Below are 42,610 nucleotides of genomic sequence, written 5' to 3' on the forward strand. Positions count from 1 at the left end.
GGCTGCCCGCCGCCCCCGCGCCCCTGAAGGCATGCGCTGCGCGCGCCTTCCCCTGCCCCTGAGCGAGCGCAGCTCGCTTCAGGGGCGCGGGGAACTGCGCGATCAGCCACGACGAAAGCCGCGGTCGCCGGACGAAGCGCACCCGGCACTTCAGACGGCGGCCCCGCTCAAGCGCGGAGCGTCGCGCCGCCGTCGACGTAGAGGTCGTGCATCGTGATGTGCCGGGCCCGGTCGGAGGCCAGAAAGGCCACCGCTTCCGCGATGTCGGCGGGATCGGCGATCCGGCCGAGCGGAATGCCGGTCCGGTGCGCGGCCAGGTCCCCCTCGACGACGGACCGTCGCGCGGCGGCGACATCGGCACCGGACGCTTCCCACATGCCGCGCTGCATGTCGGTGAGGGTCGACCCGGGGCACACGGTGTTGCAGCGGACGCCGTGCGCGGCGACTTCGAGGCCGAGGCATTTGGCGAACATGACGGCGGCCGCTTTGGAGGCCGCGTAGGCGGCCATGCCCGCGCGGGGCACACCGGCGGCGTTCGAGGCGACGGTGACGATGCTGCCCCGCCCGCGCGGGGTCATCCGGCGCGCGACCGCGCGGGAGACGTGGAAGACGCCGTGGGTGTTGACCGCGAAGGTGGCGGCCCAGTCGTCGTCGGTGAGGTCGACCGCATGTGCGCCGCGCAGGATTCCGGCGACGTTGACGGCGATGTCGAGCGGCCCGAGCGTGGCTTCGGCGTCGGCGACGAGCGCGTCGACGGCCGCGGAGTCGGTGACGTCGAGGCCACGGGCGACGACGCGGTCCGCGCCTTCCTGGGTGTAACCCGCCGCGACCTTCTCGACGGCGGCGGGGTCCAGGTCGGTGGCGAGGACGCGGGCGCCGCGCCCGGCGAGTGCGGCGACCACCGCCTCGCCGATCCCCCGGCCCGCCCCGGTGACGAGGGCGAGCCGGCCGGCCAGTTCGGCTGTACCGGTGTCGGGGGCGGATATCACTTGGCGAGCGCCTCCTTGATGTCGTCGAGGACGATCTGCGCGGCGAGCGGGCCGCCGGCGCTGTTCCAGGCGGAGCCGTCGATGACGACGACGTGTCCGTCCTTCTCGGCCTTCAGCTTTCCGAAGTTGGTGACCTTGCGGGCCGCGGCGTAGCCCTTGTCGCCGTCCGCCTTGCTGCCGAGGACGCCGAAGAACAGCCAGTCGCCGTCGATGGTGGAGAGCTTCTCCAGGGAGACCGGCTCGCTGTGGCCGGTGGAGGCGCCCTGCTGGTCCTTCGGCCGGTCGAGGCCGAGGGCCTTGAGCGTGGAGCCGACGTGGCCCTCGCCCTTGCCGACGACGGACGGGGCGCCGTCCTGCCAGCGGATGACGGAGACGGACGCGCCGGCGTTGTCGCCGAGCTTCTTCTCGGTGTCCGCGACCTGGGTGTCGAAGTCGGTCAGCCACTTCTCGGCGTCGGACTTCTTGTTGAGGGCCTCGGCGGTGTCGGTGAACGCCTGCTTCCAGTCCTCGTTGAGCTTGGCGGTGACGACGGTCGGCGCGATCTTCTGGAGTTTGTCGACGGTCTTCTTCGCGCCGGTCGTCTCGTCGAGCAGGATCAGGTCGGGTTGCAGCGCGGCCAGCTTCTCCATGTCGGCCTCGGCGACGGTGGCGACGACCTGGGCCGAGGACGCCTTGTCGGCGAGGTAGCCGGAGACGCCCTTCTGGCCGCGGCCCGCGGTCGTGCCGACCGGGGCGACGCCGAGGGCGAGCGCGGCGTCCGTGGTGGGCTCGCTGAGGGTGACGACCTTGCGCGGGTCGCTGGGCACCTCGACCTTGCGGCCCTGGGCGTCGGTGATCTGCCGGGTCGTCTCCGAGGCCGCCTTCGCCTTGTCGCTGCCGTCGTCGTCCGAACTGTCGCTGCCACAGGCACTGAGGAGCAGGGCTCCGGTGACGGCGGCGGCCGACGAGAGCAGGACCGCGCGGCGGGTGGATCGGATACGGGACATGGCCGTGAAGCTCCTAAGGGGTACGGGAGTTGAGCGGGTGGTGCGTGGGAGGGAGGCAGGGGGGCGGCCCGTCTCAGGGGGACGCGGGACCGAGCAGCCGGATCAGCGCGTCGGCCAAGGCGACGTGCCAACAGGCCTGGTCGTGGCCGCCGTTGAACTCGGCGCGGGTGACCTGGTAGCGGGCCGAGTGGAGGGTGTCGTAGAGGGAGCGGCAGTGGTCGACCATGGCGCCCTCGTGCAGTCCGACGTCGAGGTGCACGGTGATCGGGCGCGGGGCGGCGGCCGCGTACCGGCCGACGAGCCAGGGCACGCCGAGGACGGGGGCGCGCACGCCGGGCGGCAGGTCGGGCCGCCACCACAGCGACGGCGACTGGGCGACGACGTGGCCGAACCGGTCGGGCCGCAGATAGCCGGCGTGCAGCGCGGCCATGCCGCCGAGGCTCTGTCCGGCGACGACGGTGCGGGCCGGGTCGCCGGCCAGGGGCCAGCGGTCCGCGGCCCAGGGCAGCAGTTCGTCGGCGAGATAGGTCACGAAGGCGTCCCGGGCGCCGAGTTCGCGGTTGCGGGTGTGCCGGTCGACGGCGTCCGGCGCGAGGACGAGCAGCGGAGGAAGGCGTCCGTCGGCGATGAGCAGATCGAGGGTGCGCTGGAACGCTCCGCGGCCGAACCACATGTCGCCGTCGCAGAGGACGAGTGTGGGCAGGCCCGGCCCTGCCGGACGTCCGCCGGGCGGGACGTAGACCCACACGTCACGGAATCCGCCGAGTGCGGCGGCGGGTGCGCGATGCCGTTCGACGCGGCCGGCCGGGACGGTACCGGCGCGTTCCGCGGGGGCCCACGGCTCGGCGGGCGCCTGCGGCAGCGCGAAGACCGAGCCGTCCGTGGCTCCCCAACGGGGTTCCTGCGTGCGGGGGTTGAGCGGATCCCTCGCGGCGTGGGCGGCGAGGGAGCGCAGCCGCTCCTGGAGGACATCGGGAGCGGTGGGCAGTTCCCCGGCCGAGACGTCGGCGGCGAGACGGTACGAGCCGCGGTGGTCGGCACGCAGCCGCAGCCCGAGGTGCCAGACGTCCGTGCCGGGTATCCGCTCCAGGAGGGACCCCGCGAGGCGTTCGCGGTCGACGAGCCGGTTCGCCATGAGCAGCACCTGCCGGGTGGCCCGGTGGCCGCGCCACAGGAAGGTGACCACCCGGTGGTCGGGCTCGCCGTCGATCTCCTCGACGAGCGGGGTGCCGCTCCGGGCCGCCTCCCGCCAGAACTCCTCGACGAGCGGCGTCCGGCGCATCGGGGCGGCCTCGGCCACGGACGCCGCCAGCCGTGCGATCCGCGGTCCGGTGACCCGGACCGGCCGGTGGTCCGGCAGGGCGGCGGCTGGCCGGTCCGTGGACTCGGCGACCTGGACGCGCATGACTCCCCTTCCCTTCGACGGCCCTCGGGGCACCCCCGGACGCCCTGGAACGACCGGGGTCAGCGACCGGAGTTTTCGTCAACGTAATTGTTAGCAGATGAGGTAAGGCTAGCCTAAGCTAACCACATGCTCACTGGTACTCGCCTCCACCCCGGAGGAACACGGCGACTCCCGGCCACCGGCCGCGGCCGACCCCCGCTCGCAGCCGGACTGGCCCTCGGTCTGGCGCTGTTGGCCGGGGCGGTGGCGCTGTCCCTGTCGGTGGGCACCGAGCACATCGCGCCGGGCGAGGTCTGGTCGGCGCTGTTCTCCCCGTCGGGGTCCAAGGACGACGCGATCGTCCGGGAGCTGCGACTGCCGCGCACGCTCATCGGCGTCGCGGTCGGCGCCGCCCTGGGTCTCGCGGGCGGTGTCATGCAGACGCTGACCCGCAATCCGCTGGCCGACCCCGGACTGCTCGGGGTGAACGCGGGAGCGTCGGCCGCCGTGGTCACCGCGATCGGCGTGCTCGGGATCACGTCGTTCACGGGCTATCTGTGGTTCGCGCTCGCGGGCGCGGCGGTGGCCGCCACGGCCGTGAACGCCCTGGGCGGCGCCCGCTCGGCGACCCCGGTACGGCTCGCGCTCGCGGGGACGGCCGTGAACGCGGCCCTGTTCGGCTACGTCAACGGCCTGCAGCAGTGGGATCTCAGCACCCTCGACTCGATGCGCCACTGGTCGGTGGGCACACTCGCCAAACGGGACCCGGACCTCCTGGTCACCGTCCTGCCGCTGCTCGTCGCGGGCGCGCTGCTGACGTTCGCGCTGGCCCGGCCGCTGGGCGCGCTCGCCCTGGGCGAGGACCACGCCCGCGCGCTCGGCACCTCGATCCGGCGCACCCGGATCCTCTCCATCGTCGCGATCACCCTGCTGTGCGGCGCAGCGACCGCCGTGTGCGGGCCGATCGGCTTCATCGGCCTGATGATCCCGCACGCGGTCCGCGCGTTCAGCGGCCCCGATCCACGCCGGCTGCTGCCGTACTGCGCCCTGTTCGCCCCGGCGCTGCTGCTGGTCTCGGACGTCGTCGGACGGATCGTCGTGTCCCCGTCCGAGATCGAGGTGGACATCGTCACGTCGTTCCTCGGCGGTCTGCTCTTCATCCATCTCGTCCGGCAGCGGAAGGTGGCGCAGCTGTGAGCCGGGTGCTGACCGAACGCCCGCACGTGCGGGCGGAGTTGCGGCGAGGGCGGGTGCGGGCCGGGCGGTTCTCCGTACGGTTCGATCCGCGCGCCGTCCTCGCCTGCCTGGCGATGCTCGTGCTCGGCGCGGTGGTGACGGTCCTCTCCGTCGGCACGGGCTCGTACGCGCTCTCGCCGGTGCAGGTCCTGCGCACGTTCGCCGGGAACGGGCCGCCCGGCGCCGAGTTCATCGTCCTCGACCTGCGCCTGCCCCGGGTCCTCGTGGCGCTGCTCGTCGGATTCGGGATGGGCATGGCGGGCGCGGTGTTCCAGTCGCTGACCCGCAATCCGCTGGGCAGCCCGGACATCATCGGCTTCGGCAACGGCGCGTCGGCGGGCGCGCTCGTCGCGATCATCTTCCTGAACGCGGGCGCGCCGCAGACCGCGCTCGGCGCCGTCGTCGGCGGCTTCGCGACCGCGGCCGCCGTGTATCTCCTCGCCTGGCGGCGCGGTGTGCACGGCTACCGGCTCGTACTCGTCGGCATCGGCGCGTCCGCGGTGCTCGGCGCGGCGACCAGTTTCCTGTACGTGCGCGCCGACATCGGCAAGGCGGCGCAGACCGCGAGCTGGATGATCGGCTCGCTCAACGACCGGGGCTGGCCGGAGGTCCGGATCGCCGGGCTCGGGCTCGTCGCCCTGGTCCCGCTGGTCCTGGTGCACGCGCGACGGCTGTCGGTCCTCGAGATGGGCGACGACACCGCGGGTGCGCTCGGGGTGGCTCCGGAGCGCACCCGACTGGTGCTGCTGTGCGCGGGCACGGGCCTGACCGCGATGGCGGTGGCCGCCGCGGGGCCGATCCCGTTCGTGGCGATGGCCGCGCCGCAACTGGCCCGCCGGGTGACCCGGGCGGCGGGCCCGAACGTGCTGCCCGCCGCCTGGCTCGGCGCCCTCCTGGTGGCGTCCGCGGATCTGCTCACGCAGCGGGTGACGGGCTCGGCGCTGATGCCGGTGGGCGTCGTGACCGGCGTCGGCGGCGGCCTGTATCTGGCGTGGCTCCTGCTGAAGGAGCGCCGGGCGCAGCACGTGTGACCTCCGCCCGGCCCGGCGCCGCGGCCCCGCCTCAGCCCACCGGCTGCCGCAGGACCGCGACCTCGCGGGGCGGCAGGACCATCCCGGCGGCCGTCGGCTCGGGGCCGATCAGGACCTCGCCGGTCGTGCCGGGCACCGTCACCGCCGCGTCGGTCCGGTTGACCAGGAACACGTACCGGTGGCTCGCGTCACGCCGTACGACGTGCTCCACCGACCCGCGTGCCTCCTCGGGGAGTTCGCTGGTCACTCCGGCGGGCGCCAGCAGTTCGGGGAGCAGGGCGGTCAGGCCCTCGGGGCCCAGGCGGGTGGAGACGTACGCGGCCGATCCGCCGCCCGTCGTGCGGCGGGTGACGGCCGGGCGGGAGGCGTAGCAGCCGGTGCGGTAGCGGGCCAGGACCTCGACTTCGGGGCCGTCGACGCTGATCCGGTCGGTCCACAGGCTGCCGGTCGTCCCGCTCAGCGGGCCGTCGAGGCCGACGGTGTCGCCGTCGAGCAGCGGCCCGAACTCCTCGACGCGGATGCCGAGCAGATCGCGCAGGGCGCCCGGGTAGCCGCCGAGGTGGACGTGGTCGTTCTCGTCGACGATCGCGGAGAAGTACGTGGTCACGAGGTGGCCGCCGTTCTCGGCGTACCGGGTGAGTTCCTTGGCCAGCGGCTGCGGGACGACATGCAGCACGGATGCGACGACGACGTCGTAGCCGGACAGGTCGGTGCCGTGCGCGGGCACGATGTCGGCGCGGACGCCGAGGCCGAGCAGCGCCGTGTACCAGTCCAGGGCCTCGCGGTGGTAGTCGAGGCGCGAGGTGGGGTGGGAGTCGAGCTCGCCGGCCCACCACGAGTCCCAGTCGAACAGGACGGCCACGCGGGCGGGTTCCCGCTCGCTGCCCGCGAGCGGCGCGAGTCGTTCCAGGGTGTGGCCGAGGGCGACGACGGACCGGAAGAGCTCACTGTCCTCGCCCGCGTGGGGCACCATCGCCGAGTGGTACTTCTCGGCGCCCGCGCGGGACTGGCGCCACTGGAAGAAGCAGACGGCGTCGGCGCCGTGCGCGACGTGCAGCAGCGAGTCCCGGGCCAGCTCACCGGGCAGCTTGGGCAGATTGACGGGCTGCCAGTTGACGGCGCTGGTGGAGTGCTCCATCAGGAACCACGGGCGGTGGCCCGAGATGCCGCTCGTCAGGTTGGCCGAGAAGGACAGTTCGTCGCGGTCCCGGGGGCCGGGAATGACGTAGTGGTCGTTGGCGACGAAGTCCACCTCGCCCGCCCAGTCCGCGTAGTCCATGCCCTTGGTGCCGCCCATGACCATGAAGTTCGTGGTGACGGGGATGTCGGGGGTGAGCTCGCGCAGCACCTCGCGCTCGGCGAGCAGATGGTCCTTCAGCGCGTCGGAGGAGAACCGCTTGAAGTCCAGCTGCTGGGTGGGGTTGGGGTGCGAGGCGGCGAGGCGTGGGGGCAGGATCTGCTCCCAGTCGCTGTAGCGCTGGGACCAGAAGGCCGTGCCCCAGGCGTCGTTGAGGGCGTCCAGGGTGGTGTAGCGGCGGCGCAGCCAGGCGCGGAAGGCGCGGGCGGCGTCGTCGGAGTGGTCGTACACGTTGTGGCAGCCCAGCTCGTTGTTGACGTGCCAGGCGACGAGCGCCGGGTGGCCCGCGTACCGGGTGGCGATCTCCCGCACCAGGCGCAGCGCGTGCTCCCGGAAGACGGGTGAGGTGGGCCGCCAGTGCTGGCGGGCGCCCGGCCACAGGGTCTCGCCGGTCGCGGTGACCGGCAGGATCTCCGGGTGGGCGGTGGTCAGCCACGGCGGCGGCGACGCGGTGGCCGTGGCCAGGTCGACGCCGACGCCGTGCGCGTGCAGCAGGTCCATGATCTCGTCCAGCCAGCCGAAGTCCCAGGTGTCGGCGGTGGGCTGGAGCCTGGCCCAGGAGAAGATCGCCAGGGAGACGATGTTCACCCCGGCCTCGCGCATCAGCCGGACGTCCTCGTCCCACACCTCCCGCGGCCACTGCTCGGGGTTGTAGTCGGCGCCGTAGCCGAGGCGACGGGTGCCGTCGGAGCCCTTCGCGTACGGGAAACGGGAGGGAGTGGGGACGGTCATGAGGTCCTTCCGGATGATGCGGCGGTGAACTGGTGCGTGCGGAGGGCTACTTGACGGTGAAGCCCTGGTCCTTGCCGTACTTGACCGAGGCGTCCTGCCACGACTTCAGGCCGGTGGTCAGCGGGGTGCCGGAGACGTAGGCCTTGCCGACGGTGTCGTTGAAGATCGAGTTGGCGTAGACCTGGTAGGGCAGGTACGACCAGCCGGCGGGCACGTTCTTCGCGGACTCGGCGAAGATCTTGTTGGCCTGCTGGCCGCCGAAGTAGTCGAACTTCGCGTCCTGGAACTCCTTCGAGTCCAGGTCCTTCACGGTCGCGGGGAAGGCGCCCTCGTCGATGCGGGTCTGCACCCCGGCCTCGGCGGCGGTGTACTTCGTGAAGGCGTAGGCGAGCGCCTTGTTGTCGTGCTTGCCGAGGTCGGGCACGGCCAGCGAGCTGCCGCCGTTCTCGGCGCTGGAGTGCTCGCCCTCGGACCACTGCGGCAGCGCGGCCACCCGCCAGTCGCCGGAGGCCTGCTTCACACCGGTGACGAAGTTGTTGGGCATCCAGGCGCCGATGGGCAGGGTGGCGATGGTGCCGTCGCCGAGGCCCTTGTACCAGTCGTCGGTCCAGCCGGTGACCGGTGCGACGAGCTTCTCGTCGATGAGCTTCTGCCAGACGCCGGTGTACTTGGCGGCGCCCGCGTCGGTGAAGTCGACTCCGACGTTCGTGCCGTCGACCTTGTACGGGTGCGAACCGGCCTGCCACAGCAGGCTGGTGGTCATTCCGGCGTCGCCGACGTCGCTGGTGATGTACGACTTCGGGTCGGCCTTGTGCAGCTTGCGGGCGGCCTCCAGGTACGCGTCCCAGGTCGTCGGGACGGAGATCTTGTACTTGTCGAAGACCTTCTTGTTGTAGAAGAGCGCCATGGGGCCCGAGTCCATCGGCAGACCCCAGACGCTGTCGCCGTCCGCCACCGAGTTCCACGGGCCCGTGGAGTAGTCGGCCTTGAGCTTGCCCGCGCCGTACGCGCCGAGGTCGGTGAGCCCCTTGGTCAGGGAGTACTGGCCGATCGCGTAGTACTCGACCTGGGCGACGTCGGGGACGCCCTTCTTCGCGGAGATCGCGTTCGACAGGGCCTTGTACTGGTCGTTGCCCGTGCCCGCGTTGACCACCTCGACATGGACCTTCGGGTACTTCTTCTCGAACTCGGCGGCGACGGACTTCACCGTGGAGTCCCAGGCCCAGACGGTGAGGGTGCCGCCCTTCTCGAGGGCCGCCCGAAGGTCGGAGGCACCGACCTTCTTGTCGCCGGAGTCGTCGTCGGAGCCGCCGCAGGCGGTCGCCCCGAGGGCGAGGGCGCAGACGATACCTATGCCGCGCAGCAGGCGGCGGGGGTGCTTGGGCATGACGGATGCTTCCACTTCGTCGTGGTTCTACAGAGGGTTGTCGCACAGCGGATGGAGAGGGACGCCCGCTCCGGGACGCCTACTCCTTGACGCCTCCGGCGGAGAGACCGGACTGCCAGTACTTCTGGAGCAGCAGGAAGGCGGCGATCAGCGGGACGATGGTGAGCAGGGAGCCGGTGAGGACGAGGTTCGTGACGGTCTCGCCGCCGGAGGTCTGCGCCTGCTTGTTCCAGGAGTCGAGACCGAGGGTGAGCGGGTACCAGTCGGAGTCCTTCAGCATGATCAGCGGCAGGAAGTAGTTGTTCCAGGTCGCGACCGTGGTGAAGAGCAGCACGGTGACGGTGCCGGGCGCCAGCAGCGGCAGGGCCACCCGGAAGAAGGTGCGCACCTCGCCCGCGCCGTCGATCCGGGCGGCCTCCATCAGCTCGGTGGGGATCGCCTCACTGGCGAAGACCCACATCAGGTACAGGCCGAACGGCGAGATCAGCGAGGGCACGATGACCGCCCACGGGGTGTCGGTCAGGCCGATCTTGCTGAACAGCAGGAAGGTGGGGACGGCGAGCGCCGTGGCCGGGACCGCGACCGCGCCGATGACGACGGCGAAGACGGCCTTCTTGCCGGGGAAGTCGAACTTGGCGAGCGCGTAACCGCCGAGCACCGCGAGGAACGTGGCACCGCCGGCGCCCACCACCACGTAGAGCAGGGTGTTGAGGAGCCAGCGGACGAAGACGCCGTCCTGGTACGTGAAGGTGTCCGCGATGTTGGACCACAGGTCGAAGTCGCCGTCGAACCACAGGCCGAACGAACGGGCCAGTCCCTCCTGCGACTTGGTGGCGCTGATCAGCAGCCAGACCAGGGGCAGCAGGCTGTAGACGAGGACGATTCCGGTGAGCACGGTCAGCAGGACGCTGCGCCGGGGGCGGCCGGGCATGTGGCGGCGGGGCGTACGCAGGCGCGGGGCCGCGGACCGGGCCGGTACCGGCTGCCGCACGGGGGTGCTGGTGGTCATCGCGCTCACGCTCCCTTGCGCATGCCGCGCAGCTGGACGACGTAGGCCACGATCATGGTGATGACGCCCATGACGATGGCGACCGTCGCGGAGTAGTTCTGCTGCTGGCCGGAGAAGGACAGCGAGTACGTGTAGTAGTTCGGGGTGAAGTCGGTGGTGATGGCGTTCGGCGCGAGCTTCTGGAGGATCGCGGGCTCGTTGAAGAGCTGGAAGCTGCCGATGACCGAGAAGATCGTGGCGATGACGAGCGCGCCGCGGATCGCCGGGAGCTTGATGGCCGTGATGACGCGCAGCTGTCCGGCTCCGTCGATCTCGGCGGCCTCGTACAGGGAGTGCGGGATCACGCGCAGGGCCGCGTAGAAGATCAGCATGTTGTAGCCGATGAACTCCCAGGTCACGATGTTGCCGATGGAGGCGAGGACCAGGTCGGCGGAGAGCGGGTCGGGCAGCTTCGTGCCGAACGCGTCGCCGAGGTCGCCGACCAGGCCGTAGCGGGTGCCGTACATGAAGCCCCACATGAGGGTGGCGACGACCGCGGGCACCGCGTACGGCAGGAAGACGGTGATGCGGAAGAAGTCCTTGCCGTACAGCCGGCCACTGTCGATCGCGAGGGCGACGAGCAGGGCGAGGCCGAGCATGACCGGCACCTGGATCAGCAGGAACAGCCCGACACGGAACACTCCGTCCCAGAACTGGGCGTCCTGAAGAGCTTGTTGGTAGTTGTCCAGGCCCACGAAGTGGGTGCCGCCGATGAGTTGTGTACGGAACAGACTCAGATAGACGGAGTAGCCGAGGGGCGCCAGGAAGACCAGGGCGAAGACGAGGGCGAACGGGCCGATGAACCCCCAGCCCGTCCATGAGCGGCGCGTGCGGCGCGCCGGGGACCGGGCAGGGCGCCGGGCTGCGGCGGCCGGCGGTTGAAGCGTCGTCATCGTGCGTCCCTCGCTCGTGCGTCCTCGCGGGCGGACCGTCGATGTTTACGCAAACATCGCTGCGAGCACGCACGGTGCGAGCTGTTATGTTTACGTAAACATCCGGTGGCGGAATGTCTACACTGCCCACGGAGGACGGTCAAGAGCCGTCCGGCGAGCGGCCCTTGACCGGATCGACGGGCGACCGGCGGGCGGACACAGCGACGGGTGAGGCACACGGTGACAGGAACAACGGGGGGCGCGTCGGCCCCCGGCCGCGGACCGCGCGCCCGGGGCGTCCGCGGCGCCTCGATGGCGGACGTCGCACGGGTCGCGGGGGTCTCCTCGCAGACGGTCTCCCGGGTGTCGAACGGCTTCCCGGGGGTGAACGAGGAGACCCGCGAGCGGGTCCTCGCCGCCATGAAGGAGCTGGACTACCGGCCCAACAGCGCGGCCCGCGCGCTCAAGCGCGGCCAGTTCCACACCATCGGCGTCATCACGTTCACGCTGTCGACGACGGGCAACGTGCGCACGCTGGAGGGCATCGCGACCTCGGCGGCCCAGGAAGGGTACGCGGTCACGCTGATGCCGGTCGCGGTGCCCACGCAGGACGAGGTGCGCGGCGCGTTCTCCCGGCTCGGCGAGCTGGCCGTGGACGCGGTGATCGTCATCATGGAGGTGCACCTCCTGGACTCGGGGCGGCTCACGCTGCCGCCGCACGTGCAGGTGGTCGTCGTGGACTCGGACGCGGGCGACCGCTTCGCCGTGGTGGACACCGACCAGGCGGGCGGCACGCGTGACGCGGTGCGGCATCTGCTCGATCTGGGCCACGAGACCGTCTGGCATCTGGCGGGCCCCTCCGGCTCGTTCGCCGCACAGCGCCGAACGGCCGCGTGGCGCACGGCACTTGAGGAGGCGGGCCGCCCGGTCCCGGAGCCCGCGCGGGGCGACTGGTCGGCGGAGTCGGGGTACCGCGCGGGCCTGGAGCTGGCCGAACACCCGGACTGCACCGCGGTGTTCGCGGCCAACGACCAGATGGCGCTCGGCCTGCTGCGCGCGCTGAACGAGCGCGGCCGCAGGGTCCCCGAGGACGTGTCGGTCATCGGGTTCGACGACATCCCGGAGTCCGGCTCGTTCCTGCCCCCGCTCACCACGGTCCACCAGGACTTCGGCGAGGTCGGCAGGCGCTGCGTGGAGAGCGCGCTGCGCCAGGTGCGGCAGGGCGCGGCCGAGCGCGGGACGACCCTGGTGCCCACGCGGCTGGTGGTGCGTCAGAGCACGGGTCCGGCCCCGGCAGGCTGAGAGCGAGCCGGGGCCTGGACGCGTGCGTTCAGCGAGTGGCGCGTCGGGCCCGGCGGCTCCTCAGCCTCGGCGGGACGGCGAGCAGCAACAGGCTGTAGTACATCAGCGTGGGTACGGCGAGCGCGATGGCGAACGCCACGACCAGGGCGACGGCGGTGAGGTAGCCGTCGGTGTACATGTCCTCGATCCGCCGCTGGGCCCGCTGTCGGTCGTCCCCCTCGAGCAGTTCCGGGGCGGACTTCAGGATCCACAGCATCCCCAGCCGGCACACCACTCCGGCCAGCAGGGTCGTGTAGTAGAAGGCCCCCACGAAGACGTCCTGGCCGCCGAAGGAGCCGATCATCTCCGTCGGGAGGGGCAGCACGACGACGGAGAGCAGCCACCCCATGTTCCACACCATCAGGGGGCGGGTGAGCTTGGCGACCGGCGAGAAGGCCCGGTGGTGCTCCAGCCAGATGTTCGCGATGACCACGAAGCTGAGCAGGAAGCTCCAGATCTGGTCGAGGTGATCGGTGATCACCTTGCTGGGGCCCTCGTGGGCGGACGCGGCTTCGGGTACGAGGTCGACCAGCGGCAGGATCAGCAGGGTGATGGAGATCGCGGCCACCGCGTCGGTGAAGAGCAGCAGCCGCTCCGCCGAGGCACCCCCCTCGATGCCGCGCGCCGAGAGATCGGACGGCCCTGCCGCGCCGGTCCCTCCCGAGCCGTTCTCGTCGACAACGCCACTGGCACCCATACGTTCGCACCTTTCCTCGCCCGGTCCGCGGGGACGTGCCGCCGCTGCCGGAGCCCACTGGTCACGGATCGCCCGACGACCCCCGCGGACTGTACCCGTGGCCCATACAAGCAGAGGCGACGGGGGGTACGCCCATCGCCGTCCGGAATCCTCTACTCGCCTTCTCCACAAGGGAGTTGAACGAGAACGAAACCCTCACCGATCCTGCGTCGAACCGGCGCGGAGCAGACGGTGAATCGCAGGATCACGGCCATCGCAGGAGATGCCACGTCCCCCATGTCTCCACATCCGCGGTGGCACGGATCAGCCGACGCCGAGCCCCTCCAGGACGACCGCACCCGGCAGCTCCGCGAGCGCCTTGCCCGGCACGATCAGCTTGCCGCGGCGGGTGCCGCTGCCGATCAGGACGTGCGGGAGGTCGACGACGGCGGCGTCGACGAGGACCGTCCAGCCTGCGGGCAGGCCGATCGGGGTGATGCCGCCGTACTCCATGCCGGTCTCGCCGACGGCGGTGTCCATGGCGGCGAACGAGGCCTTGCGGGCGCCGAGTTGGCGGCGCACCGCGCCGTTCACGTCGACCTTCGTGGTGGAGAGCACGACGCACGCCGCGAGGGTGCTCTCGCCGCCGCGCTTGCCCGCGACGACGACGCAGTTCGCGGACCGGGCGAGCAGTTCGGAGCCGTAGTGCTCGACGAACGTGGCGGTGTCGGCCCACTCCGGCTCGGTGTCGACGTGGACCAGGTCCTGCGCGGGCACCGTGCCGCGCCAGTGCCGGACGGCGTCGGCGACGGGGCGGGTGAGCAGGTCGAGGGCCTCGGGGGCCGGCCGGACGTGGTCGAAGTCTCCGATGGGTGCGCGCATGGCGGCACGCTAACAGCCGCCGCACGTGCGGGAATCGGGCGTCTCAGCGTACGAACGGCACCGACACGGCCATGATCATCCGGGCCGGCACGGTGCCGTCGTTGCGGTACTCGTGCGGTGCGTTCGCCTCGAAGGTGACGCTCGCCCCTTCGGGGACCTGGTGCGGGACACCGTCCACGACCAGGGTCAGCTCCCCCTCGGTCACATGGACGAGTTCGATGGTGCCGTCCGGGTGCGGGTCGGAGGCGCTGCCCTCGCCCGGCTGCAGCAGCCAGTCCCACATCTCCAGGGGGCCGGGCGCCTCGGTCCCCGCGAGCAGCCGGTGATAGCTCCCGGCCTCCGTGGACCACACGCGCACCGCCTGCTCCGCGGGCACGATCCGCACCTTGGGCCCCTGCTCGTAGTCGAGCAGCGTGGTGATGCTGATGCCGAGCGCGTCGCCGATCTTGACGACGGTGCCGATGCTCGGGTTGGTGCGGGCCTGCTCGATCTGGATGAGCATGCCGCGGCTGACGCCGGCCCGGGCGGCGAGGGCGTCCAGGGTGAAGCCGCGCTCGGAGCGCCAGTGCTTGACGTTGCGGGCGAGCGACTGGGTCAGCAGGTCGAGATCCGACACATTCCGTCCATGGGTGAGCGACCGGCGGGCGAAGTTCAATATTCTGAATGACAGAGTTCAACTCATTGAACTACGGTGTGATGCACTTCAGCGTTCATCGAACTGTACTGCGAGGCACACCGTGACTGCATTCTTCGCCCTCGCCACCAGCCTCCTCATCGGCCTGGCCGACTTCGGCGGCGGGCTGCTGTCGCGACGTGTCCCGGCGCTCACGGTCGTGGTCGTCTCGCAGTCGATCGCGGCGGTGGTGCTCGGCGGCGTCGTCGTGGTGACCGGCGCCTGGCGCGACGCCGAGCCGCGGCTGTGGCTCGCCGTCGTCGCCGGACTGCTCGGGCCGCTCGCCATGCTCGCCTTCTACAAGGCGCTGGCCCTCGGGCCGATGGGCATCGTCTCGCCCCTGAGCACGATCGGTGTCGCGGTGCCGGTGGGGGTGGGGCTCGCACTCGGTGAGCGGCCGGGACCGGTGCAGGCCGGGGGCATCCTGATCGCCGTCGTGGGGGTGCTGCTCGCCGGCGGGCCACGGGTCGGCGGGGCGGCGGTGCGGGGGCGGACGGTGCTCCTTACGCTCGGCGCCGCGTTCGGGTTCGGTGCCGTGATGGCTCTGATCGCGGAGGCGTCGAGTACGGTGCCGGGGCTTTTTCTGGCGCTGTTCGTGCAGCGGGCGACGAATGTGGTGGCGGGTGGGGCCGCGCTGGCCGTCTCCGCCGGGCGCGGGGGGCGGGTGCTGCCCGCCGGTGGCCTGCGGCCTCTGCTGGCGTCGTTGCCCGCGCTCGCCTTCGTGGGGCTGGCCGATGTGGCCGCCAACGGTACGTACTCGCTGGCGGTGCAGCGCGGGCCGGTGACGGTTGCCGCCGTGCTGGCGTATCTGTACCCGGTGATCACGGCTGTGGCTGCTCGGGGGGTGTTGCGGGAGCGTTTGCGCGGGGTGCAGGCTGCCGGGGCCGGGCTCGCTCTGGTGGGCACGCTGCTGCTGGCGACGGGGTGACTCCGTCGGGGCCGGCCGTTTCGTGCGCGGGCCCGATGGGGCTGCCCGGGTGGTCGTTCGGCTGACGGCCGGTGGGGCTTCTCGCGCAGTTCCCCGCGCCCCTGAGATGCGCACTGCGTGCGCCATCTCATCAGAGAGACGCGCTCTCCGTCCGACACCTCATCGGAGAGGCGCGCCCCGCCCGGCACCTCATCGGGGAAGCGCGCCGGAGCCGCAGTCTCAAGGGGAGGCTGCGCGGAGCGCATGCCTCGGGGGCGCGGGGAACTGCGCGACCGGCCACGACGAAAGCCGCACCCGACAGCAAGGATGAAGCCGCGCGCAGCGCAAGGCTTCAGGGGCGCGGGGAACTGCGCGAGAAGCGGCCACCGGCCCGCGGACGAACGACAACCCACACGAAGCGCGGGGCACCGCCCGACCAGCCCCCTCCGGCCGGCACCCTCAGATCCGGTACCGCCGAAGCGCCGGCACCGCGGCCGCCAGCCCCAGCATCGCCACCACCACCAGCACCCCACCCCCGGCAACAGCCTCCCGCGCCCCGAACACCGACCCGGCCGACCCGTGCAGAACATCGGCAAGTCGCGGCCCGCCCGCGACCACCACGGTGAACACCCCCTGCATCCGCCCCCGCATCTCATCCGTGGCCGCGGACAGCAGAATCGCCCCGCGGAACACCATCGAGACCATGTCGGCGACCCCGGCCACGGCCAGGAACATCACGGCGAGCCACAGACTCCCGCTCAGCCCGAACCCGGCGATGGCCGCCCCCCAGGCCACCACCGCCCCGATCACCATCCACCCGTGCCGCCGGGCCCGGGAGAAGGTCCCGGAGAAGAGCCCCCCGGCCACCGCCCCGATCGGAATCGCGGCGAACAGCAGCCCGAGCGCCAGCCCCTCCCCGTACGAGCCGTACGTCTCGGCGGCGAGCTGCGGGAACAGGGCGCGCGGCATGCCGAAGACCATCGCGATGATGTCGGCGAGGAAGGACAGCAGCAGCACCTTGTGCGCGGAGATGTAGCGGAACCCCTCGACGATCTCGCGCACCCCGGCGCGGCGCTTGATCTCGGACAGCGGCGGCAGCGCGGGCAGCTTGTAGACGGCCCAGACGGTGACGCACAGCGCGACGGCGTCGATCAGATACAGCTCGGGCAGCCCGATCACGGGTATCAGGACACCGGCGAGCAGGGGCCCCACGACCTGGCCGGTCTGCATGACGGTCGAGCCCAGCGCGTTGGCCGCGGGGAGCTGCCCCTCGGGCACGAGCCGGGCGATGGAGGCGGTGCGCGCCGGTGAGTTGAGGCCCCAGAAGGCCTGCTGGAGGGCGAGGAGCACCATCAGTACGGCGACGGACTCGAGCCCGCTGACGGCCTGGAGCCAGAACAGCAGCGAGGTGACGGCGATGCCCGAGTTGGTGACGAGCAGCAGCTTGCGGCGGTCCACGCTGTCGGCGACGGCACCGCCCCACAGGGCGAAGACGATCAGCGGGACGAGCCCGGCGAGGCTCGCCGCGCCGACCCAGGCCGAGGAGCCGGTGATGTCGAAGATCTGCTTCGGCACGGCGACGGCCGTGAGCTGACTGCCCACGGCCGTGACGATGGTCGAGGTCCACAGCCGGCGGTAGGCGGGGATGCGCAGAGGCCGGGTGTCCATGGCGAAGCGGCGCCAGCCGCTGCGCGGCTCGCTCGCCGCCGGGGGTTCGTTCGGCTCCTTCGGCCCGGAGGCGGATTCCGTGCCGGTACTGCTGTCGCTCGTGTCCACGTACTTCCTGCTTGCTCGGTACATCTATCGGCTGCAGGACTCACTATCGCAGCACCGGCCGGAGCCGGGAACAGCGTCTCAGCCTCCGGCGATCAGCAGGATCCCCATCGTGATCATGGTGGCGGCGACCAGGCCGTCCAGGACCCGCCAGGCGGCGGGCTTCGCCAGGAAGCGGCCGAGCAGCCGGGACCCGAAGCCGAGCGCGGTGAACCAGCAGAGGCTGGCCAGGGCCGCGCCGATTCCGAAGGTCCAGCGCAGCGCGCCCTGGCCGGCCGCCACCGACCCGAGCAGGAACACGGTGTCGAGGTAGACGTGCGGGTTGAGCCAGGTCATGGCGAGACAGGTCAGCACGGCCCGCCGCCGTGACCCGCTCGTCGAGCCCTCCGCGCGCAGCGCCTCGCCGCCCGGCGCGATCACCCGGCGGGCGGCCAGCGCCCCGTAGCAGAGCAGGAACGCGCCCCCGATCCACCCGACCGCGGTCACCGCCTGCGGGTAGGCGACGACGACGGCCCCCACTCCCCCGACGCCCAGGGCGATGAGCAGCGCGTCGGACACCGCGCAGATGCCGACGACGGCGAGCACGGCGTCGCGCCGCACGCCCTGGCGCAGCACGAAGGCGTTCTGCGCCCCGATGGCGACGATGAGGGAGAGACCGGTGCCGAAACCCGCGAGCGCGGCGGCGAGTGAAGCGTTCATGGCATCGACGCTACGGGCGCGATCACCGCGCGTACAGCTAAAGATTCTTACGTAACATTAGCGCTCGTGATGATTCCGGAGCTGCCGCTCGACCAGGTCAGGACCCTGCTCGCGGTGATCGACGAGGGCACGTTCGACGCGGCGGCGGCCGCGCTGCACGTCACGCCGTCGGCGGTCAGCCAGCGCGTCAAGGCGCTGGAGCAGCGCACGGGCCGGGTGCTGCTCGTCCGCACGAAACCGGTGCGGGCCACCGAGTCGGGCGCGGTCGTCGTCCGGTACGCCCGTCAGCTCGCCCGTCTGGAACGCGACGCTTACGCGGAGCTGGGCATGACCGCCGAGAGCGAGGAGGTGACCCGGGTCTCGGTGGCGGTGAACGCGGACTCCCTCGCCACCTGGTTCCTCGGCGCGCTCGAACGGGTCGACCGCACCCCGTACGTCTGCTTCGAGCTGCACCGGGAGGACGAGACGAACACCGCGGAACTGCTGCGCGAGGGACGGGTGATGGCGGCGGTGACCTCGTCGCCCGAGCCGGTGGCGGGCTGTTCGGTGCGGGCCCTGGGGCGGATGCGCTATCTGGCGGCGGCGAGCCCCGGCTTCGCCCGCCGCCACCTCGAAGGACCGCTCGCGGACGCGCTCACCAGGGCCCCCGTGATGACCTTCGACCGCAGCGACGACCTTCAGGACGCGTTCGTACGGGGGCTGCGCCGGGGCCGCGGCGCGGCGAGCCCGGTCCGGCACGCGGTGCCCACGTCGGAGGGGTTCGTCGAGGCCGTCGTCCTGGGCCTGGGCTGGGGTGTGCTGCCCGAGTGGCAGGCCGAGCCGCTGTTCAGGTCCGGCCGCCTGGTACGGCTCGCCCCGGACCACCCGGTCGACGTCCCGCTCCACTGGCAGCAGTGGAAACTGGACTCCCCCGCGCTCGCCACGGTGGCGGAGGCGGTGGCGGCGGCCGCCGCCGGGGCCCTGCGCGATCCTCGCTAGTCCAGCTGCGTGCAGGTCGCCTTCCGGAGATAGTCGCCGCGCACCCAGCCCTTGGCGTCGATGGACAGACCGGACTGGGGGTCGTTCATCGGGGTCACCTTCTTCCACTGTCCCTTCTTGCCGAGCACGGCCACCTGGTCGTCCTTGCGCAGCAGTCCGTACGAGGCGTAGCCGGTCCCCGGGCCGGACCGCAGGTGGACCGTGTCCGTCACGTAGTAGCCGCAGCCGGCGGACGCCGGGGCCGCGCCGGCGAGCAGCGCCGAACCGGCCAGGACGGCACCCGCGACAGCGGAACTGATCATCTTTCGCATGCCCGGCACAACCCGCCGCCCGCACCGCCGGGTACGTCGCCGGCCCGGGGATCACCCGGACGGATCAGGTGCGCCCGGCCGGGTCCGTGCCGGTGTCCTCGAGGTCGGCGAGGGCCAGCAGTTGCTCGGGGGTCACGTCCGCCGGGATCGGCCGGGGCGCCGGTGTGCGCAGCGGGGGCTGCCAGCCCGCCTCCTTGTCCCAGGTGCGCACGATCCGGGCGGGCGCCCCCGCGATCACCGCGTGGTCGGGGATCTCGCCGCGCACGACGGCGCCGGCCGCGACGACGACGTTCCGTCCGATGCGGGCACCGGGGAGGATCACGGCGTTGGTCCCGATCCAGCAGCCGGGGCCGATCTCCACCGGCTCCATCCGCGGCCACTGCCTGCCGATGGGCTGCTCGGGATCGTCGTAGGAGTGATTGGTGGAGGTGATGTAGACGTACGGGCCCATGTAGACGTCCGAGCCGATGGCCACCGTGGTGTCCGCGATGACGTGGCTGCCGCGTCCGATGACGACGCCGTCGCCGATGGTCAGGATCGGGTCGGGGCCGAGGTCGAGGTCGGGCATCATCCCGGCCGTCAGCGTGACCTGTTCGCCGATGATGCAGTGGGCGCCGAGCCGGATCCACGGCTCCCCGAAGAGGGTGCCCTGCGGGAACGCCAGCCGGGTGCCGTGGCCGATCGCGCGGAACGGGTGCCCGCCGCGCTGCTCCGCCGTGACCGCGCCCCTGCGCTGCATCCAGCGCCAGCCCGCCTGCACGGCCCGATGGGCGAGGCCGCCGCGACCGCTCCGGTCGCCCCGGCCGCCCCGGCCGCCCCGACCGTCCGGGGACGAGAACACGTTCCATTTCATCGGCACGGCGCTACGTTACTCACCCGTACCGTCCGCCCCCACCTCACCGGCCTGTGATCTTCACCCCACAGGTACGGTTCGCTCAGGCGCGACACCATGACCGGAAATCATCGGGAAACAGAGGAGCAGGCATGGCCCACGAGGCACTCGTCACCGGGTTCGGCGACCACGAACCGGCGCTGGACCAGGAGTCGTTCGCGGCGCCCCTGTCCACGCTGATCGGCGACGTCACCCTGCGCGCGGGCGCGAGCGTCTGGTACGGCGCGGTGCTGCGCGCGGAGTTCGAGCCGATCGTGCTCGGCGCCGACAGCAACATCCAGGACAACTGCACGGTCCATGTCGACCCGGGCTTCCCGGTGACGGTCGGCGAGCGCGTCTCGGTCGGGCACAACGCGGTGCTGCACGGCTGCACCATCGAGGACGACTGCCTGATCGGCATGGGCGCGACGGTGCTCAACGGCGCGGTGATCGGCGCGGGTTCGCTGGTGGCGGCGCAGGCGCTGGTCCCGCAGGGCATGGTGGTCCCGCCCGGCTCCCTGGTGGCCGGTGTGCCCGCGAAGGTGAAGCGCGAACTGACGGACGAGGAGCGCGAGCTCGTCACGCTGAACGGCACCCACTACGTGGAGCTGGCGAAGATGCACCGCGCGCTCTGACCGCGCCCGCCGGGGGCAGGGGGCCGTCAGTCGGCGACGACGGCGGCCTCCGCGTCGGCGGCGTCGTGCGCGGCGGCGGCCTTGGTGGCCCGCCGCTTCACGATGAGCATCGACGCGAGCCCGATGAGCACGGCCGCGCCCAGACCCAGGTACGAGAACCGCTTCAGCCAGTCCTCGGCGACCACGCCCACGTAGTAGATGACGGCGGTCGTGCCGCCCGCCCAGACCACGCCGCCCAGGAAGTTCGCGATCAGGAACTTCCAGTACGGCATGTGCAGCACGCCCGCGAGGGGGCCCGCGAAGATCCGCAGCAGGGCGATGAACCGGCCGAAGAAGACGGCCCACATGCCCCACTTCTCGAACGACCGCTCGGCGGTGGCGACATGGGCGGGCCCGAAGTGCCGGGGGAACTTGGCGCCCAGCTTGGCGAGGAGCGGCCGGCCGCCCTTGCGTCCGATCGCGTAACCGATGGAGTCGCCGATGACGGCGCCCGCGCTGGCGCAGACGCCGAGCACGACCGGGTTGACGTCGCCGTGCTGCGAGGACAGCAGCGCGGCGGAGATGAGGACGATCTCGCCGGGCAGCGGGATGCCGAGACTCTCCAGGCCGATGACGCCCGCCACCAGGGCGTAGATGGCGACCGCCGGAATCGTGTCGAGCCACTCCTGGATGTGCAAAGCAGCCGCCTCCCGTAAGACCCGCAAGTTCGGTGTACCCGGCGCGCCCTCCCCTGGGGCACCCACGCCGGGAAGCCTACCTGCTCGCCCCGACACTTCCGGGCCTCCCGAAGCCCGGTCGGCGGCGGGCGGGACGCTGGTTGAGGCTTCACACTTTCGTCACAACTTCATCACCTTGCCCCCATGGTTGCTACAACCACCCTTATCGTCGTGCGTCACCGCACGTCCCATGGGGGGATCTCATGTCGTACAACCAGCCGCCGCCCGGAAACTGGCCGCCCGCCGCGCCGCAGCCGACCCGGGCCCCCTTGTGGGGACGCAAGCGGTTCATGCTGCCCGCGATCGGCATCGCCTTCGTCATCGGTATCGGCGCGGGCGGAGCCAGCCAGGACGACGCCACCGCCAACGCCGCGGCGAGCAAGCCCCGGCCGACCCCCACCGCGACGGCGACCGTCACCGCGACGGCCACGGCCACGGAGACGGCCGACCCGGAGCCGGCACCCACCGTCACCGCCACGAAGACCGTGAAGGTGAAGGTCACCGTCACGGCGAAGGCACCCGCCGGCGGCAGCGGCAGCGGAACATCCGGCGGAAGCGGCAGCGGCGGAACGACCGGCGGCTCGGGCGGATCCTCGTCCAACGCCAACGGGGCCACCGCACTCTGCAACGACGGCACCTACTCCTACGCCGCCCACCACCAGGGCGCCTGCTCCCACCACGGCGGGGTCGCCACCTTCTACCGGTAGCCGCGCGGCGGGGTCCCGCTTCTCTTCGGGTCAGCCGTTGGGACGCAGGGTCCAGACGACCCGCATCTCGCCGGTGACGGCGCCGTCCTCGCGGCGGATCTCGATGGTGACCGGGAACTCGGGGCGCTCGCCCGCGTCCAGCTCCGCGACGACGTCCGCGGCCGGGCGGCCGAGCGTCGCGGTGGCGGTGACCGGGCCCATGGCCAGCTTCTTGTAAGAGATCTCGGCGCTGACGGCCAGCGGCACGGCGCGCGCGAGCTGGTCGCCGAAGGCGGCGAGCACGATGGCGCCGCTCGCGGACTCGCCGAGCGTGAACATCGCTCCGGCGTGCGGGCCGCCCACGTGATTGTGGTAGTCGGCCTGGTCGGGCAGGGAGACCACGGCCCGCTCCGGGCTGGTCTCGTGGAAGTCGAGGTTCAGGGTGCGGGCCATCGGCACCGTGGCGGCGAGCATCTCGCCGATGGACATCTGGTCTGCGCTCATGGGCCGAATGTTACCCACGAGTAGCCAACCTGGCCATCCCCACTCGGGCCCCCGGCCTGCCGGATGGTTTGGCAAATGGGCGCGCGGCGGCGATAGTCCCCCAGTGACCTCCTCATCCGCCGCCGCACCGACCTCCCCGAAGCGCCCGCGCCGGCCCGCCTGGGCCGGGCGGAACTACACGCTGCTCGCCGGGTCGGCGTTCATCACGGCGCTCGGCGCGAACGGAGCGCTGATCGCCTCGGCGTTCGCCGTCCTCGAGGCGGGCGGTTCCGGTGGTGACGTGGGGCTCGTGGCGGCGGCCCGCACGCTGTTCCTGGTGGTCTTCCTGCTGGTCGGCGGCGCCGTCGCCGACCGGCTGCCGCGCCATCACGTCATGGTCGCGGCGAACGCGCTGAGTTTTCTCTCCCAGGGCGCCTTCGCGCTGCTCGTACTCACGGGCGAGCCGCAGCTGTGGCAGATGATGGCGCTCAGCGCGCTGGGCGGCATGGGGCAGGCGTTCTTCAGTCCGGCGGCCGAGGGCATGCTGATGTCGTCGGTCACCGCGGAGCAGGCGAGCCGGGCGTTCGCCCTGTTCCGGATGGCGATGTCGAGCGCCGCGGTGGGCGGTGCCGCGCTCGGCGGCGCCCTGGTCGCCGCGTTCGGGCCCGGCTGGGTGCTCGCGGTGGACGCGGCGGCGTTCGCGGTGGCCGGCGCGCTGCGCTGTTTCCTCGACGTAAGCCACATCGCGCCGCGCGCACCGGGCGGCGGGCTGCTCGCCGACATGCGCGAAGGCTGGCGGGAGGTCGTCTCGCGGCCCTGGCTGTGGGGCATCATCGCCCAGTTCTCGGTGGTGATCGCCGTGGTGGGCGCCGCCGAGGCGGTGTTCGGACCGCTGGTGGCCCGTGACGAACTGGGCGGGGCCGGGCCGTGGGGCTTCGCGCTCGGCGCGTTCGGGGCCGGCACGATCCTCGGCGGTCTGCTGATGATGCGCTGGAAGCCGCAGCGGCTGCTGTTCGCGGCGACGCTGTCGGTGTTCTCGCTCGCCCTGCCGTCGGCGGCGCTCGCGGTGCCGGTCCCGCTGCCGGCCCTGGTGGCCGTGATGTTCGTCAGCGGCATCATGATGGAGGTGTTCGGCGTCTCCTGGATCACCGCGCTGCACCAGGAGATTCCGGAGGAGAAGCTGTCGCGGGTCTCCGCCTACGACTGGTTCGGCTCGGTGGCGATGGTCCCGCTGGCCACGGCGCTGGCCGGGCCCGCCGAGTCGGCGTTCGGCCTGACGCCGTCGCTGTGGGGGTGCGCGATCCTGGTGGTCGTCGCGACGACGGCGGTGCTCTTCGTCCCCGACGTACGGAATCTGCGGCGCAGGGACTCCACCACGATCGCGGGCACCGTCGCGGCGACCGGCCCGGACGACGCGGCCGCGGTGGGTGTGACGGGCGCGGCCACGGCGGCGGTGACCGCGACCGAGCCGTTGGCGGCCCCCGCGCGCGACACCCCGTAGCCCTATCCCACGCTGAAGGCGCCGCCGGGCGGCTCGGGCGACGGCACCGCGTCGGAGTCGGCGACCGGCCGTGCGTCACCGACGAAGCGGCGCAGCGCGGTCCCGTGCTCCACCCGTGCGGGGAACGCGTCGCGCGCGGTGCGGCGGGCCAGCTCCGGTACGTCGAGCTCGGCCCGGGAGGCGACGAGCACGGCGTTGCCGAAGCGGCGCCCGCGCAGTACCGCGGGCTCGGCGATCAGCGCGACCTGGGGGAAGACCGCCGAGAACGTCGCCAGTTGGGAGCGCAGGAAGGCGAACGGCGCGCCGTCGGCGAGGTTCGCCGCGTAGGTGCCGCCGGGTCGCAGCACCCGGTCCGCCTCGTGCGCGTACTCCAGGGTGGTCAGATGGGCCGGCACCCGGGAGCCGCCGAACACGTCGGCGACGAGCACGTCCGCGCTGTCCGTCGGCGCCGCCTCCAGCCAGGCCCGCGCGTCCCCGCCGTGCACGGCGATGCCCGCTCCCCCGTCCGGCAGCGGCACCTGCTCGGCGACCAGTTCCCGCAGCCCGCTGTCGGCCTCGACGACGTGCTGCCGGGAGCCGGGCCGGGTGGCCGCGACGTAGCGCGGCAGTGTCAGGGCGCCGCCGCCGAGGTGCAGCGCGTCGAGCGGCGCCCCCTCGTCCCCGGCGCAGTCCAGGACGTGGCCGAGGCGCCGGGCGTACTCGAACTCCAGGTACGCCGGGTCGTCGAGATCGACGTACGACTGGGGCGCTCCGTCGACGGTGAGCAGCCAGGCCCGGCGCCGGTCCACGTCGGGCAGGAGTCTGGCCGTGCCGTGGTCGACGGCGCGGACGACGGGTATCGGCTCGGGGTCGGGTGCGTTCACCCGCCCATTGTGCCGGGCCAGGGAGCCCCGACGAGGGGGTCGGGGCTCCCTGGCCCGGTGGGCCCTCAGACGCCGGGCTCCACGGTCGTCACCGTGCCCGCGCCGACGGTCCGCCCGCCCTCGCGGATCGCGAAGCCGAGGCCGGGCTCCAGCGGGACGGCCCGGCCCAGCTCGACCGTCATGGTGACGGTGTCGCCGGGCCGCGCCACGGCCGTGTCGCCGAGGTCGATGTCGCCGACGACGTCCGCGGTGCGCAGGTAGAACTGCGGCCGGTAGCCGGTGGCGACGGGCGTGCTGCGGCCGCCCTCCGCCGTCGACAGGACGTACACCTGCGCGGTGAACCGCCGCGCGGGCCGCACGCTGCCGGGCTCGGCCACGACGTGCCCGCGCCGGACCGCGTCGCGGGCCACCCCGCGCAGCAGCAGCGCGACGTTGTCCCCGGCCTGCGCCTCGTCCATCGGCTTGCCGAAGGTCTCGACGCCGGTGACGACGGTCTCGATGTTCGACGCGGACTTCGCGGACTGCGCGGAGTCGTCCGCCCCGTACACGCGCACCCGGTCCCCGACCCGCACGCGCCCGCGCTCGACCGCTCCGGTGACGACGGTGCCGCGGCCGCTGATGGTCATCACGTTCTCGACCGACAGCAGGAACGGCGCGTCCACGTACCGCTCCGGCATCGGGACGTACGTGTCCACGGCGTCGAGCAGCGCCTCGATCGACGCCGTCCAGCGCGGGTCGCCTTCGAGCGCCTTGAGCCCGGACACCCGCACCACGGGCACGGAGTCGCCGCCGTAGCCGTGCGCGGAGAGCAGTTCGCGCACCTCCAGCTCGACCAGGTCGGTCAGCTCCTCGTCGCCCGCGTCCGCCTTGTTGATCGCGACGACGATGTGGTCGACGCCCACCTGCCGGGCAAGCAGCACGTGCTCGGCGGTCTGCGGCATGATCCCGTCGAGCGCGGAGACGACGAGGATCGCCCCGTCGAGCTGGGCGGCGCCGGTGACCATGTTCTTGACGTAGTCGGCGTGGCCCGGCATGTCCACGTGCGCGTAGTGCCGGGTGTCGGTCTCGTACTCGACGTGCGCGATGTTGATGGTGATGCCGCGCAGCGCCTCCTCGGGCGCCTTGTCGATGCGGTCGAACGGGACGAACGTGCCCCCGCCGCGCTCGGCGAGGACCTTGGTGATGGCGGCGGTCAGGGTGGTCTTGCCGTGGTCGACGTGGCCCATGGTGCCGATGTTCAGGTGCGGCTTGGTGCGCACGTATGCCGTCTTGGGCATGGCTGAGTGGTCCCTTCCGGAACTTCAGAAAAAGTGAGGGCCTCCTGTGGGAGGCGGGGACCCCTGAACCGGACCGACCCTCCCCCTGCGGGGTCCGCCGGAATGTCCGGAGAGGGTCAGCGTCGCGCGCCGTCAGCGGCTGCTGCTGCGAGCGTTGCCGCGAGGACGAGGGCAGCCTGAGCAGCGTCCGCGACTGCGGACGGAGCTGCGAGGAAGGCGTGCCGGAACATGAGGCAGATCATGGCCGACGGATCGCCGCACGTCGAACGATTTTCCGCGCCGGGCACGGGCGTTGCTCAGCCGGTCACGGTCCTACGTTCTTCAGGGCTTCCCGCACCGACAGCGGCGCGAGCACGTCCCGGTGGGCGGCGACGAAGGACCATACGGCGCCGGGGTCGGTCTTCGCGTACTCGCGCAGCGCCCAGCCGATCGCCTTGCGGATGAAGAAGTCGCCGTGCCCGGCCTGGCGCAGGCAGTACGCGAACAGCCGGCCGGTGTCCGTCGCGTCCTTGTACCGGAGCTGGTGGAGGAGGGCGGTCCTGGCCACCCACAGGTCGTCGTCCTCGATCCACGCGTCCATGGCGGCCGTCAGCCGCGGGTCGGCGGCGACGAGCGCGCCCACCACGTGGGCGGCGAGGTGGTCGACGGTGTCCCACCAGGGGACGGTGGTGATCAGCTGCCGGGCGACCGGGAAGGAGTCCGACGACAGCACGCGGACGTGGCGGCGCAGACAGTCGACGGCGAAGTACGCGTACTCACGCTCGGGCAGCGCCCAGCAGCGCAGCGCGAGGGCCGTGAGGCCGGACTCGTCGGGGCGCGGGGTGCCCTGGAGGACCGTGCGGGAAAGCTCCCGCCGTTCAGGTGAGGGCAGCCCGAGGAAAGGGGCGACGTCCTTCATGTAGGCGCGCATCCGCTCGGCCCGCTCGGGATCGGCGGCGGCCGGGTAGACCGTGGTCAGCCGGTCGAGGACGGTGTCGGCCCAGGCGCTGGGCGGCGGAACGACGGACATGTGCTTGCTCCCCGGGGACGCTCCATTGTGGGAGAAGTGAGACACAACCTACGGCGATCTTATGTGTGTGTCGGTTAGTCTCCCCGGATGCTCGACACCGTCCCCGCCCGTCCCACCGGGCTCGCAGCACGCTGCTCCAGGGTGCTGTTCTCCCCCTGGTCACGGCTGTCACTCCTGATGGTGCTGCTGGCCGCGGCCGCCGCGTGCGTCCTGCTCTTCGAGCCGCAGAGACTCCTCCAGGACGGCTGGCCACGCCAGTTGACCGGAGCGTTCGCGGTCGTGGCGTTCGCCGTGGCGTACGGCCTGTGCACGGTGGCGTTCGTGCCGAGACCGCTGCTCAATCTGGCCGCGGGGGCGCTGTTCGGCTCCCAGCTCGGCCTGCTCGGGGCGATCGGCGGGACGGTCGTCGGCGCCGGTGTCTCCTTCGGCCTGGGCCGGGTCCTCGGCCAGGACGCGCTGCGTCCGCTGCTGCGGGGCCGCTGGCTGAAGGCCGCGGACGGCCAGCTCAGCAGGCACGGCTTCCGCTCGATGCTGGCGGCCCGGCTCTTCCCCGGGGTGCCGTTCTGGGCGGCGAACTACTGTGCGTCGGTGTCCCGGATGGGCTGGGCCCCGTTCCTGCTGGCCACCGCGCTCGGCTCGATCCCGAACACGGCGGCCTACGTGGTGGCGGGCGCCCGGGCGTCCGCGCCCACCTCCCCGGCGTTCCTGATCGCGATGGGCTTCATCGCGGTGACGGGGCTCGCGGGCGCGCTGGTCGCCTGGTTCAAGCGGCACAAGTGGAGTCCCCCGCGCGAGCGGTAGCCCGGGGGCGCAGCCCGGGCCCGAGGGCCAGCGTCACCGCCACCGACAGCACCGCGAGCACCACCATCGCGGCGGCCGGGGAGACGAACTGCGCCAGGGTGCCCGCCAGCAGGGCCCCCACCCCCTGCATCGTCAGCATCCCCGCCGTGTGCAAGCCCAGGGCGTGGCCGCCGAGTTCGTCCGGGGTGAGCGCCACGAGGCGTTCCTGGAGGAGCAGGCTCGCCGAGAAGCCGAGGGAGGCGACGGCCACCGCGGCCAGGGCCACGGGCAGCGAAGGGCGTACCCCGAACAGCAGGTAGGGCACGGCGAGCAGCAGCCGGAGCGGGGCGCCGAGGCGGGCCCGCAGGCGCGCGGGCAGGAAGCGGCCCGTGAGGATGTCGCCGCCGAGCATGCCGAGCGCGGCGCTCGCGAGCAGCATGCCCGCGTGCGCGGTGTCGTACGGGACGAAGAGGGCCTCGCAGCCGACGATCAGGCCGTTGGGCACCCAGAGCGCCAGATAGACGCAGCGGCGCGGGGCCGAGGACCACAGCAGGGCGTTGCCCCGCATCGTCTCGCCGAGGGAGGGGCGGCCCGCGGCGCGGGCGGGGCGTGCGGTCAGCCCGCAGCGGGCCACCGCCGCCGACAGGACGTGCAGCCCGGCGGCGATCAGCAGGGTGCCGCGCGGGGACAGCGCCGTGACCAGGAGGCCGCCGAGCGCGTAGCCGGTGATCTGGCAGACGCCGGCGCTGATGTTGAGGACCGAACGGCCCAGCAGATAGCCGCCCTTGCCGTTGCCGCCCGTGCTGTCGGTGATGTCGGTGAGCAGGCCGTAGCGGACGCCTCCGCCGAGCGCCGAGGGGACGCCCTGGAGGAGGACGAGCGTGAGCGCGGCGGCGGTGGGCAGGCCCGGCACGGTCTGGAGCAGGGTGGCCAGGCCGAGGAGGATGGAGAGCCCGGCGAGGACCGCTCGCGGCGGCAGCCGGTCCGCCGCCGACAGCAGGGTGAGCGCGCCGACGACCTGGGCGAGCGCGGGTCCGAACATGGCGAGCGCGGACAGCAGCGGTGAGCCCGTCGAGGCGTAGACGAGCGAGCCGAGGGCGAGGCCGCCGACCGTCTGGGCGGCGGCCTGGAGCGAGACGGCGGAGAAGAACGGGGTGAACTCGGGGGCGGCGAACAGGTCTCGGTAGGTACGCATGGACGGAGGCTGCGGGGGTTCGGCGGCCGGACGTTAATGTTTCGCGCTACGGCGAAACGAGTGGGGCGGGGACATGGGGATCTGGCGGGTCGACGCCGACACGCTCGCGGGCAGCCGGTTCGTGGTGTCGTCGCTCGCGGAGACGACGGCGAGCCTGAAGAAGCTCGCCGCCCCGAGGGCCGCCCACCCCGGTGAGCGGCGCTGGCTCGACGCCCATCTGCCCGCCTACCGCGCCCGGCTGGCCGCGGACCCGGTGACGGCGGCGCTCCTGGACGCCGCGTTCGGGACGGTCTGGAACGCGGACTTCCTCACCCCGACCCCGTACGGGTGCTGCGATCTGGACCTCGACGAGGGCCTCGCCCGGATCGCGGCCACACCGTCGGAGACCGTGCGCGCGGATCTGGCGCTGTCGTGGCCGGGGCCGCTGCCGGCGCCGCTCGTGGGCGCCGACGACCTGGCGGAGCGTGCCGCGCGGCTCCTCGACTGGGTGTGGCGGGAGACGGTGCTGCCCGAGTGGCCGCGACGGCGCCGGATCATCGAGGCCGATGTCGTGGCGCGGACCAGGGAGCTGTCGGTCGGCGGCTGGGCCGCGGCCTTCGGCGCGCTGCGGCCGACGATGCGCTGGCTGGGCGAGGGGCGGCTGCGGATCAACGCCCACGACTATCCGCCGCGGGACATCTCGGGGGCGCGGCTGCTGTTCGTGCCGGTGACCCCGCACCAGGGCTGGGTGTCCTGGCCGGAGCCACCGCCCGGCGCGGCCGCGCCGCCGGACCGGTACGCGGTGGTGTACCCCTGCGCGGGCGCGCTCGCCGACGCGGGCCGGGTGGCGCCGCCGGACGGGCTCGCCGCGCTGCTCGGCACGGCGCGCGCCCGGGTCCTGGTGCTGCTCGATCAGCCGCTGACGACGACCCAGTTGACGGCGCTGACCGGTCAGGGGCTCGGCTCGGTGGGCCGTCATCTGAAGGTGCTGGCCGACGCCCGGCTCGTGGGCCGCCGGCGGGCCGGGCGCTCGGTGCTGTACTTCCGCACCCCGGCCGGGGACACCTTGCTGTCGGCCCAGCGTGACTCGGATGTCTAGCGTGCTTTGCCTGCCCGTCACTTTCGGCGGCTAGCGTGCCCCACGCGTGTGCCCGTGCCCCTGTGGTGACGGGGGCACGGGCACCTCCCCGTCCTGTCCGGCGCGCGCCCGCGGCCGGTCCCGCCCCCGGCCCCTGGATCGCGTACTTCTCCATGTCTTGGTTCGAATCATTCATTCTCGGCCTCGTCCAGGGGCTCACGGAGTTCCTGCCGGTCTCGTCCAGCGCCCATCTGCGGCTGACGGCGGCCTTCGCCGGCTGGAGCGACCCGGGCGCCGCCTTCACGGCGATCACCCAGCTCGGTACGGAGACGGCCGTGGTGCTGTACTTCCGCAAGGACATAGCCCGGATCATCTCGGCGTGGTTCAGGTCACTGACGGACAAGGCGATGCGCGCCGACCACGATGCCCAGATGGGCTGGCTGGTGATCGTCGGCTCGATCCCGATCGGCGTCCTCGGCGTCACGCTCAAGGACCAGATCGAGGGCCCGTTCCGCGATCTGCGGCTGACGGCGGCGACGCTGATCGTGATGGGTGTGGTGCTCGGTGTCGCGGACCGGCGCGCCGCCCGTGACGAGCTCGGCGGGCGGCACCGCGCCGTCCGCACGCGCAAGGAGCTCAAGGACCTGTCGGTGAAGGACGGCCTGATCTACGGCCTGTGCCAGGCGCTGGCCCTGATCCCCGGCGTCTCCCGCTCCGGCGCGACGATCAGCGGCGGTCTCTTCCTCGGGTACACCCGTGAGTCGGCGGCCCGTTACTCGTTCCTCCTCGCCATCCCGGCCGTGCTGGCCTCCGGTGTCTTCGAGTTGAAGGACGCGACGGAGGGCGGGCACGTGTCGTGGGGGCCGACGGTGTTCGCGACGCTGATCGCATTCGCCGTCGGCTACGCGATCATCGCGTGGCTCATGAAGTACATCTCCACGAAGAGCTTCATGCCGTTCGTGTACTACCGGATCGCGCTGGGCGTCGCGCTGATCGTGCTGGTGACCGCCGGTGTGCTGAGCCCGCACGCCGCCGAGTCGGCCGGTTAGCACGGGCCGCGTCCTCCGGATGCGGCCCGCACGACCCGCCCGTAACGTCGCAGACGACCCCGAACCACCTCATCAAGGAGTCGTCATGGGCGACAACGCCATGGACAAGGCCAAGGGCAAGGCCAAGGAGATGCTGGGCAAGGCCACCGGCAACGAGCGGATGAAGACCGAGGGCAAGGTCGACCAGGCCAAGGCCGACACGGACAACCTGCGCGAGAAGGCCGAGGACAAGGTCAAGGGCGTACGCGACTCGCTGAGCAACGACGACGGCTGAGGTTCCGCCGTCCCCGGCGGGCCCCGGGCGCGCTCAGGTGATGATCCCGGCGGCGGTCGCGGCCCGGAGCCAGTGCGGGAACTCTCCCGTCAGCCGGTCGTACAGCACCGCGTCCGGGATCAGCTTCGGGTCCTTGCCCGCCGGGAAGAACCCGGCGTTGTCGACGACGCGCCGGGCCGGGACCGCCAGTTCGTCCAGCTTGCGCAGGAAGTCGAACTTGTCCTTACCGTACCCGATGAACTGCCAGAACAGCGGCAGCTTCGCGGCCCTGCACAGGGTCTGCTCGGCGGCGCGCCGGGAGTCCGGGGAGCCGTCGGTCTGGAACACGACGAGCGCCGGGTCCCGTGCGCCGCTGTCGAGGTAGTGGTCGATGACCGCGTCCATGGCGGCGGCGTAGTCGGTGGTGCCCATGTGCCCGTACGCGCGGTGGAGTTCGGCGATCCGGCCCTGGTAGTCGTCGAGGCCGATGTCGACGGCGGGGTGGGCGTCGCTGTCGAAGAAGACGGTGGGGACGACACCGTCGTCGTCCAGGTTCACCGACAGGGCGAGGACCTGCTCGGCGAGGTGCTGCATGCTGCCGTTCTTGTAGTACCGGCGCATGCTCCCGGACCGGTCGAGCACGAGATAGACGGCGGCCCGCGTCCCCGTCAGGCCCTGCTTCTCCAGGGACACGGCGGCGGTCTTGGCGAGGCTGACGAGCCCGGCGGGGACCTTTTCGAAACTGAGGGGCATACGGCCATCCTCGCAGGCGGGCCGGGCGCGGCACGTCACCGGGGAAGCGGGGGAAGGTCCTTCAGGAACAGGCGGGCGTCGCAGTCGCCGAGTTGGGCCGGGTCGAACGGGGCGTAGCCGAACCACGGCGAGACGCGGGGCGCCGGTGCCGGGTCGCCGAGCCGGGCGGCGAGCGCGGACGGGTCGACGGCGCAGCGCTCGTGCGGCAGTGCGTACAGGAGACCTTCGAGCGTGTCCGGGGGCGGGGTGTCCACGCCCCGGTGGCGGATCGTGCCGAGGGCCGTGGCCACGAACGCGTACCGCTCCCCCAGCCGGGCCGCCGCGAGCGCGCCCGCGCTCCACCAGTTCAGCGGCGGATGGCCGTCCATGCGCAGGGTGCTCCGGGGGCGCTGCAGATGGGAGTTGTGCGCGAAGGCGAGGGTCGGGCCGCGCTCGGCGAGGGCGAGGAGGGTGTCGGCCATCATGACGTCCCGTACGGCGAGCAGCCTGGTCATCCGGCTCGGCGAGGGATCCGCCATGCCGTCGTGGTAGCGCAGCAGGCCGACGGCGGTCCGCCCGTACAGGCGGGCCCGGTCCCAGGCCTCCCGCGAGGACGCGGCGATCAGGTGCGGGGCCTGCGCGTCGAGGAGAGCCAGCAGATCGTCGGCGAGCAGCCGCAGCCGGAACGCGTCGGGCGACCGGCCCACCGAACGGGCCGGGTCCCGCATCGCGGCGGGCTCGGTCCACCGGTCGTCGGCGCCGAGCAGCTCGTCGAGGGTGCGGGCCGTGCACGGGAGCAGGTCGGCACCCGACTGGTCTCCGTGCTCCGCGTGCTCCGCGAGGAAGGTGTGGAGCGCGGTGAGGGCCCGGCGCGGGCTCTCGGCCCCGGTGATCTCCAGCGGGCCGTCGAAACCGGCGAAGCGCACCTGGTCGGCGGCGGGCCTGCCGTCGTTGAACTCCCGTATCCAGCAAACGAGTTCACGGTTGGCGGCGGACGCGCCGAAGCCGTGACTGAAGCCGTCCCGCATCACGTCGTCGAGCGCGTCCCGGCCCGTGACGACGCCGCTGACGTGGTCGTCGACGGCGAGGCCGCGCAGGCAGTCGCTCTCGAGGGCGATGGTCCGGTAGCCCGCTTCCTCGACGAGCTGCCGGAAGAGCGTGTTGCGCAGGTCGAGGAGCGCGTCCTCGCCGTGGGTCGGCTCGCCCAGGGCGAGGAGCCGGGGGCGGTCGGCGGGGAGCAGCCGCAGGACGGCGGCCGCGTCGACGGGACGGACGGTTGACGCGATGGCGGAGTTCCCGGTCTTCATACCGTCAACGCTATCTTTGAACCTTCGGTGGAGACTTTCGGTGAGCGATCGATGGAGAGCAGGAGATACGTGGAGTCAAAGCCTCAAAGGAGGGTGCGACTGAGACCCGTCGACCTGGCGCGCGAGCACGGACTGTCGACGCAGGCGGTCCGCAACTACGAGGAGGAGGGCATCCTCCCGACGGCCGAGCGGACGCCGCACGGCTACCGCACCTACACGCCGTCGCACGCGCTGGCGCTGACCGCGTTCCGCGCCCTGGTTCCCGGGCACGGCCACGCGACGGCGACGGCGGTCATGCGGGCGGTGAACGAGGGCGCGGCCGACGAGGCGTTGCGGCTCATCGACGAGAGCCACGCCCAACTCCTGGAGGACCGGCGGACGTTGCACGCGGTGGAGCATGCCCTGCGCGGCCTGGACCCCGCTCCCGCGGCCGCTCCCGGGCGGGCCGTCCGGCACATCGGGCCCCTCGCGAAGGAGCTGGGCGTCCGGCCCGCGACCCTGCGCAAGTGGGAGGGCGCCGGACTCGTGCGCCCGCGCCGCGACCCGGCCACCGGCTACCGCGTGTACGACGCGGCCGATGTGCGCGACGCGCGGCTCGCCCATCAACTGCGGCGCGGAGGCTATCTGCTGGAGCAGATCGCCCCGCTGATCGGCCAGGTGCGCGCGGCGGGCGGCACCGAGCCGCTGGAGGCCACCCTGCGCGACTGGCACGACCGGCTGTCCGCCCGCGCCCGCGCGATGCTGGCCGGCGCGGGCGAGCTGGAGAGATACCTGCGCGGGCGCGAGGACTCCCCCGTCGACGGGGCCGCGGACCGGACCGGCTAGCCGAGGAAGCCGCGTACCAACGAGACGAATTCCTCCGGGCGTTCGGCCCGCATGACGTGCCCCGAGTCGAGTTCCGCGTAGGAACTGCCGGGGATCCCGGCGTGGATCTCGCGCGCGTGGCGCACGGGGACCAGCGCGTCCGCGGCGCAGCCGATCACCAGGGTCGGCGCCTGGATCAGGGGCAGCAGGGGGCGCAGGTCGGCGCGGAGGACGAGGTCGAGCTGTCGGACGCGGCCCGCCGCGGGCGGGAAGGCGCCGGCCAGTTCCTCGACCGCGTCGGGGGCGAGGCGGTTCAGGTACGGGCCGCTGAAGGCGACGAGCATCGCGAAGCGGGAGAAGGTCTCCTTGTCGTCGACGAGGTCCCGCCAGATCCGCATCACCGTCCGCACGTACGCGTCCTGGGCGGCGTGGGCGAAACCCGCGACGGGGATCAGGCGGCGCACCAGATCCGGGCGGGTGGCGGCGAGGGAGAGCGCGACGACGGCGCCGAGGGAGTGCCCGACGATGTCGGCGGGACCCGCGCCCCGGTCCTCGATGACCGCGGCCAGTTCGCCGGTGAGTCCTTCCAGGGTGAGGTCAGTGCCGGGGTCCGGGGCGGGGTCGCTGCCGGACAGGTCGGGGAGGATCACGGTGTGCCGGTCGGTGAAGCGGTCCACCAGGGCGTTCCAGGTGACCGCGCCGGGGCCCGCGCCGTGGACGAGGACAAGTGCCGGGCCGTTGCCTTCGGTTCGGTAGGTCGTCATGTCGTCGAGGCTGGCACCGGGCCCGCCTCGTGAGGAGCGGACCGCTTTCCCTAGGACCGCCGGTCCTGGCCTGGTGCCCCACGGGGCAGGATGGGGGCATGAGCATGGACCGGGCCGGACTCGCCGATTTCCTGCGCCGCTCCCGGGAGCGGCTGCGCCCCGAGGAGGTGGGGCTGCCTGCCGGTCCGCGCCGCCGCACCCCGGGCCTGCGCCGCGAGGAACTGTCCCAGTTGGCCGGGATGTCGGCCGACTATCTGATGCGCCTCGAACAGGCCCGCAGTCCGCAGCCCTCGCCGCAGATCCTGGCGTCGCTCGCGCAGGCGCTGCGACTGAGCCGGGACGAGCGCGACCATGTGTTCCTGCTGGCCGGACAGCGGCCGCCGGCCGGGCCCCGGGCGGGCGGGCACGTACGGCCGGGCCTGCTGCACCTGATGGACCAACTGGTCGGCACACCGGTGCAGTTGCTCAGCGACCTGGGCGATCTCCTGGTGCAGAACGCGCTCGCGGAATCGTTGTTCGGCTGCACCTGCACGGTGGCCGAGCCGGACCGCAACGTGGTCTGGCGCTGGTTCACCGACCCGTTCGCGCGGGAGGCCTATCCCGCGCGGGAGCACGAGCGGCACGGCCGGGAGCACGTCGCCGATCTGCGGGCCGCGGTCGCCCGCCGGGGCGCGGACGCGGCGGCCATGGCGCTGGTGGACCGGCTGCGCGGCACCGGGGCGGAGTTCACCGCGCTGTGGGAGCTGCACGAGGTGGCGGTGCGGCGCAGCGGCCGCAAGCGGGTGCTGCATCCCGCGACCGGGCCGATGGAGTTCGACGTGGAGGCGCTGCTGACGCCGGCGGAGGACCAGCGGCTGCTGGTGTTCACACCGCCGCCGGGCTCGAAGACCTTCGAGGCCCTGGAACTGCTGCGCGAGGTGGGGCCGGAGACGGCGCACCGCAGCCACCGCTGAGCTCTGCCGCCGCCTGTGTCACCAGGGGACGGGGCCCTTCGCGTCGAAGAAGCCGCCCGTCGGCCCGTCCGGGCCGAGCAGCGCCGTCCGGACGATGATCTCGGCGCCCTCCTCGACCGTCTGGACGCCCGAGTTGCCGTTCAGGTCGGTCTTGGTGAAGCCCGGCTCGACGGAGTTGACCCGGATGTTCGGGAACGCCTTCGCGTACTGGACCGTGAGCATGTTGACGGCCGTCTTGGATGCCGGATAGGCGATGCCCGGGTAGAAGCCGGCGGGTGCCTCCGGGTCGGTGATCAGGGCCATCGAGCCGAGACCGCTGGCCACGTTCACGATGACGGGCGCGGCGGAGCGGTTCAGCAGCGGCAGGAAGGCGTGGGTGACCCGGAGCGTGCCGAAGACGTTCGTCTCGAAGAGCGGGCGGAGGGTGTCGACGGTCTCGTCGGCGGGGGCGACGATGCCGTTGTCGGCGGTACGGCCCTCGATGCCGGCGTTGTTGACCAGCACGTCGAGGACACCGTCGTGGGCCGCCCCGATCGTGGCCGCGGCGGCGGCGACGGAGTCCTCGTCGGTGACGTCGATGACGACGTGCCGGGCGCCCAGCTCCTCGGCGGTCCTGCGGCCCTTGTCGGCGTCGCGGCTGCCGACGTAGACGGTGTGGCCGGCTTCGATCAGACGGCGGGCGGTTTCGCGGCCGAGGCCCTTGTTCGCCCCGGTGATGAGTGTCGTGGTCATGGGTCAAGCCTCCGGCGAAGCCCCGCGCCCTGCCAGCCGTCCCGTCTTCCTGGGACTGCCGGTACCAGGAAGATCCGGGCCCGAGGGGGCAGAGTGGGGGCATGAGCAACGAGTTCGGGGACACCGTCCGGCGCTGGCGGGACCGGGTCCGGCCCGAGTCGGCCGGGCTCACTCCGGTGGGGCAGCGGCGGGCCGCCGGGCTGCGCCGCGAGGAGCTGGCGCTGCTGGCCGGGATCTCCGCGGACTACGTCACCCGTCTCGAGCAGGGCCGGGCCACTCACCCCTCGGACCAGGTCGTCGCGGCGCTGGCCCGCGCGCTGCGGCTGTCCGGCGCCGAGCGCGAGCACCTGTTCCGGCTCGCGGGGCTCGTGCCGCCCGGCCGCGACCGGGTCCCCGGCACGCTCACGCCGAGTGTGCACCGGCTCCTGGAGCGGCTCGCCGGGACGCCGGTCGCGGTCTTCGACGCCGCGTGGACGCTGCTGCTCGCGAACCCGCTGTACACGGCACTGCTCGGGGAGCGCCCGCAGTGGCGCGACCACCGGAGCAACGGTGTCTGGTGGACGTTCCTCGGCCCGCCCGGCCGGGTGCGGCTGAGCGACGGGGAGCGGCGGGCGATGGAGTCCGCCCTCGTCGCGGACCTGCGGGCGACCGCGAGCCGCTATCCGGCCGACCCGGAGCTGTCCGCGCTGATCTCCGAGGTGCGCGCCGGCAGCCCGCGGTTCGCCGCGCTGTGGGACGCGGGGTCGGTGGGCCGGCACGAGGCGGCCCGCAAGACGGTCGATCACCCGCAGGTCGGCCCGCTCGCCCTGGACTGCGACATCCTGACGGTCGCGGGCGACGACCTGCGCGTCATGGTCTACACGGCCGAGCCGGGCACACCGGACGCGGACGCCCTGACCCTGCTGTCGACGCGGGTGGTGCCGTCGCTGCTCGTATCCTCACCTGCATGACACGCCACATCGCCTTCGCCCGTCTGCACAACTTCCGTGACCTGGGCGGCTATCGCACCCTCGACGGCCGTACCGTCGGCTGGGGGCGGCTGTACCGCTCCGACGCGCTGTCGAAGCTGAGCCCGGACCCCGGAAACGAAGCCGTGCGGGCCGACTGGGAGAGATACACGGGCCTCGGCATACGCACCGTGATCGATCTGCGCTATCCGCGGGAGATCGCCGCGAACGGCCGGGTGCCCGAGATCCCCGGCCAGAGCTGGGTCAATCTCAGCGTGGAGCACCGCCCGTACGACCAGGCGGTGATCGACCCGGACGTCGACCCGTGGCGCCATCTCGCCGACCGCTACCTGGAGGTCGCCCACGACGGCGCCGACGAGCTGCGGCAGGCCCTCGACCTGATCGCGTCCGCCGACGAACCGCTGGTCTTCCACTGCGCGTCCGGCAAGGACCGCACGGGCCTGCTCGCCGCGCTGGTCCTCGTCCTGCTCGGTGTCCACGAGGACGATGTGGCGGCCGATTTCGCTCTCACCGAACGCGCCAGGGACCGCCTCCTCGCCGACTGGAAGGCGGTGCACGAGGGCCGCGAGCCGACCTGGCCCGGCTTCGGCCGCGCGCCGGAGACGATCATGCGGCTGTTCCTCGCGGACCTGTCCGCGCAGTTCGGGAGCGTGCAGGGATATGTGACCGAACATCTGGGCATGGACGAGGAGTTGACCGCCCGGCTCCGCAAGAGACTGCTCGACTGATCGCCAACTCATCACCACGAACGATCACTTGACGCGGTCGACCGCTCGCTCAGGGTTCACATTCGGTCGTCGCGCGCTTAGCCTTGGCACATGCCATCCGCCGTACCCCAGCCCACGCGGTCTGCCGAGGAAGTGAACGAGCAGATCCGCGGCCTGTGGCTGCGCGCGGGCGGACGGCTCACGGCCGAGCAGCGCACGCAGTACGAGCTGCTGGTGACGGAGTGGGCCCAGGCCACGCGGACCGAGGTCGTCGAGGCGGCCTGACCCGGGCCCGTCCGGTCAGCGTCCGCCGGCGACGCGCAGCACGGTACCCGTCGTGTACGCGGCGTCCGAGGAGAGCAGCCAGCCGATCGCCGCGGCGATCTCGTCGGCCCTGCCCGCCCGGCGCAGCGGCACACCGCCCGCCATCCGCTCGGCGCGGTCCGGGTCGCCGCCCGTGGCGTGGATCTCGGTGTCGATGATGCCGGGGGCGACGGCGTTGACGCGGATACCGGCCGGGCCGAGCTCCTTGGACAGGCCGACGGTGAGCGTGTCGACGGCGGCCTTGGACGCGGCGTAGTGGACGTAGTCGCCGGGGCTGCCCAGGGTCGCCGCGGCGGAGGACACGTTCACGACGGCGCCGCCGCCGGACGCCGTCATGTCGCGGGCGGCGCGGCGGCAGCACAGCAGGACACCGAGGACGTTGACGTCGACGATCCGGCGCAGGTCCTCGGTGCGTGCCTCGGCGAGCGGGCCGAACGGTCCGGTGACACCGGCGTTGTTCACCAGGCCGGTGAGCGGGCCCAGTTCGGCCTGCGCCTCGTCGAACAGCCGCTCCACGTCGGCCTCCTGCGAGGTGTCGCCGCTCAGCACGACGCAGCGGGCGCCGGCCGCGCGCACGGCGTCCGCGGTGCGCAGGGCGGCGTCCTTGTCACGGACGTAGGACAGGGCGACGTCGTGGCCGTCCTGGGCGAGTCGCACCGATGTGGCGGCGCCGATGCCTCGGCTGCCGCCGGTGACGAGCGTGATGGGGCGGGTCAATCGAGCCTCCTGGCAGTGATCATGTCGCGCGAGGCGCACCGTACCAGCGCCACTTGCCGACCCTCTCCCTGCCCGGCAGGTCACCGCGTCCGGTCGCCCACAGCAGCGTCGGCCAGGGCTCGGTGTCCGAGGGGGTGTCGGGGAAGAGCCGGTGCAGGGAGCGGGCGCACAGCCCGGCGGGCGGCTCGAAGGGGACGCCGAGGCCGAGAGCCATGTCGTGGGCGTGCAGCAGCGTCTCGACGATGCCCATCGCGGCGAAGCCCTCGGGGTCGGCGGTGCCGAACACGTGGTGGCCGCGGGCGTCGGCCGGGGTCGCCCGCACCACGGCGACGAGCAGCCCGCCGCACGCCTCCAGGACCCCGAGCAGTCCGGCCGGGCCCGCCTCCAGGTCGGCGGTGACGGTGTTGGCGGGGCCCTCCGGGCGGCGCCGGGAGAAGCCGAAGGTCACGTACGCGTCGGCCGACGGGCGGGTCGAGCCGATCTGGGCCGCGTACGCGAAGAGGTCGTCGGCGAGGTGCTCGGCGGTCTCCCAGCACGTCCACTCCAGCGGCCCGGCCGGGACGTGCCAGTCGGCCCCGGTCGCGGGGGTCAGTGCGTCGACGGTGATCCGGACGGCGTGCGCGACGTCGTCGGCGGTGACGGGTCCGGGTGGGGCGGTGTTCGGCTCTGGTGACATGGGGGGACGGTAACAGCGAGCTGACGCACGCCTCTTGGCTGTTCGCGCCGGGGGCTCGAAACTGTCCCGATGACGCAGCGTGTGGAACTCGCGACCGTCCTCGACCGGCTCGCTGTCGACGAGTTGGTGACCGACTACGCCGTGACCGTGGACGACGGGGACTGGGCGGCGTACCGCGCCCTGTTCGCGCCGGACGGCCGCGCCGACTACCGGGCGGCGGGCGGTGAGGAGGGCGGCGCCGAGGAGATCGCCCAGTGGCTGACCCGCACCATGGAGCTGTTCCCGATGCGCCAGCACCTGATCGTCAACCGCCGCGTGCGCTTCGGCCACCTGGACCGGGACGTCGGCGACACGGCCCTGGTCCGCGCCGACTACATCAACCCCATGCGGTTCACGGGCACGGACGACGGTGGGGCCCCGGACTTCGTGTGCGGCGGCCGGTACGCGTTCGGGCTCGTCCGTACGTCCCTGGGCTGGCGGATGCACCGGGTGACCGTGCAGGAGAAGTGGCGGCGTGCTCCGCGGCGGTCGGCCACCGGCGTGTGAGACGGGCGCGGTGCCCACTGTCGTTGATCGCCGCCGACGCGCACACTGAAGGCACGTGACCGATGACGGCGGCAGTCGTACGAGGTGGGAGGCGCGGCGGATGCGGGGACGGTGGCGGCGGCTCGGGACATCGCCCTGGTGGCGGGGGGCCGCGGCGGCCGGGGCGGGCGCGCTGCCCGCGCTCGCGTTCCCCGCGCCCGCGCTGTGGTGGTTCGCGTACGCGGCCCTCGTCCCCTGGATGCTGCTGGCGCGCTCGGCGCCGACGCCGCGCCGCGCGGCTCTGGACGGCTGGCTGGGCGGCCTCGGTTTCATGCTGGCGGTGCACCACTGGCTGCTGCCCAGCCTGCATGTCTTCACGGTCGTCCTCGCGGCGCTGCTGGGCGCGTTGTGGGCGCCCTGGGGATGGCTGCTGCACCGGCTGCTGCACGGCCGGCCGTCACCGCGGCAGGCGGTGGCCGCGCTGGTCGCGGTGCCCTCTGCGTGGCTGATGGTCGAACTGGTCAGGTCCTGGCAGGGGTTGGGCGGCCCCTGGGGGATGCTGGGCGCCAGTCAGTGGCAGGTGGGGCCGGCGCTGCGGCTCGCCTCGGTGGGCGGGGTGTGGCTGCTGAGTCTGCTGGTGGTCGTCGTGAACACCGCGGTGACGCTGCTCGTGATCGCGCGCGGCGCCCGCACCCCGGCGGTGGCCGGGCTGGTCGCGACCGTCGCGGTGACCACCGCCGCGTCGGCCTGGGCGCCGCGCCCGCAGACCGACGGCACCGCGCGTGTGGCCGTCGTGCAGCCCGGGGTGATCGTCGGCGCCGAGCGCCGCTTCGACCGGGAGGAGGCCCTCACCCGCCGGCTCGCCGGGCGCGATGTCGACCTGGTCGTCTGGGGCGAGAGCAGTGTCGGCTTCGATCTGGCCGCACGCCCGGACCTGGCCCGGCGGCTCGCCGCGCTGTCCCGGCACGTCGGCGCGGACATCCTGGTCAACGTGGACGCGCGCCGCCCCGCGTCCGACGGCGACGGCGACGCCGGGCGCGGCATCTACAAGAGTTCGGTCCTGATCGGGCCCGACGGACCGACGGGCCCGCGCTACGACAAGATGCGCCTGGTCCCGTTCGGCGAGTACGTACCCGCGCGGTCGCTGCTCGGCTGGGCGACGTCGGTGGGCAAGGCGGCCGGCGAGGACCGCAGGCGCGGGACGCACCAGGTCGTCATGGACGCGGGGGCGCTGCGGTTCGGGCCGCTGGTCTGCTTCGAGTCGGCGTTCCCCGACATGACCCGCAATCTGACCCGCGACGGGGCGCGGCTGCTGCTCGCGCAGTCGTCGACCTCGACGTTCCAGCACAGCTGGGCGCCCGAGCAGCATGCGTCGCTGGCGGCGTTGCGGGCCGCCGAGAGCGGGCGGCCCATGGTGCACGCCACGCTGACCGGGGTCTCCGCGGTGTACGGGCCCGACGGGGCGCGGGTCGGTGCGTGGCTCGGTACGTCGTCGAGCACGGTCCGGGTGTACGCGGCCCCGACGGCCCACGGCACGACCCTGTACGTCCGCTTCGGCGACTGGCCGGTGCATGGGGCGGGCGCCGTGCTCCTGGTCCTCGGCACCGCGGAGGCCCTGCGGCGCTTCAGGCACCGCGACGTCGTCTCGTCCCAGGTGCCGGCCGGTGGGGGCTGGTCGCGCAGTTCCCCGCGCCCCTGAAGGCATGCGCTGCGCGCTCCACGAGCATCGGTCTGCTCGGCGCCATCCCCTTCCTCGTCGGCGCC

The 42,610-nt window shown here is 72.8% G+C and carries 45 protein-coding genes; 19 read left to right on the forward strand and 26 right to left on the reverse strand.

What is annotated here, in order from left to right; translation table 11 throughout:
• Positions 1–167: 167 nt before the first annotated feature.
• The 3 genes from ABZ930_RS34345 to fes all read right to left on the reverse strand — a co-directional run bounded on the left by ABZ930_RS34345 (position 168) and on the right by fes (position 3,380).
• Entirely contained in the window at positions 168–986 is an 819-nt protein-coding gene (locus ABZ930_RS34345) for a 2,3-dihydro-2,3-dihydroxybenzoate dehydrogenase (RefSeq protein ID WP_361557038.1), read from the reverse strand.
• The gene (locus ABZ930_RS34350; protein ID WP_361556914.1) at positions 986–1,975 is read right to left on the reverse strand and encodes an ABC transporter substrate-binding protein; all 990 of its coding nucleotides are present in this window, start codon (positions 1,973–1,975) and stop codon (positions 986–988) included. The genes ABZ930_RS34345 and ABZ930_RS34350 overlap by 1 nt, the downstream gene beginning before the upstream one ends.
• 73 nt (positions 1,976–2,048) lie before the next feature.
• Positions 2,049–3,380, reverse strand: a complete 1,332-nt coding sequence (gene fes, locus ABZ930_RS34355; RefSeq protein ID WP_361556916.1) for an enterochelin esterase — start codon at positions 3,378–3,380, stop codon at positions 2,049–2,051.
• Between the two features lie 126 nt (positions 3,381–3,506).
• Here fes and ABZ930_RS34360 point away from each other — a divergent pair, with 126 nt between their 5' ends.
• Together ABZ930_RS34360 and ABZ930_RS34365 are read left to right on the forward strand one after the other, a co-directional pair.
• Positions 3,507–4,556 carry an iron chelate uptake ABC transporter family permease subunit gene (locus tag ABZ930_RS34360; protein ID WP_361556919.1) on the forward strand — a complete coding sequence of 350 codons (1,050 nt, stop codon included), beginning with the start codon at positions 3,507–3,509 and terminating at the stop codon, positions 4,554–4,556.
• A complete protein-coding gene (locus tag ABZ930_RS34365; RefSeq protein WP_361556921.1) occupies positions 4,553–5,626 on the forward strand; it encodes an iron chelate uptake ABC transporter family permease subunit in 1,074 nt (357 codons plus the stop codon). The genes ABZ930_RS34360 and ABZ930_RS34365 overlap by 4 nt, the downstream gene beginning before the upstream one ends.
• 31 nt (positions 5,627–5,657) lie before the next feature.
• Here ABZ930_RS34365 and ABZ930_RS34370 read toward each other — a convergent pair whose 3' ends face one another.
• The 4 genes from ABZ930_RS34370 to ABZ930_RS34385 all read right to left on the reverse strand — a co-directional run bounded on the left by ABZ930_RS34370 (position 5,658) and on the right by ABZ930_RS34385 (position 11,043).
• Entirely contained in the window at positions 5,658–7,715 is a 2,058-nt protein-coding gene (locus tag ABZ930_RS34370) for a beta-galactosidase (RefSeq protein WP_361556923.1), read from the reverse strand.
• A 46-nt stretch (positions 7,716–7,761) separates the two neighbouring features.
• Positions 7,762–9,102, reverse strand: a complete 1,341-nt coding sequence (locus ABZ930_RS34375) for an extracellular solute-binding protein (protein ID WP_361556926.1) — start codon at positions 9,100–9,102, stop codon at positions 7,762–7,764.
• Between the two features lie 79 nt (positions 9,103–9,181).
• Positions 9,182–10,111 carry a carbohydrate ABC transporter permease gene (locus tag ABZ930_RS34380; RefSeq protein ID WP_361556929.1) on the reverse strand — a complete coding sequence of 310 codons (930 nt, stop codon included), beginning with the start codon at positions 10,109–10,111 and terminating at the stop codon, positions 9,182–9,184.
• 5 nt (positions 10,112–10,116) lie between these two features.
• Positions 10,117–11,043 (reverse strand): sugar ABC transporter permease, encoded by a 927-nt coding sequence (locus ABZ930_RS34385; protein WP_361556932.1) that lies wholly within the window; start codon positions 11,041–11,043, stop codon positions 10,117–10,119.
• 291 nt (positions 11,044–11,334) lie between these two features.
• Here ABZ930_RS34385 and ABZ930_RS34390 point away from each other — a divergent pair, with 291 nt between their 5' ends.
• Complete coding sequence (locus ABZ930_RS34390) at positions 11,335–12,324, forward strand: LacI family DNA-binding transcriptional regulator (protein WP_361556935.1); 990 nt, start codon at positions 11,335–11,337, stop codon at positions 12,322–12,324.
• A 28-nt stretch (positions 12,325–12,352) separates the two neighbouring features.
• On the opposite strand, the gene ABZ930_RS34395 is transcribed toward ABZ930_RS34390, so the two are convergent.
• The 3 genes from ABZ930_RS34395 to ABZ930_RS34405 all read right to left on the reverse strand — a co-directional run bounded on the left by ABZ930_RS34395 (position 12,353) and on the right by ABZ930_RS34405 (position 14,537).
• Positions 12,353–13,060 (reverse strand): TMEM175 family protein, encoded by a 708-nt coding sequence (locus ABZ930_RS34395; protein ID WP_361556938.1) that lies wholly within the window; start codon positions 13,058–13,060, stop codon positions 12,353–12,355.
• Positions 13,061–13,363: 303 nt separating this feature from the next.
• On the reverse strand, positions 13,364–13,921 hold the full coding sequence (locus tag ABZ930_RS34400) for a YbaK/EbsC family protein (RefSeq protein WP_361556941.1): 558 nt from the start codon (positions 13,919–13,921) through the stop codon (positions 13,364–13,366).
• A gap of 43 nt (positions 13,922–13,964) precedes the next feature.
• Complete coding sequence (locus tag ABZ930_RS34405; protein ID WP_361556944.1) at positions 13,965–14,537, reverse strand: XRE family transcriptional regulator; 573 nt, start codon at positions 14,535–14,537, stop codon at positions 13,965–13,967.
• Between the two features lie 121 nt (positions 14,538–14,658).
• Between ABZ930_RS34405 and ABZ930_RS34410 the strand changes: the two genes are divergently transcribed.
• Positions 14,659–15,522, forward strand: coding sequence for a DMT family transporter (locus ABZ930_RS34410; protein WP_361556947.1), 864 nt, complete (start codon positions 14,659–14,661; stop codon positions 15,520–15,522).
• Between the two features lie 438 nt (positions 15,523–15,960).
• On the opposite strand, the gene ABZ930_RS34415 is transcribed toward ABZ930_RS34410, so the two are convergent.
• Complete coding sequence (locus ABZ930_RS34415) at positions 15,961–17,301, reverse strand: MFS transporter (protein ID WP_361556950.1); 1,341 nt, start codon at positions 17,299–17,301, stop codon at positions 15,961–15,963.
• A 54-nt stretch (positions 17,302–17,355) separates the two neighbouring features.
• Complete coding sequence (locus ABZ930_RS34420; protein ID WP_361556953.1) at positions 17,356–17,973, reverse strand: LysE family transporter; 618 nt, start codon at positions 17,971–17,973, stop codon at positions 17,356–17,358.
• Positions 17,974–18,042: 69 nt separating this feature from the next.
• On the opposite strand from ABZ930_RS34420, the gene ABZ930_RS34425 reads away from it, so the two are divergent.
• Complete coding sequence (locus ABZ930_RS34425; protein WP_361557041.1) at positions 18,043–18,951, forward strand: LysR family transcriptional regulator ArgP; 909 nt, start codon at positions 18,043–18,045, stop codon at positions 18,949–18,951.
• On the opposite strand, the gene ABZ930_RS34430 is transcribed toward ABZ930_RS34425, so the two are convergent.
• Both ABZ930_RS34430 and ABZ930_RS34435 read right to left on the reverse strand, forming a co-directional pair.
• Entirely contained in the window at positions 18,948–19,253 is a 306-nt protein-coding gene (locus tag ABZ930_RS34430; protein WP_361556956.1) for an SH3 domain-containing protein, read from the reverse strand. The genes ABZ930_RS34425 and ABZ930_RS34430 overlap by 4 nt on opposite strands.
• A gap of 73 nt (positions 19,254–19,326) precedes the next feature.
• Positions 19,327–20,121 carry an acyltransferase gene (locus ABZ930_RS34435; protein ID WP_361556959.1) on the reverse strand — a complete coding sequence of 265 codons (795 nt, stop codon included), beginning with the start codon at positions 20,119–20,121 and terminating at the stop codon, positions 19,327–19,329.
• A gap of 125 nt (positions 20,122–20,246) precedes the next feature.
• Between ABZ930_RS34435 and ABZ930_RS34440 the strand changes: the two genes are divergently transcribed.
• Positions 20,247–20,768, forward strand: a complete 522-nt coding sequence (locus tag ABZ930_RS34440; RefSeq protein ID WP_361556962.1) for a gamma carbonic anhydrase family protein — start codon at positions 20,247–20,249, stop codon at positions 20,766–20,768.
• Positions 20,769–20,794: 26 nt separating this feature from the next.
• Here the strand turns inward: ABZ930_RS34440 and ABZ930_RS34445 are convergent, their stop codons facing one another.
• Positions 20,795–21,445, reverse strand: a complete 651-nt coding sequence (locus tag ABZ930_RS34445) for a DedA family protein (RefSeq protein WP_361556965.1) — start codon at positions 21,443–21,445, stop codon at positions 20,795–20,797.
• A 242-nt stretch (positions 21,446–21,687) separates the two neighbouring features.
• On the opposite strand from ABZ930_RS34445, the gene ABZ930_RS34450 reads away from it, so the two are divergent.
• Entirely contained in the window at positions 21,688–22,191 is a 504-nt protein-coding gene (locus ABZ930_RS34450) for a DUF3761 domain-containing protein (protein WP_361556968.1), read from the forward strand.
• 30 nt (positions 22,192–22,221) lie between these two features.
• On the opposite strand, the gene ABZ930_RS34455 is transcribed toward ABZ930_RS34450, so the two are convergent.
• Positions 22,222–22,674, reverse strand: a complete 453-nt coding sequence (locus ABZ930_RS34455) for a DUF4442 domain-containing protein (RefSeq protein WP_361556971.1) — start codon at positions 22,672–22,674, stop codon at positions 22,222–22,224.
• Between the two features lie 103 nt (positions 22,675–22,777).
• Between ABZ930_RS34455 and ABZ930_RS34460 the strand changes: the two genes are divergently transcribed.
• Positions 22,778–24,154 carry an MFS transporter gene (locus ABZ930_RS34460; protein ID WP_361556975.1) on the forward strand — a complete coding sequence of 459 codons (1,377 nt, stop codon included), beginning with the start codon at positions 22,778–22,780 and terminating at the stop codon, positions 24,152–24,154.
• 2 nt (positions 24,155–24,156) lie between these two features.
• On the opposite strand, the gene ABZ930_RS34465 is transcribed toward ABZ930_RS34460, so the two are convergent.
• From ABZ930_RS34465 to ABZ930_RS34475, 3 genes are all read right to left on the reverse strand, one after another.
• Positions 24,157–25,017: a fused MFS/spermidine synthase gene (locus tag ABZ930_RS34465; RefSeq protein ID WP_361556978.1), complete on the reverse strand. Its 861-nt coding sequence runs from the start codon at positions 25,015–25,017 to the stop codon at positions 24,157–24,159.
• Between the two features lie 65 nt (positions 25,018–25,082).
• Positions 25,083–26,294 (reverse strand): elongation factor Tu, encoded by a 1,212-nt coding sequence (gene tuf, locus ABZ930_RS34470; protein ID WP_361556981.1) that lies wholly within the window; start codon positions 26,292–26,294, stop codon positions 25,083–25,085.
• Between the two features lie 304 nt (positions 26,295–26,598).
• A complete protein-coding gene (locus ABZ930_RS34475; protein WP_361556984.1) occupies positions 26,599–27,303 on the reverse strand; it encodes a DNA alkylation repair protein in 705 nt (234 codons plus the stop codon).
• An 87-nt stretch (positions 27,304–27,390) separates the two neighbouring features.
• Between ABZ930_RS34475 and ABZ930_RS34480 the strand changes: the two genes are divergently transcribed.
• On the forward strand, positions 27,391–28,104 hold the full coding sequence (locus tag ABZ930_RS34480; RefSeq protein ID WP_361556987.1) for a TVP38/TMEM64 family protein: 714 nt from the start codon (positions 27,391–27,393) through the stop codon (positions 28,102–28,104).
• On the opposite strand, the gene ABZ930_RS34485 is transcribed toward ABZ930_RS34480, so the two are convergent.
• Complete coding sequence (locus ABZ930_RS34485) at positions 28,067–29,278, reverse strand: MFS transporter (protein ID WP_361556990.1); 1,212 nt, start codon at positions 29,276–29,278, stop codon at positions 28,067–28,069. The two genes, ABZ930_RS34480 and ABZ930_RS34485, sit on opposite strands and share 38 nt — an antisense overlap.
• Before the next feature lie 73 nt (positions 29,279–29,351).
• On the opposite strand from ABZ930_RS34485, the gene ABZ930_RS34490 reads away from it, so the two are divergent.
• From ABZ930_RS34490 to ABZ930_RS34500, 3 genes are all read left to right on the forward strand, one after another.
• A complete protein-coding gene (locus ABZ930_RS34490) occupies positions 29,352–30,356 on the forward strand; it encodes a transcriptional regulator (RefSeq protein ID WP_361556993.1) in 1,005 nt (334 codons plus the stop codon).
• Between the two features lie 152 nt (positions 30,357–30,508).
• Complete coding sequence (locus tag ABZ930_RS34495) at positions 30,509–31,384, forward strand: undecaprenyl-diphosphate phosphatase (RefSeq protein WP_361556996.1); 876 nt, start codon at positions 30,509–30,511, stop codon at positions 31,382–31,384.
• Positions 31,385–31,469: 85 nt separating this feature from the next.
• A complete protein-coding gene (locus tag ABZ930_RS34500; protein ID WP_361556999.1) occupies positions 31,470–31,658 on the forward strand; it encodes a CsbD family protein in 189 nt (62 codons plus the stop codon).
• 33 nt (positions 31,659–31,691) lie between these two features.
• On the opposite strand, the gene ABZ930_RS34505 is transcribed toward ABZ930_RS34500, so the two are convergent.
• Both ABZ930_RS34505 and ABZ930_RS34510 read right to left on the reverse strand, forming a co-directional pair.
• Positions 31,692–32,390: a VWA domain-containing protein gene (locus tag ABZ930_RS34505; protein WP_361557002.1), complete on the reverse strand. Its 699-nt coding sequence runs from the start codon at positions 32,388–32,390 to the stop codon at positions 31,692–31,694.
• 35 nt (positions 32,391–32,425) lie between these two features.
• Positions 32,426–33,676 carry an erythromycin esterase family protein gene (locus tag ABZ930_RS34510; protein ID WP_361557005.1) on the reverse strand — a complete coding sequence of 417 codons (1,251 nt, stop codon included), beginning with the start codon at positions 33,674–33,676 and terminating at the stop codon, positions 32,426–32,428.
• A 51-nt stretch (positions 33,677–33,727) separates the two neighbouring features.
• Between ABZ930_RS34510 and ABZ930_RS34515 the strand changes: the two genes are divergently transcribed.
• Positions 33,728–34,501, forward strand: a complete 774-nt coding sequence (locus ABZ930_RS34515) for a TioE family transcriptional regulator (RefSeq protein WP_361557008.1) — start codon at positions 33,728–33,730, stop codon at positions 34,499–34,501.
• On the opposite strand, the gene ABZ930_RS34520 is transcribed toward ABZ930_RS34515, so the two are convergent.
• Entirely contained in the window at positions 34,498–35,244 is a 747-nt protein-coding gene (locus ABZ930_RS34520; RefSeq protein ID WP_361557011.1) for an alpha/beta fold hydrolase, read from the reverse strand. The genes ABZ930_RS34515 and ABZ930_RS34520 overlap by 4 nt on opposite strands.
• Positions 35,245–35,342: 98 nt before the next feature.
• Between ABZ930_RS34520 and ABZ930_RS34525 the strand changes: the two genes are divergently transcribed.
• Positions 35,343–36,197: a helix-turn-helix transcriptional regulator gene (locus ABZ930_RS34525; protein WP_361557014.1), complete on the forward strand. Its 855-nt coding sequence runs from the start codon at positions 35,343–35,345 to the stop codon at positions 36,195–36,197.
• 18 nt (positions 36,198–36,215) lie between these two features.
• Here ABZ930_RS34525 and ABZ930_RS34530 read toward each other — a convergent pair whose 3' ends face one another.
• Positions 36,216–36,929 (reverse strand): SDR family NAD(P)-dependent oxidoreductase, encoded by a 714-nt coding sequence (locus ABZ930_RS34530; protein ID WP_361557017.1) that lies wholly within the window; start codon positions 36,927–36,929, stop codon positions 36,216–36,218.
• 101 nt (positions 36,930–37,030) lie between these two features.
• Between ABZ930_RS34530 and ABZ930_RS34535 the strand changes: the two genes are divergently transcribed.
• The 3 genes from ABZ930_RS34535 (at position 37,031) to ABZ930_RS34545 (ending at position 38,889) form a co-directional block, all read left to right on the forward strand.
• Entirely contained in the window at positions 37,031–37,879 is an 849-nt protein-coding gene (locus ABZ930_RS34535; RefSeq protein WP_361557020.1) for a helix-turn-helix transcriptional regulator, read from the forward strand.
• Positions 37,876–38,625, forward strand: coding sequence for a tyrosine-protein phosphatase (locus ABZ930_RS34540; RefSeq protein WP_361557023.1), 750 nt, complete (start codon positions 37,876–37,878; stop codon positions 38,623–38,625). The genes ABZ930_RS34535 and ABZ930_RS34540 overlap by 4 nt, the downstream gene beginning before the upstream one ends.
• Before the next feature lie 90 nt (positions 38,626–38,715).
• Positions 38,716–38,889 (forward strand): hypothetical protein, encoded by a 174-nt coding sequence (locus ABZ930_RS34545; RefSeq protein ID WP_361557026.1) that lies wholly within the window; start codon positions 38,716–38,718, stop codon positions 38,887–38,889.
• 15 nt (positions 38,890–38,904) lie between these two features.
• Here the strand turns inward: ABZ930_RS34545 and ABZ930_RS34550 are convergent, their stop codons facing one another.
• Both ABZ930_RS34550 and ABZ930_RS34555 read right to left on the reverse strand, forming a co-directional pair.
• Positions 38,905–39,645 (reverse strand): SDR family oxidoreductase, encoded by a 741-nt coding sequence (locus tag ABZ930_RS34550; protein ID WP_361557029.1) that lies wholly within the window; start codon positions 39,643–39,645, stop codon positions 38,905–38,907.
• A gap of 19 nt (positions 39,646–39,664) precedes the next feature.
• Entirely contained in the window at positions 39,665–40,321 is a 657-nt protein-coding gene (locus tag ABZ930_RS34555; protein WP_361557032.1) for a DinB family protein, read from the reverse strand.
• A 69-nt stretch (positions 40,322–40,390) separates the two neighbouring features.
• Between ABZ930_RS34555 and ABZ930_RS34560 the strand changes: the two genes are divergently transcribed.
• Both ABZ930_RS34560 and lnt read left to right on the forward strand, forming a co-directional pair.
• Positions 40,391–40,867: a nuclear transport factor 2 family protein gene (locus ABZ930_RS34560; protein WP_361557035.1), complete on the forward strand. Its 477-nt coding sequence runs from the start codon at positions 40,391–40,393 to the stop codon at positions 40,865–40,867.
• 100 nt (positions 40,868–40,967) lie between these two features.
• On the forward strand, positions 40,968–42,545 hold the full coding sequence (gene lnt / locus ABZ930_RS34565) for an apolipoprotein N-acyltransferase (RefSeq protein ID WP_361557044.1): 1,578 nt from the start codon (positions 40,968–40,970) through the stop codon (positions 42,543–42,545).
• Positions 42,546–42,610 lie beyond the last annotated feature (65 nt).

The organism is Streptomyces sp. NPDC046716 (genome assembly GCF_040645755.1).
Taxonomy (GTDB): Bacteria; Actinomycetota; Actinomycetes; order Streptomycetales; family Streptomycetaceae; genus Streptomyces.

Coding starts and splice junctions, on each gene's coding strand:
- ABZ930_RS34425 (WP_361557041.1), top strand. CDS start 18,043: ATGATTCCGGAGCTGCCGCTCGACCAGGTCAGGACCCTGCTCGCGGTG.
- ABZ930_RS34385 (WP_361556932.1), bottom strand. CDS start 11,043: ATGACGACGCTTCAACCGCCGGCCGCCGCAGCCCGGCGCCCTGCCCGG.
- ABZ930_RS34560 (WP_361557035.1), top strand. CDS start 40,391: ATGACGCAGCGTGTGGAACTCGCGACCGTCCTCGACCGGCTCGCTGTC.
- ABZ930_RS34430 (WP_361556956.1), bottom strand. CDS start 19,253: ATGATCAGTTCCGCTGTCGCGGGTGCCGTCCTGGCCGGTTCGGCGCTG.
- ABZ930_RS34505 (WP_361557002.1), bottom strand. CDS start 32,390: ATGCCCCTCAGTTTCGAAAAGGTCCCCGCCGGGCTCGTCAGCCTCGCC.
- ABZ930_RS34530 (WP_361557017.1), bottom strand. CDS start 36,929: ATGACCACGACACTCATCACCGGGGCGAACAAGGGCCTCGGCCGCGAA.
- ABZ930_RS34375 (WP_361556926.1), bottom strand. CDS start 9,102: ATGCCCAAGCACCCCCGCCGCCTGCTGCGCGGCATAGGTATCGTCTGC.
- ABZ930_RS34480 (WP_361556987.1), top strand. CDS start 27,391: ATGCTCGACACCGTCCCCGCCCGTCCCACCGGGCTCGCAGCACGCTGC.
- ABZ930_RS34515 (WP_361557008.1), top strand. CDS start 33,728: ATGGAGAGCAGGAGATACGTGGAGTCAAAGCCTCAAAGGAGGGTGCGA.
- ABZ930_RS34360 (WP_361556919.1), top strand. CDS start 3,507: ATGCTCACTGGTACTCGCCTCCACCCCGGAGGAACACGGCGACTCCCG.
- ABZ930_RS34395 (WP_361556938.1), bottom strand. CDS start 13,060: ATGGGTGCCAGTGGCGTTGTCGACGAGAACGGCTCGGGAGGGACCGGC.
- ABZ930_RS34400 (WP_361556941.1), bottom strand. CDS start 13,921: ATGCGCGCACCCATCGGAGACTTCGACCACGTCCGGCCGGCCCCCGAG.
- ABZ930_RS34490 (WP_361556993.1), top strand. CDS start 29,352: ATGGGGATCTGGCGGGTCGACGCCGACACGCTCGCGGGCAGCCGGTTC.
- ABZ930_RS34380 (WP_361556929.1), bottom strand. CDS start 10,111: ATGACCACCAGCACCCCCGTGCGGCAGCCGGTACCGGCCCGGTCCGCG.
- ABZ930_RS34510 (WP_361557005.1), bottom strand. CDS start 33,676: ATGAAGACCGGGAACTCCGCCATCGCGTCAACCGTCCGTCCCGTCGAC.
- ABZ930_RS34390 (WP_361556935.1), top strand. CDS start 11,335: ATGGCGGACGTCGCACGGGTCGCGGGGGTCTCCTCGCAGACGGTCTCC.
- ABZ930_RS34555 (WP_361557032.1), bottom strand. CDS start 40,321: ATGTCACCAGAGCCGAACACCGCCCCACCCGGACCCGTCACCGCCGAC.
- ABZ930_RS34545 (WP_361557026.1), top strand. CDS start 38,716: ATGCCATCCGCCGTACCCCAGCCCACGCGGTCTGCCGAGGAAGTGAAC.
- ABZ930_RS34370 (WP_361556923.1), bottom strand. CDS start 7,715: ATGACCGTCCCCACTCCCTCCCGTTTCCCGTACGCGAAGGGCTCCGAC.
- ABZ930_RS34420 (WP_361556953.1), bottom strand. CDS start 17,973: ATGAACGCTTCACTCGCCGCCGCGCTCGCGGGTTTCGGCACCGGTCTC.
- ABZ930_RS34450 (WP_361556968.1), top strand. CDS start 21,688: ATGTCGTACAACCAGCCGCCGCCCGGAAACTGGCCGCCCGCCGCGCCG.
- ABZ930_RS34495 (WP_361556996.1), top strand. CDS start 30,509: ATGTCTTGGTTCGAATCATTCATTCTCGGCCTCGTCCAGGGGCTCACG.
- fes (WP_361556916.1), bottom strand. CDS start 3,380: ATGCGCGTCCAGGTCGCCGAGTCCACGGACCGGCCAGCCGCCGCCCTG.
- ABZ930_RS34415 (WP_361556950.1), bottom strand. CDS start 17,301: ATGTACCGAGCAAGCAGGAAGTACGTGGACACGAGCGACAGCAGTACC.
- ABZ930_RS34440 (WP_361556962.1), top strand. CDS start 20,247: ATGGCCCACGAGGCACTCGTCACCGGGTTCGGCGACCACGAACCGGCG.
- ABZ930_RS34540 (WP_361557023.1), top strand. CDS start 37,876: ATGACACGCCACATCGCCTTCGCCCGTCTGCACAACTTCCGTGACCTG.
- ABZ930_RS34525 (WP_361557014.1), top strand. CDS start 35,343: ATGAGCATGGACCGGGCCGGACTCGCCGATTTCCTGCGCCGCTCCCGG.
- ABZ930_RS34500 (WP_361556999.1), top strand. CDS start 31,470: ATGGGCGACAACGCCATGGACAAGGCCAAGGGCAAGGCCAAGGAGATG.
- ABZ930_RS34455 (WP_361556971.1), bottom strand. CDS start 22,674: ATGAGCGCAGACCAGATGTCCATCGGCGAGATGCTCGCCGCCACGGTG.
- lnt (WP_361557044.1), top strand. CDS start 40,968: ATGCGGGGACGGTGGCGGCGGCTCGGGACATCGCCCTGGTGGCGGGGG.
- ABZ930_RS34535 (WP_361557020.1), top strand. CDS start 37,031: ATGAGCAACGAGTTCGGGGACACCGTCCGGCGCTGGCGGGACCGGGTC.
- ABZ930_RS34520 (WP_361557011.1), bottom strand. CDS start 35,244: ATGACGACCTACCGAACCGAAGGCAACGGCCCGGCACTTGTCCTCGTC.
- ABZ930_RS34485 (WP_361556990.1), bottom strand. CDS start 29,278: ATGCGTACCTACCGAGACCTGTTCGCCGCCCCCGAGTTCACCCCGTTC.
- ABZ930_RS34350 (WP_361556914.1), bottom strand. CDS start 1,975: ATGTCCCGTATCCGATCCACCCGCCGCGCGGTCCTGCTCTCGTCGGCC.
- ABZ930_RS34475 (WP_361556984.1), bottom strand. CDS start 27,303: ATGTCCGTCGTTCCGCCGCCCAGCGCCTGGGCCGACACCGTCCTCGAC.
- tuf (WP_361556981.1), bottom strand. CDS start 26,294: ATGCCCAAGACGGCATACGTGCGCACCAAGCCGCACCTGAACATCGGC.